The following is a 57,671-nucleotide window of genomic DNA, read 5'->3' as shown; positions in this document are numbered from 1 at the left end:
ATGAACCAGGATGACGGGCCGGGACGCGGCGGCCGCGTCGAGCGCGGCGGGGTAATGATCGACGGCGATGCCCCGCGCATCGTAGCGGCGCGGTTGGGCGAGCGTGAGGTTCATGTGCATTTTCCAGATTCGTGGCGGGCGGCTGCGCGAGCAGCGGATCGTTCGCCTCGCGGTTCAGCGCGGCGCGCTTTCCTTCCAGCGTGCCATCAAGGTATTCGACGGCAGGGTTTCGTCGAGCAGCTTGCGCGCCGCTTCCACGCCCGCGACGGGCAGCCCGGTGGGGTCGAGCAGGCCGATCTGCGCGAGCACGCTGGCCTGGTCCCAGTAGATGTGCTCGTTGTAGAGCTTCGGGCCGCGGAATGCGACCACCACCAGCATCGGGATCTCGACGCGCTTGCCGGTCGGCGCCACGCCCGGCAGCAGCCAGTCGATCTCGCGATCGTGCGTGAAGCCGAGGATGAATTCGTCGACCATCCGATCCACGCCGATCACGCGCGAGATCGGCGTCATGCGCATGTCGGCCGGATTGTCGTGGATGAAGTGATGCGTGTAGAAGCGCTTCAGTTCTTGATAACCGGTGCCGCCGGTCATGGTCGGGACGTGGTTCACGTAAGGCTCGGGCACCATCGTGCGCATCGTCGCTTCCGGGTCGCGCGCGGCGAATTCCAGCTCGAAGTGACGGTCCGCTAGCGCGCCGAGATCGTAGTCGGGGCCCATCGTCTTGCGGAAGGTCTCGAGGCTGCGCGTGTGGGCCGGCATCGCGGCGGTCTTCACGAAGGTCGGGCCGCCGCGGCTGAAGGCGTGGCCCGCGCCGGGATAGACGTGCAGCCTCACGTTCGGCATGCCGCCGAGCGTTGCGCGGATCGCCGCCAGCGCCTCGGGCGGATTGAGCGGGTCGGTTTCGCCGAAATGCAGGGTGATCGGGCAGGTGATGCGCGATGCCAGCGCCAGCGACTGCTCGATGCCGACGCCGTAATAGGCGACCGCGCAATCGACGCCGCATTCGGCCGCCGCCAGGTAGGCCAGCTTGCCGCCCAGGCAGAAGCCGAGCGCGCCGACCTGGCCGGTCGATTCCGGCATGGTCCGCGCGTGCTCGACGGTCGCGCGGATGTCGCGCACGGCGCGCTCGACATCGAAGCGCGCGTAGTAGTCGAAGGCCTGGGCGTGGCCGGCGTCGTCATAGCCGAGTTCGATGTTCGGCGCGAACTGGTGGAACAGGTCCGGCGCGACCACCACGTAACCTTCGGCCGCGTACAGCTCGGCCACCTCGCGCATCTCGGCGTTCACGCCGAAGATTTCCTGCAGCAGCACGACGACGGGGCCGCGGCCCGCTTCCGGCAGGGCGACGGTGGCGTCGAACGACGCGCCGTCGGCGGTGATCCTGATCTGCTTCGACATGCTGATGAACTCCTTGGGGACGATGGGGATGAAAGGCGCGCGTGCCTGGCGCGTCATGTTTGTGGTTCGAACCAGTCGCGCGGCGAGCGGCCCTGGTCGGGGCCGAGCATCGAGAAGCCGCCGTCGACCGGGATATCGACGCCGGTGATCCAGGATGCTTCGCGCGAGCACAGGAAGGCGACCGCGCGCGCGACCTCCTCGCCGCGCCCGACGCGGCCGAGCGGATGCAGGGCGGCGCCGACGCGATCGGCCGACTCCAGCGAGCCGGCCGCCAGGCGTTCGAGCGAGGGCGACCAGGTCCAGGCCGGCGATACGCTGACGACGCGGATGCCGCTCGGCGCGAGATCGACCGCCAGGTTGCGCGTGAGTTGCAGCAGCGCCGCCTTCGAGGCCGGATAGAGCGCGCGGCCGGCCGCGCCGAACTTGCCGCCGGTGCTGCCGAGGTTGACGATCGCGCCGTCGCGGCGCAGCAGCGGGGCGGCCTTCTGCGCGAGGATCGCGGCCGACACGAGGTTGACGTCGAGCAGGCGGGCCCATTGCGCGCGCGTCGAGGCGAGCCCGGCGTCGTCATAGCTGCAGGCGTTGTTGACGACGATGTCGAGGCCGCCGAAGGTGTCGAGGGCCAGCGCCAGCGCGCGGTCGAGCTGGGCGTCGTCGGTCACGTCGGTTTCGAGGAAGCGCGCGGCCGGGCCGATCGAGGCGGCGACCGCTTCGCCGGCCGCCGCGCCGAGCCCCGCGAGCAGCACCGAGGCGCCGTCGGCGGCGAGGCCGCGCGCGATGTCGGCGCCGATGCCCTGGCCGGCGCCGGTGACGATCGCGACCTTGCCGGCGAGGCGGGCGGGAGCGGCGGCGGGCAGGGTCATGCGCCGGGCTCCGGCGAGGCGTCGCCCTCGCCGAACAGCTCGGCGACGGTCGAGATGGCCGCCAGCAGGCGCATCGATTCGAGCGAGGCCGCGTGCTGTTGCCGATCCGCGCAGGAGCAGGCATCGGCGGCCACCGTCGCCGTATAGCCGAGGTCGACCGCGTGCCGCACCGTCATCTCGACGGTCGAATGCGTGGCGACGCCGGCGACGATCAGGTGCCGCACGTCGTGCGCGGCGAGGACCTGTTCGAGCGGCGTGCCGATGAAGCCGCTGGTGCGACGATGATGGAGCACGTAATCGAGCGGACGATCGGGATCGGGGCCCAGCGCGGGATGGAATTCCGCGCCCCAGCTACCCTCGCGCAGCGCGCCGGATTCGGCGGTGCGAACGAAGATCGGCGCATTGCGCAGCAGATCCGCGTAATCCTCGCGGAACGCGATGCGGATATGGATCAGCGGCAAGCCTCGCGAGCGCGCGCCGGCCAGCAAGGCACGCGCCGCCTCGATCACGGCGGCGCGCTCCGGCTGGGCGCGCTCGAAGCCGACGCGGATCCGACCTTCGGGATCGAGCACGTCGTTCTGGTAGTGCAGCGCGATCACGGCGCTGCGTGCGAAGCGAGCGATGCCGGCCATCAGACGAACACCTCGAGATTCGCGAACGCGTCGGTCGAATTCACCAGGTCGACGCGCTTCAGGTAGATCTTCCAGTCCTCGCGCGTGTCGAGCTTGTGCGTGACGAGCCCGGCGAGCGTGCGTTGACCGAGCCGCCATTCATGGACCACCAGCGTCGAATGCACGACCAGCCGGCCTTGCGCGTCGCGCCCGTCGAGCATCACGTTGCCGACCAGCCGCGCGGTGCGCGTGGGCGGCTGTTGCGACCAGTTGCGCGCGTTGCTGACGCGGCGCGCGCGCACCTCGCGCAGCGTCGCATCTTCCCAGAACAGCGAGATATGGTCGTGCGGGCTGGCCTGCCCCGGCTCGTGCGGCAGCCAGTACATGCCGTCGGGCGTCCAGAGCTCGAGCCAGGCGTCGAAGGCGCGCGTGTCGAGCAGGCGCGCCTCACGATACAGGAATTGCTCCACCTGCGCGCGCAGTGCCATGTCCTCGGCGGCGAGCGCGTAAACCGCTTCGGTGGACAGGTCGAAAGTCGGATCGCGCAGCATCAGGCTTGTCCTCCGTTCGGCTGCTTCGTAGTGGGGCCGGCGGCCGGGCCGCTGTCGTCGAGCATGAAGCGGTGCCAGGCGGCGAACTGGTTGCGCATCGGCAGTTCGCTGGTGCCGTTGATCGAGACGTAGCCGTCCTCGACGGCGCGATCGGTGCCCGCATAACGATGCATGCTGACCCATTCGCCGCCGCGCGTGTTGTTGCCCTGCTGGCAGCGCGCATAGACCTCCACGTCGTCGGGCATCACGTTCGACGAGGGCGAGTTGATCACGTTGGCGTAACTGAGCGCGCGGTCGAACACGGCATCGGGCGCGCCCTTGAGCCGGAACAGCTGGATCTCGACCAGCGTCTGGTCCACCGCGATCGGGCGGATCACGCGGAACTGCTGGAAAACCGTGTGCGGCGAACCGCTGCCGTAGATCACCGTGTTGTGCCGGTTCATGCCGAGGATCTGCCGGGCGCGCGTTTCGCCATGCACCTCGGCCAGGGTCGTGAAGTGCGCGTGCGAGACGGGATCGCGCTCGGCAGCGGCCGGATCGAAGATGCCTTCCATGTAGCCATGGCCGTATTCGTAGGCGCGCAGCTCCAGCTTTTCCCAGAACTCGTAGGGTTCGCCGTTGCCGTCCACGATCAGCAGCTCGAACGGCATCGCGCCGAGTTCGTCGGCCTGGGCGCGGGCGGAAACCACCGAGGATTCGTGCGTGACCGGCGCATGCATGGTGTCGTGGAGGTTCTCGTAGAACACCTTCCAGTTCGAGCGCTGCAGCACGCGAAACACGCCGCCCGTGACCTCGACCTCGCCCACCGGCGAGCGATCGCACAGATTGTCGATCGACGAGGCGACGCCGTTCAGGAAGGTCTTCAGGTCGGGGCCGTCCGCGGCCTGGCTGGCGAACACGAAGCCGCGATAGCTGTCGACGCGGGCGACGCGGCGCATCGAGAAATCCGGGTGCTTCGGGTCGAAGCAGGTGTTCTGCAGGCCGTTGCGCAGCGGCGCCGACAGATGCGTGCCGTCGAGCTTGAAGGTCCAGGCGTGATAGGGGCAGCGGAAGAACTTGCCGGTCGAGCCGTCGCCGTCGGCCACCAGCTTGGCGCCCTTGTGCGGGCAGCGGTTGTAGACCACATGCACCTGGCCGTCCTGGGCGCGGACCATCACCACGTCCTGGTCGCCGATCCGGGTGGTGTGATAGTCGCCGGGCGTCTTCACCTGGCTTTCGTGGCCGACGTAGATCCAGGCGCGGCCATAGATGCGCTCCATCTCGAGCGCGAAGATCGCCGGATCGGTATAGACGCGCTTGTGGACGCTGTCCGGGCGCACGAGACCGGCGAGGCTCGCATTGGTCAGGCTCATGCTGCTTCCTTTCTGGTGGGGAGGGTTACAGGTCGAGGACCAGGCGGGCGCTTTTCGCGCGCGACACGCAAGGGCAGAAGCGGCCCTCGGCGTGCTCGTCGCCGGTCAGGCAGATGTCGCGATGCTCGGGTTCGCCGTCGAGCAACTGGGCGGTGCAGACGCCGCAGTCGCCGCGCCGGCAGTCGTAGAGCGGGTCGAGCCCGGCGGCGATCATCGCGTCGAGCACGCTGGTGCCGGCCGGGACGGCCAGCACGCGGCCCGAGGCGGCCAGGTGCACCTCGAACGCCGCATCGGCATCGGCGGGCGCGGCCGGTGCCGCGAACAGCTCGCTGTGCAGTGCGTCGTCGGGCCAGCCGAGGCGGCGTGCGGTATCGAGCGCGGCCGCGACCAGGCCGGCCGGGCCGCAGACGTAGAGATGCGCGCCGGCTTCGAACGTGCCGATCGTGTCGGCCAGCGGCAGCCCGCGGCGCGGGTCGCCGCCGTCGAACCAGCAGCGGGCGTGGGCCAACGCGGCAACCTCGTCGCGATAGGCCATCGCCGCGGCGTCGCGCGCCGCGTAATGCAGCGCATGGGGCGCCCCGGCGGCAGCGAGCGTGCGTGCCATCGCGAGGATCGGCGTGATGCCGATGCCGCCCGCGATCAGCAGATGGCGGCGCGCATCGGCGGCCAGGCGGAAATCGTTACGCGGCGGGTCGGCGTCGAGAAGCTGGCCTGCCTCGAGCGCGTGCATCCAGCGCGAGCCGCCGCTGCCGGCGGATTCGAGCAGCACCGCGATTTCGTAATGCGCGTCCTCGCCGCCCGGGTTGACGAGCGAATAGGCGCGCCGCTGGCTGCGCTCGCCGAGCGGGACATGCACGCCGAGATGCGCGCCCGCCTCGAACGGCGGCAAGGGCCTGCCGTCGGCGGCAACCAGGTGCAGGCGGCGGATCGTGAGCGTCAGGGAATCGATGCGCGCGACGCGCATCCTGAGCAGGGTCATACAGCGGCTCCGTGGAGATCGGACGCTTCGACTGTATGGCGCGGAAATGGGCGGGGATATCCACCGAACGCAGCGCCTGTCCGGCGCGCGCAGGTTTCGGCGGACTCAGCTGCTGCGCTGCCGCACGCGACGCAGCGTGTCCGAGGGCGGTTCTCCGAATTTCTCGCGATAGGCGCTGGCGAAGCGGCCGAGATTCGCGAAGCCGCAGCCGAGCGCGATGTCGGCCACGCGCTCGGTGTCGCGGGCGCGCAGCAGCATCTCGCGGGCGCGTTCGAGCCGCGCCTCCCGCACCAGCTGCATCGGGCTCGCGTGCGAGTAGCGCCGGAAGCCGTCGAGCAGGGTACGCACCGGCACCTCGGCCGCGTCGGCGATGTCGGCCAGCGTGATCGGCTCGCAGGCATGTTCCGCGATGAAGCTTTCCGCGCGCTTGACGGTGCGCGGCACCAGCGCCGCCGTTGCCGGCCGCGCCTGCGAATGATGCGGCTGGCTCGCCAGCAGCAGGGTGACGAGCAGCCGCTCGAATTCGAGCGCGACGCGCCGGTCGCGCTGCGCGAGCGCGATCGTCTCGGGAGAGGAGGTTAGCACCCGCAGCTGGGCCAGCCAGGGCGCGAGCTCGGGGCGGGAGAGGTCGAGTGCCGGCTCGATGTGCAGATGATCGTAGCCGGTATGCGCCAGCATCGCGCGCTTGTCGATCCGCACGAAGAACTGCTCGCAGTCGGCCGAGAAAGTGCCGCTGAAGCGAGTCGAGGGCCCGACCACCATGCCCTGCGTCTGCCCGATGATCATGCGCCGGCCGCCGACGGTGACGTCGGCGTAACCGTTGAGGCTCAGGATCGCGAGGTAATAGTCCTCGATCTCGCCGGCATCGACGCCCATCGTCCCCGCATAGCCGATCGTGCCGAACGCCAGGCTGTCGATCCGCACGTGGTTCATGTAGGCGGATTGGCCGCCGCGCGCCGCGCCGGGCGTGAGCCGGTGCGGCTGCAGCACGGCGGCGATGCGCTGGCGCGTGTCGTCGACGTCGTTCGACTCGAAATACCGGTATTGCCTCAGCGACGTCGATTCGATCAGCAAGGAAGTGGGCGGCATGGCGGGTCTTCGATGCGTTATGGGGACTGCAGGGGACGGCAGGGGACGGCGCACGGTCGAACGCCGGCATTCGTGTCCCGAAGCCGTGCGTACCCACTGTACACGTTCGCGAGCGGTGTCAAAAAGGCCCGGAATGGGGGCCGCGATGCGCTTGCGAGAACTGGACAGGCTTCGGCCGGCGCTTGCGCGGAGTGGATAGATCGCGATTTTCGGCCCTCGAATACTCCGCCTGCCGGTTGGGTCGGTCGTTCGGCGAACTGACCCGAATCGGGTTTCATTTTGCTTTCGATGGCGGGGCGCCGGCATGCCGGATGGCGCATTGGGTCGGTGCCGTGCCACGCGCCGATGGATGTGAACCAGGCCCGTATCGAATCGTTTTCGATTTCGTTTTCAATTTATTTCGCACTGCGAATGTAAAGGCGCCGGCCGTCGTGACGATGCGACGTGCTTGCGATTTGCCCGACCTCGACACGCGACGCTCATCGAGGCGCCGCGCCCCACTGCCTGGAGACCCGGATGAAAGCCTTGCTTGCCGGCGCGCTATGCGCCGCTGTCGTGACGACCGCCCATGCACAGAGCGCGGTCACGCTCTACGGCATGCTCGATGTGGGCATTACCGCGCTGTCGAACGACGGCGGTCATCGCACGGCGGTGATGGACAGCGGCGTGCTGGTGCCGAACCTGTTCGGCCTGAAGGGCAGCGAGGATCTCGGCGGCGGCACGCGTGCCGTGTTCCAGCTCGAAGGCCAGTTCGAGGTCGGCACCGGCGCGCTCGATGGGGACCTGTTCGGCCGCCAGGCCTGGGTCGGCCTCGACGATGCGCGCTGGGGCACGCTCACGCTCGGCAACCAGTACGAATTCATGTTCATGTCGCTGTCGATGCGGCGGCTCGGGCCGGAGCTGCCGTATGTGTCGCTGACGAATCTCCGGCAGGGGCCGTTCGATGCGCTGGGCAAGCCCGGGCCGTTCAGCGGCGACTTCGACTTCGATCGCACGGCCGGCGCCTCGCGGATCTCGAATTCGGTGAAATACCAGTCGCCGTCGATCGGCGGGCTGACGTTCGGCGCGATGTACGGCTTCAGCAACCTGGCCGGCGGTTTCTCGAACCAGAATGCCTACAGCTTCGGGATCGACTACGAGCAGCCGTCGTATTCGATCGACGCGGCCTACACGATGACCAAATACGCGCAGATCAACGGCGGCGCGGACGGGATCCGCAATTTCGGCGTGGGCGGCCGCGTCGCGATCATGCGGGGCTGGGCCGACCTGCTCTATACCAATACGCGCAACACCTTCAGCGGCGCGACGATCAACGTGTTCGAGGTGGGCGGGACGGTTCCGCTCTCCTACGCCGTCCATCTCTATGCTGCTTACCAGTACATGACCGGCAACGCGGTGCTGCAGGACAACCGCGCGCACCAGCTGAACCTCACGCTCGACTATGCCTTGTCGAAGCGCAGCGATGTGTATGTGAGCGCGGCGTACCAGCATGCCGGCGGCGACAGCAATACCGCGCGTGCCTGGATCCTGTTCACGGCGGGGCCGTCGTCGAGCGGCAACCAAGTGATCGCGCGAGTCGGCATGCGGCACTTCTTCTGATTTTCCGATAGGCAAGCGGGAACCGGGATCGCATGACGACAATGCCGTGTCACCGCCCGAAAGTCCGGGCGATGACGCGGCATCCTGCTCAAGCCGCGCCCAACGCGCCATCGAAGCGGCTCCGGCCCAGCTTCCTCACCACGATCGGCTTGCTGATCGACCCATACTTCAGCGTCGTGCCGGTACCGCCCACGCTGGTGATCGCGGCCGACGTCAGCTTGCCGTCCTTCCAGGCCAGGTCGACCGAGAAGCCGCCCTTCACGCGAACGCCCTTCACGCTGCCGGTATTCCACTGCGGGGGCAGCGCCGGCAGCAGCACGATCGAATCCATGCTGCTCTGCACCAGCATCTCGAGGATCGCAGCCGGGCCGCCGAAGTTCGCATCGATCTGGAAGATGTTGCCGCCATAGGCGTCGAACATGTTGGTGAAGGTGCCGTTGGTACTGTCGCTGCCGCTCGCGAAGCGCAGCAGCTTCTGCACCATCGAATAGCAGGTGGCGGCATCGCGGAACTTGGCCCAGCAGGCGATGCGCCACGCCAGCCCCCAGCCGAACGAATCGGTGCCGCGCGCGGTGAGCAGCGCCTTGGCGGCGGCCACCAGCGCGGGGTCGCCGTCATAGGCGATGCGCTCGCCCTCGAACCAGCCGATCAGCGGCGACAGGTGACGATGCTGCGGATCGCCCGTATCCACCTTGTCCTCCATCCATTCCTGGAGCTGGCCGGTGGTCGGGCTGATCTTCGGCAGGTAGAGCCGCGAACGCAGGCCGGCGATGGTCGCCGCGAAATCGGTATCGAGATTGAGCGTGCCGCTGGCCGTGCCGTAGTTGGTGAACAGGTCCCAGACGAGTTCCTGCGCGTAGGTGATGCCGAGCTCCTGGTGATCGCCGTGCTCGGGCGACCAGTCGCGATCGTCGACCAGCAGGCCGCTGGCCGGATCCACGATCAGGCGAGCCTGCCAGAATTCGCAAGCCGATTTCAGCACCGGGTAGATGGCACGCAGGTAGTCGCGATCGAGCGTGTACTGGTAGTGGTTCCACAGCGTCCGGCAATACCAGGCGCTGGCGGGCGGGCTCCAGTCCCAGCCGATGCCGCCGTAGATGCCGGTGGAGATCGCGATCGTCCAGCCCGCCACCTTGCCGCTCGAATTGCTGTAGTTGCTATTGGCGGCGTCGTTGAAATGGGCCTGCGTCGAGCGCTCCCAGGAGGGCAACTGGCTCAGCACGTAATCGGCGAACGGCTTCTGGCATTCCGGCAGCCCGGCTCGATCGGCCAGCCAGTAGTTCATCTGCACGTTGATATCGGTGTGATAGTCGGCCATCCACGGCGGGTTGTTGTTCACGCTCCACAGGCCCTGCAGGTTCGCCGGCAAGGGCCCGCGCGATGAGGCGATGGTCAGGTAGCGGCCGAACTGGACATAGAGCGCCTCCAGCTCGGGATCGGCTATGTCCGGCGAGGCCGTGCGCGCCTTGAGCCGATCGGGGATCGTCATGGCGCGCTGCGCGTCGCTCGACTTGCCGAGGTCGAGCGAGAAGCGGCCGAACAGCGCCGTGTAGTCCCTCAGATGGCGCTCCAGCAAGTTCCGATAGGGCAGGTGGGCCGCGCCGGAAACGTCCGCCCGGGCCAGCGCCGCGGGATCCGTCGCGCCGAGATAGCCCTCGGCCTCGATGCCGGAGTAGTTGGTCCGTGCCGCGATGATCAGGGTGAGGGCGGGGCAGCGCGACATCGTCAGCACGCCCTTGCTCGCGTCGTACTTGACCGTGCCCGAATCCGGCATCGCCAGGACATGCGTCGCGTAGCGTTCGCCGACGCCGTCGAGCTTGCCCTGCGCGAGCAGGATGCCGTTCGAGCCCGTGACGCTCGCGCCTTGTCCGTCGACGAGCGAGATCGTGCCGTCATGGCTGCCGCCATCCGACGACAGGCGCATCACCAGCACCTTGTCGGGGTGGCTGCAGAACACCTCGCGCCGATAGGTATGGCCGCCCGCCACATACTGGGTGCGCGCCACGGCGTTGCTGATGTCCAGCGAGCGCGAGTAGCCGCTCGCCTGGGCATGGCCTGGCAGGTCGACATAGAGCTTGCCGAGCATCTGGTAGCTGCCCATGCCGGCGGCCGTGTAGGCGAGATCCACCGCATCCTTCTGCCCCGACCACAGCGTGATTTCGTTCAGGTACAGCGCCTCGCGCGCGGGCGAGCCGCCGGTCAATGCACCGAGCCGGCCGTTGCCGAGCGGCAGGCCTTCGAACAGGATGTTCGATTCGCCGGCTGCCTGGCTGTAGCTCAGGCGCAGCGCGGCGCCGTCAGGCACGCGTGCCGATGCGGTATCGGCCGTGGCCGTGGAAGCCAGGGTGCTGGCGGCGTTGGCTACCGCGCCGGGGCCGCCGTCGCTACCGTCGCCGCCGCATCCCGCGATCGGGATCATGGTGGCTGCCGCCCCCCACTTCAGAATCATGCGTCGTTTTTCATTCTCGATGCCGCTCATTGCCCCCTCCTGAAAGATGCATCCATGTCATCAATACGCAGGACGCCGCATCGGCGCGATTTGGTAGGAATGCGAATTATTGAATGCGATTCAGCACGATTCGTCGATGCGACCACGGTGCCTTCGGTCCGTCACGGCGGAATTCCGCCCTCGTTGGTGACCGGATCAAAGGTCCAGCCAATGGTACGTGGCGACGTCTGCGCTGTCACGGCTCCTGAACTCCGTGTTTTCCCGGTCCTGGCGCGGGATTCGTTTCGTATTTGTGTTCAATGAATCGAGTGATCTTCCGTTTGGTGAATGGATGGCTCGAAACGTCCCACACTGTGGCGAGGCGCTCGTGGCGGCGGTCAAAAGAAAAAGCCCGGCAGTGCCGGGCTCCTGTGTTCAACCGCTCAGGCGGTCATCTGGTCAATACCGCCCGAGATACGTTTCGGTGCAGATATGCGTGAAGTACGAATACGAGGAGCTGGCGCTGAGCGCGCCGCTATCCGTATAAGCCACCGCGAACGAGTTCGGGTTGTAGGTGATGCGCCAGTGATCGGCCGGCGTCGAGAGCGTCTGGAAATCCCCGGTGAAGGTACCGGAGCCCTGGCAGGTGCCGACATTGAGCGGCAGGGACAGGCTGCCGTCCGCGCCCGTGTAGCCCGAGGTGGTGGTCAGCAGGGTCAGCTGGTTGGTGGTGCTGCGGTCGTAGGCCTGGATCGTCACATGCTCGCCGGCCGGCAACCGCACATTGCCGGTGTGGTCCCATGCGATCACGCCCGGCGTGACGGTGCGCGCGACGTTCTCGTGCGACGGCGCGAGGTGAGTGATGTTCTCGCTGTCGAGGAAGCGATAGAAGCCGGCCGTGCCCGCGCCATCCGACACGCGCAGCGTATACGGCTGCGAGGCCGGTGCCGAGGTGCCCGTGTTGTAGACGCGCAGCATCAAGGTGGCGCCCGCCGACGAGCTGACGTTGTAGGTCGTGCCGCTCGCCAGGGTTGCCCAGGTGTTCGGCGCGGTCAGCAGTTGCGCGGTTTGCGTGCCGGTGCCCGTGAAGGTGATCAGGTTGGCGCTCTGCGTGCTCGGCACTTGTACCGTGTAGTAGTCGACGTCGCTGACGGTGTCGAGGTTCGCGCTGATCAACTGGTTGCCGGTCAGCTGGCTCGGGCGGTTGATCGAATCGTTCGGCTCGTAGCTGTCGTAGCCGGTGGTGCCCGTCACCTGGAACTGGAAGGTGGCGCCGCCGGTACCCTGCTGCGAATCGACCAGCAGCAGCAGGCGCACCGGGCCCGGCGGAATGCCCTCGACGACCTTGCTCTGCGCGGTGCCGGTTTCGTTGTCGAGATAGGTCAGGGTGCCGTCGTTGTTGACCTGCACGAGATGCACGTCGTGCTGCTCGTTGGCGGGAAGATTCACCACGTAGGCGACCGTCTTGGTCAGGTCGGCGGCGACGAACTCGAAGCAGTCGGTCTGGCCCGACGGTGCCGTGTTCGCGTTGTAGGCGGCGCCCACCTGGATATCGGCGCAGCCGGCCACCGGCGGCGCGACCGTGGCCGCGGTGGCGGCCTGGGTGGTGACGGCCGCGGCGCGCAGCGTGCGCAGCGACTGCAGGCGGCTGGTTGCCAGGCCCTGCGGCTTGATCGGCGTGGTCTTGCCTGCCACCTTGCCCAGCCGGCCCGCTACCGGCGCGCCGTCGTTGTGGGTGATACCGGGAACATAGGATTCCGCGTTGAGGCTTTCCGCAGCATAGGACTGCATCGGCAGGATTACCGCGCCGACCAGCAGGCTCATCAATTGATGTCTCTTTTTCATGAGGGTTTGGCCTTGATTGAAATGTGAACGGCAGCATGCGAATCGCACTCCACGGCACAGGAGGCGCGACGCGCAGCCCTGAATCCCGCTGCCGCCATATTGATTACGGAAGAATTCATCTGTTTTTTAGGGTGAATGCCGTTCATTGACGAGGCGATGTCGCTCCGGGATCGATCAGGGGCGGCGAGAATCCTTACCCGGCAAGGGAAATGGAAGATCGGAGTTGAATCGAGATTGAACGGATATTGCGGAATGTCATGAGAATCGTATGCGCGCGTTTTTGAAACAATGAAGCATTGAGTTGCAATTTTCATTGCAATAGATGCGGCGACACGAAGGGCCAATAAATCACTGCACTGGCGGAGAACGCGATAAACGGGCCGAACGGAATGGGCTCGGCTGCCTTTTTGCATCCGCTGGCGATCAGCGCGATGGCGACGATTGCGCCGGCGACCGAGGATATGGCGATGATCCAGGGCACGGCTTCCCAGCCGAGCCATGCGCCGAGCGCCGCGAGCAGCTTGAAATCGCCGTATCCCATGCCTTCTAGGCCGCGCAGCATGCGGAACAGTTGGCCGAGCGTCCAGGGCAGCAGGTAGCCGACCATCGCGCCGACCACCGCATCGGGCAGCGGTGCGAATACCTCGGCGAGGTTGAGCGCAAGACCCGCCCAGAGCAGCGGCAGCGTGATCGCGTCGGGCAGCAGGTGGTGCTCGAGGTCGATCGTGGCCGCCGTGGCGAGGCAGGCGCCCAGCAGGCTCGCCGCGCACCCGGCCAGGGTCGGGCCGAATGCCGCGCATGCGCACAGGGCCGCGATCATGCAGGTGGCAACGAGACGCGGCAGCAGGAATGCGATGTGTCCCGCGTCAGCCAGGCAGGCGATCGCCCGGCCGCGATACGCGCAGCTCCGGCGTGCCCTGCGTGGGTCGAACCGCGCGTGCTCGGCGGCGGCGTCGCGCTCGATCGCCGCCGGCAGATGAAGGGCCACGAGCGTCGACAGGATGCCCGATACGCTGCCCAGCAGGAGGAACCACAGCCATGTCATGAATGCACGTCGTTCGAAGGATGGCAGGCTCGACGATCAAGATCTGGAAAATAGCCTCAATTTCTTATTTTCCGATCTGACGAATCGCCTATTGATTAAGAATTAATCTTGAGATGAGTTTGCGATATCGGGATGCCAACTTTTTCGATATTTTATCGAGAGAAATATCCTATTGAACATGGAAAATTCTAATCTGACGAGTCAAGTCGCGGCACGGAAAACCGGCTGATAAATTTCCCTCGGTCGGCAGCAAGGGGCTGTATGCGCCCCTATCAAGGCTGACTCACAACCTGGTTGAAAACCATCAAGTCAATGTTGTCGGCATATCGCATGTCGGTGCGGGATGTCGTGTGCGTTGGCTTTTTCGTTTCCGGCTGCGGTTTGTCTTTTACAACTCGGGAGTCGAAATAAAATGAAAAATCGCAAGAATCTTCGAAAGCAGTTAGGTCAGGGCATGACCGAATACATCATCATCGTCGCGCTGATCGCGGTATCGTCGATTGGGGTCTATGCCTTCTTCGGCAAGACCGTTCGCACCCAGACCGCGGGTCTGGCCGAGGAAATGTCGGGCAAGAGCGCGCAGGCGAATATCACTGCGGCACAGGCGGAAGCCGGCAATGCGACGACCGATGCAGCGAGAAAGAAGGGCTTGGGTAGCTACTCGAACGAGAGCGTCGGCGGCAAGTAATCCAGGCGGCGCATCGTAGATCATGACGGCCCCAGCCAACACAAGGCACGCCGATGAGCGTGGGCAGGCCCTGCTGCCCGCGCTGCTGTTCCTGGCGGTCGGCTGCGCCGCGCTCCTGCTCGCGTTCGGCTCGCTGCAGTTGACCAGCGCGAAAATCCAGTTGCAGAACACCGCGGATGCGAGCGCCTATGCGGCCGCCTTGCTGCAGGCCCGCGACTACAACTTTTCCGCCTACACCAACCGCGCGATGATCGCCAACCAGGCCGCCGTCGCGCAGATGGTGGGCCTGAAATCCTTCGTCGACATGCTTGACGAGCACGTCGCGGAAAACTCGCCCGCGGATCAGGTCGCGAGCCAGATCAGCCGGAACGGCGTGGACGAGTGGATCAGGAAGAAGCGCGAGGCGAGGGCATTGATTCATCCGGTGCGCGAGCGGCTCGACGTCGATTTGCCGCGCATGACGCGCAGTCTCGACACCATCATCTCCGCGCTCAGCAACGCGCAACGCAGCTATCACGAAGCCACGCTGATGGGCGTGCCGAGCCTGGCCGGCCAGGTCGCGCGCGCGAACCAGCCCGATACGCGGCTTGCCGACGGCGCATTCGACGACCCCCAATCGCAGCAGGAATTGTCGGCCTGGCGTGACCATTCCGTGGAATTCAAGCCGCTTGAGCGGCCGACGGACCGCTTTGCCGAAGCCGTGACCGCGGCCTCCACGCTCGGCGGTTTCACGACGAGGCGCTGGATCAAGGAAGAGGAAACGGTGATCGGGGACGGGTGCTGGGGGGCGGTCAGCCGGAAAGCGGACCTGATCGGCGGCACGCAGTTGCGGCCACGCCGCGAGGGCTGGCAGGCCATCGACGGCACATCGACCCGGGTGCAGACGAGGCATGACTGCGCCACGACCAAGGTGATCCAGGTGTGGGTCGAGGATGGGGACGACGACGGCGGCGAGGCTGGAGCAGCGGGCGACGGGGGCGCGAAGGGACATTGGGAGCTCCGGGAAGTGCGGGAGATCGAGCCCAGCGTCGACGATACGAGCGAGGAAGGCCGCGGCGGCGCGGGCAACGGCCGGAAAAGCCGCTACCAGAGCTGGTACGGCTACGGCGGCTACGTGAATTATGGCTATCCGAGCCCCTCGCCGGGGACGGTCATGCCGTCGATGCGGGCGCAGTATCGGGCCGGGTCGGGCGTCTCGATGAACGTCGACGGCGGGCTGCAACCGTATCGCGACCTGGCCGGGCAGGGTCCCGACCAGATCGCGCCACGCATCACCATCCGCCTGGTGCGGGATCAGGGCTCGACGATCAGCGATCAACGCCTGCTCGGCGAAGGCCGGGTCGGGGTATCGATGTCCGGGCCGCCCTTGACGGCGCTCGCGTCGGGACAGGCCTATTTCGCGCGGCCCGACGAGAAGGGGCTGCGCTACGTATACGGCCTGCTGCGCTACTCCGGAGGATGGTCGCGCGCCGATGGACGCACCGAGTATCCCAGCTTGTTCAATCCTTATTGGGAGGCGCGATTGGCACCGGTGCCGGATGCCATGCGCGCTTCCGCGAGCGATGCGTCGAGCCGCGGGGAAGCTAGATGAAAACATGTGGAATGCGAAGCATCGTGCGCCGGCAGGGCGGCCAGGCGATGGTCGAGATGGTGGCCGGGCTCGCGTTGGTGTTCGTCATCGGTTTCCTGGCGATGGCGATGTTCGGCCGGCTCAACGACGTCCGCAACAAGGTGCTGATCGGTTCGCGCTACGTCGCCTGGGAGCGCACGGTGTGGATCAACCCCGAGGACACCGGCACCGGCACCGATGGCTGGTGGTACGAAAAATTCGGCGCGGGCGCGCAAACCGTGACGAAAACAGACGAGGTGCTCGGGCGTGAATTCCTGGCCCGTGTCGTGGCGCCGCGTCGAACCTCGATTTCCGGCACGGATGCCGACATGCCGCTTTCGGCCGCCTTGCCGCCTTCATGGCGTGATCCTGGCGGCACGGCCTTTGTCCAGGATCGCCGCGACGTGATGGTGTCGACCCGCGCGACCGAGCGGATGCTCGGCAGTCTCGCCAAGATCGCCAATCGGCCGATCGGCGTCTATCGCTCGCCGCACGTCGAGCAGGAAGTCTCGCTCCTGATGGCGTCGCGCACGATGCAGGACGGCAGCGTGGCGGTGGATGTCGACCTGGGCGGCGCGTTCGCGCAGCGCTTGTGGCCCTCGCTGTCGCGCCTGCGGTTCCAGAGTACCGCGACGCTCGCGACCAACACCTGGACACCGGATGGCCGGCTGGGCGTGGTAGCGGCGATCGGCCAGAAACTGGCGACGCCCACCGCCATTCCGGAGGCGATGTTGACGGCGCGCGACCGGCAGACGCTGGCGCGGTCCATCGACGGTGTCGGCGATGTGCTCGGCCCGGGCTACTTCAAGCCGGGCTACGTCGACACGGAATCCGTACCGCTGGGTGCACTCAAGTGAGCGCGTCCTGGCGGCGGTATCCGGCGGCGTTTGTGTTGACGGCCTGCTGGGCCTGGAGCGCGACGGCAGGCACCTGCGAACGGGAACCGGTAGCCGCGGCAAGCACGGTGTGGATCGGTGACGACATGCAGTTGGACGGGAGGGCCATGGTGGTCCGGGCCCTGCGTTTCGACCGGTCGGCGCGGCAAGTCGAGCGCGAGTTCCAGGCCTACTGGGACCGCGAGGGGCTGCCGTCGATGGGCACGCAGGGAACGCGCGGCCGCGTCCTGAGCGGGCTCGACGAGACATGCCAGTACGTGCTCGAACTGCAGGCCGGCGCATCGGGCGATACCGCCCACGGCCTGATGAGCGCGATGCAACTGATGCCCGCCGCCGCGCGTCGCTCGATTCCGGAGTCGGCCGCGGTCCTCCCCGCCGGCCGGATCCTCTCCGATATCGAAAGCCGCGACTCGGGCCGTGCCGGGCGCACCTGGGTGATTGCGCTGGGCGGCCGCGCGGAGGATGGCGCCAGCCGCTATCGCGGCGAATTGCGGCGTGAAGGCTGGAAAACGATGGTGAGCATGGCGCCGCCGCCCGCGCGAGGCGCGCGCTCCTCGGATGCCGCGCTGGCGATGCAACGAGGCGCCTACCGGCTGGATGCCGTGTTCACCGAACAGATGGGGCAGACGACTGCCGTGATCAATGTAATGGAGAGCCGTTGACATGCAAGGTTTGAAGCGCCGGACACGGCATCAGGGAGGACAGGCCTACGTCGAGTACGTGGTGGCCTTGGGCCTGCTCGTCGGGGCGTTGGTGGCGGGCGGCGACACCTCGGTGATCAACACGCTGCTGGTGTCCTTGAAATCGTTCTTCGACGCATATGGCTATGCGCTGTCGCTGTCTTGACCGGATCGGGACGGCATCGTGATCTTCAATCGAATCAACTATCGTTCCCTGCTCGCCAATACCTGGCTGCTGATCGGCATGGCCGTGGCGGCGGCCGGCGGCATCACCTGGGCCACGTATCGCTACATGCTCGCGAGCGAGGCCCGCATCAAGGCGGAGGCAGCGGAGCGTCGCGAGGGGCCCGGCGTGTCGGTGGTGGTGCCGCGCGCCGACGTGCCGGCAGGCACGCCGCTCGACAGCGCGGTGTTCGTCGCGCGCGAGATCTCCGCCGATCTCGTCTACGACGACATGCTGCAGGTGGACGATTTCACCCTTCACCGCAATGCCGTGCTGGTCAAGCCGGTACGCCGCGGTCGTCCATTGCGCCTGCAGGATGTCGACGTCATGCGCGCCCGCGATTTCTCCGACACGCTTGCGGCCGGCATGCGCGCGCTGACCCTGCCGATCGACGCGATCAACTCCACCGATTCGATGCTGCGCCCCGGCAACCGCGTCGACCTCTACTGGGTGGGAACCCTCTCCTTCGTCACGCGGGGCGGCGATCCCGCGGGCGATACGAAATCGATCCGGCTATTGATGCCCGGCGTGCTGGTGCTGGCGACCGGTCACGACGTTCGTCCGCGCGATGCGGGCGAGGCGGCGCGCGACATGGCCGATGGAGTGCGGCGCGATGCTTATGGCACGGTGACCTTGCAGGTGCCGGTCGCCGAAGCGGCGCGCATCGCGCTCGCGCAGAAGCTCGGCGGCTTGCGGCTGGTCCTGCGCAACAGCAAGGATCCCGGCGATCCGGTGCAGCGAGGGCTCGACGAAACCGAGCTGTTCGCGGCCAGGGCGGATGCGCCCGCCGACGATCGCGAACGGGTCGAGATCATCACCGGCGGCGGCAAGAGCACGACCGTGCAGGTGGCGATCGATCCGGTCGACGTCAACGTCCGGTCCGCCGCCTCGCCTGCCGGCGAGCCGCCGAGTCCGGTTGCCCCGGCGTCCGCCGCGGGCAGTGCCTATCGGCAGGCGAATGCGATTGCCCGCAGATTGCAGGCGGAAACCGGTGCAGCCGATGCGTCGCGCTGAGCTTCGAAACGGATACGAGTCGTTCATGGAAAACCAACATCGCGCGGCCCGCCGCGGTTGCCGCTTCGCGGCCGGCCTGCTGCTCGGCGCGCTGCTCATTCCTGGTGCGCCGCCGGCCCTGGCCGCGCGGCAGGCCGAACACGAGGAAAACGCGACGCCGGCGCAACACGCGCTGCTCGATCTCTATCGAGGCGAGATCCGCCTGATCGACGTGCCGGGCCGGATCAAGCGTATCGCGATCGGCGACGGCAGCCTGGTGACGGCCAACGTGGTGGACGGCCGGCTGATGCTGCTGGCCGAAAAGGCGGGCGTCACCTCGCTGGTGGCCTGGACCGCCAACGGCATTGCGCTGAATACCACCGTGCGCGTGGCGAAGGGCAATGTCCGGGAAACCGCCGCGCAGTTGCGCGAGGTGCTGGCCATCGTGCCGGACGTGAAGGTGATCGAGTCCGGGCCGAACATCCTGCTGACCGGCACCGTGCATCGCGACATGCTGGGGCGCATCAAGGCCGCGACCGCGGGCGTGCCGAACCTGGTGAACGCGATCGCGGTCGACGAGGGCGATGCCCTGAAGAAGACGATCCACTTCAAGGTGCGGATCATGGAGCTCACGCGCAATGCGCAGGAGAATCTCGGCATCGAGTGGGACAAGAAGATCGCCGGGCCACAGGCGGGTGCGCAGGGTTACATCGGCAGCCAGGCCGTGGCGGGGCCCGGCATGGTGATCGCGGGGATCTCGACCCATATCGCCTCGACGCTGAACCTGATGATCACCAGGGGCGACGCGTATGTCCTCGCGGCGCCCGAGCTGAATACCAAGAGCGGCGGCACGGCGAGTTTCCTGGCCGGCGGGCAGGTACCGATTCCGCGTGCCGGCGCGCTCGGCACCACCGATGTCGAATACAAGGACTACGGGATCAAGCTCGACATCAAGCCGGTGGTGGACGCGAACAACGTGATTTCCGCCCAGATCGACACCGAGATCAGTCAGATCGATCCTTCCGTGTCCTATGGCGGCTACCCCGGTTTCCTGACGCGCAGCGCCCGCTCGGACATCTCCCTGCGCGCCGGCGAGACGATGGCGATTTCCGGCCTGGTCAATGCCGATGCGATCGGCAACATGAGCCGCCTGCCGTTTTTAGGGCGCTTGCCGATCATCGGCCGCCTGTTCCGCTCCGACGAATTCCGCTCGAAACGCAGCGATCTCGTGATCTTCGTGACGCCGATGATTTCCGATCCGACGCTCGCGCCGAATACGGACCTGCTCGCGCGCGCGGACCGGATCGATCGCGGCTTCCACGAGCGGCACGGCGATCCGAGTCCGCTCGCGGAACGCGATCGGGCTCGCGGCAAGGACGAGGCGCGGCAGGCGATAGGACCGACCCGCGCGCAGCCGGTCGGCCCGCTGCGCGCGCAGGCCATGCAGGACGACCGTGACGACGCTTCGGGCAGTCCGGTGTCCAGCCGGGTACCGCCTCGCCCGGCGCCGGCGCCGGCGCCGACACGGCCGGCGCGGGGCGAGGCGGCATCCTTCGGTCCTGCCTCGCCCTCGGCGCAGCGTCGCCTGCTCGATGGCATCGACGCGCCGGCTCAGGGCTCCTTGCCGCGCAACGGCGCACCGCCGCCCCCGGTCGCCGAACCCGTCACGATTCCCGCCACGCCGATCGAATGGCGCCCCGCCAAGGTCGCGACGCCGGACAGCGCCGCCGGCACCGAGTCACGATGAGCCAGCCACAGGAGACAGCACCGTGCTGAGTCTGCAAGTGCAATTGCGCCACGGCGCCCCGCAGGTCGTTCGCATCGAGGATGGTTGCACGATCGGCAAGTCGCCGGAGTGCGATGTCGTGATCAAGGGCATGCTGGTTGGCAGGATCCAGGCGCGCATCGTTGCGCGAGGCAATGCCTGGTATTTGGAGGATCAGGGCGGGATCGCGAACACGCTGGTCAATGGCGCGCCCATCGAGACCTTCGGGCCCTTGACCGGGAACGACGAAATCGAGATCGGCACGGCGAAGCTGCGTGTCGTGGCCGAGCCGTCGTCGCCCGTGCAGGCTGCGGCGGACCCGCTGGCGATGCCCGCCGCGCCCCCTGGCGTGTCTGCGCAGGACGGCGCCAAGGTCGCGGCCGTGCCTGCCACGGCCCTTGTCGGGACCGCCGCGGAGCCCGCTTTGTCCGTGCCGGCGGCACGCAGCGATCCCCCGCCTGCTCGCCGCGCGAATCCCGTTCCCGAGTTGCCGACGCCGGCCATCAACAACCGAATCGGCATCGAACTGCGCAAGACGGTGCATATGCGTCTGATCGCCGAGCTGGATCTGCGCCGCCTGAACGTGGCGCGGATGGACGATGACGAATTGCGGCGCACGGTGGGCGGCGCGCTGGACGAGATCCTCGACAACGACGCGGCGTTCCGCTCGGCCGATGTTTCGCTCGAGGCGCTGCGCAAGAGCGTGTTCGACGAAGTGATCGGGCTCGGGCCGCTGGAGGAGCTGATCGCCGATCCGGAGGTCAGCGAAATCATGGTGAACTGCCACGACGAGATCTTCGTCGAACGACGCGGCAAGCTGACCCGCTCGCGGGTGATCTTCACCGACGACCGCGCGGTGCTCGGCGCGATCGAGCGCATCGTCGCGCCGATCGGCCGGCGCATCGACGAGAGTTCGCCGATGGTCGATGCGCGCCTGTCCGACGGCTCGCGCGTCAACGCGGTGATCCCGCCGCTGGCCCTGAAGGGGCCCAGCATCACGATCCGCAAGTTCTCCCAGCGCAAGCTGACGGGCGAGGACCTGATCGATTTCGGATCGATGTCGGCCGACATGCTGGCCTTCCTGCGCACGGCGGTGGAGCAGCGCGCGAACATCATCATCTCGGGCGGCACGGGTTCGGGCAAGACCACCTTGCTCAACGTGCTGTCCAACTACATCCCCGACGACGAGCGGATCGTGACCGTCGAGGATGCCGCCGAGCTGCAACTGTCCCAGCCGAACCTGGTCGCGCTCGAAGCGCGTCCGCCGAACATGGAGGGCAAGGGGGCGGTGCCGATCCGCGATCTGGTGAAGAACTGCCTGCGCATGCGGCCCGACCGGATCGTGGTGGGCGAATGCCGCGGCGGCGAGGCGCTCGACATGCTGCAGGCCATGAATACCGGGCACGACGGTTCGCTGACGACCGCTCATGCGAACTCGCCGCGCGACTGCATCGCCCGCCTCGAGGTGATGACGCTGATGGCCGGGCTCGACCTGCCGGTGCAGGCGATTCGCGAGCAGATCTGCTCGGCGGTCGACATCATCGTCCAGCAGACGCGTTTCTCGTGCGGCTCGCGGCGCGTCACCCACGTGACCGAGGTGAGCGGGATGGAATCGGGCGTGATCCAGCTGCAGGACGTATTCGTGTTCCGGCAGGACGGCTTCGGCGAGGATGGCCGGGTGCAGGGCGTCTTCCATCCCACGTCCTATGTGCCGGACTTCTATCAGGAACTGATACGCCGGCGCATTCCGGTCGACACCTCGATCTTCACCGGCGGCGCCGAGACGGGGCATGCATGAACCTCCTCGTGCTGCTCGCGCTGATGTTCGCCGGGACGATCGTCCTCCTGGTCGTGGTGTTCAAGCTGGGGCGCGTTGCCATGACGGCTCGGTCGCGCCGCGTCGCGGGCGAGATCGAGGCCTCGCTCGCCGAGATGTACGTATTCGTGAATCGCCAGCAGAGCGCGCTGTTGTCCCTGCTGGCCATCGTCCTGCTCCCCTTGTTCGCCTATTTCCTGTTCGACAGCGTGCTGCTCGCCGTTGTCGCGTTGGTCGGGGCCTTGATGGCGCCGCGCCGCGTGCTCGCGATGATGCGCAAGCGCCGCATCGCGTTGCTCGAACGCCAGTTGCCGGACGTGCTGCTGATGACGGCCGGCGCGTTGCGTGCCGGCGCGAGTTTCGCGGTGGCCATGGAAAGTGTCGTATCGGAAGCACCCGCGCCGATCTCGGGGGAGCTCGAGCTGCTCATGCGCGAACTGCGTCTCGGCATCGACCTCGATATCGCGATGCAGAACATCGAGCGGCGCATTCCCGTTCCCGACTTCCTGATGGTGACGGCTGCCGTCACCATCTCGCGGGAAGTCGGCGGCAATCTCGCGGAAGCGCTCGAATCGGTGGCGCGCACGCTCGGCGCCAAGCTGCAGATGGAGGGCAAGATCCGGGCCCTGACGTCGCAGGGACGCATGCAGGGCATCGTGATGACCTTGCTGCCGCTGGGCCTGATGGTCGTGCTCAATTTCATGGAGCCCGAAGCGATGGCGCCGCTGTTCCATGAGCGGATCGGCTGGCTGACGCTGGCCGTGATCGCGGTGATGGAATTCCTGGGCTACAAGGCGATTTCGAAGATCACCAATATCGACGTCTGAGTCGCGGGAAAGGGAATTCGGGAGGGTATCGATGATTTTCATGGTCTCCACGCTGGTCGGCTTCGGCGCCGTGTTGGTGCTGGGCCTGCTGCTGCGCTCGGTCGTGCAGTTGCGACGAGCGGTACCGAAGGAGGATCGCGCCTATTCCGATCCCCTGCCGCGCTGGCTGCGGTTGGTGTGGCCGCTGGTCAACCTCGTCGAGCACGGGATCGGCGAACACCTCTCCGCCGCCTATGTCGCACGGGTCGAGCTTCAATTGCGGCTCACGCACCTGATCTTCCTGATGACGGCGCGACAGTTCATTGCCCTGAGCGTCCTGTCCGCCGCGATCGCTAGCTTGATCGCAGTGTTCGCGATGCTCGCGCTCGACAGCTTTTCGCTGCTGGTGCTGCCGCTTGCCGCCCTGCTCGGCTACAGCTACCCCCGTATCTGGGTACGCGATGTACGACGCGCCCGGGTGGTGGCGATCCGCAAGCAGTTGCCGATCTATCTCGACTTCCTGACGCTGGCCGTCGAGGCCGGGCTCAACATCAACGGCGCGATCCAGAAAGCGGTCGAGAAAGGGCCGGACGGCGCGCTGCGCAGCGAGTTCGAACATGTGCTGCGCGACCTGAAATCCGGCCTGAACCGCGCCGATGCGCTGCGCCGTTTCGACGAACGGCAGGACATCAAGGAAATCACCAACTTCGTCGGTGCCGTGATCCAGGCCGAGCGCATGGGTTCCGGGCTTGCCGGCACGCTGCGTTTCCAGTCCGAACAACGGCGCGCCGAGCGTTTCCAGCGTGCCGAGAAGCTCGCGATGGAAGCGCCGGTGAAGCTGGTGTTTCCCTTGATGATGTTCATCTTTCCCGTGACCTTCGTGGTGCTCGGTTTTCCGATCGCGATGCGTTTCGTGCAGGGAGGCTTCCTGTGAGGCATGGCCGGCTGTTCGTGAGCGGGCGGGCGACCGGCGTGCGCGTGGCCCTGGCGGAATCGGCGCGCGAGCGGCTGCGAGGCCTGCTCGGGCGCGACGCGCTAGCCGAGGACGAGGCGCTGTTGCTCGAGCGCTGCGCCAGCGTGCACACCTTCGGGATGCGTTTCCCGATCGACGTGTTGTTCGTGAATCGCGCGGGCCGCGTCCTGGCCGTGCACCGCGAGGTGCGGGCATGGCGCGTCCTGATGCACTGGCGTGGCGCCAGGACGCTGGAGATGGCGGCCGGCGCCGCCGCGCGTCATCGAATCGGCCCGGGGGCGACGATCGTGCTGGGGGACCTGACATGAAGCCCCGTCGGGCAGGCACGCGCATTCGCCAGGGCGGCCAGTCGCTCGTCGAGTTCGTGATCGTGGCGCCCGTGCTGCTGTTCTTCTGCTTCGGGCTGCTGCAATACGCCTTGCTGTTCCAGGCCCGGGCGACGCTCGATTCGGCCACGCTGGAGGCGGCTCGCGAAGGGGCCGTCAATCACGCCGAACTCGACGCGATGCAGCGTGGCCTGGCTCGCGGCCTGTCTCCCCTCTATGCGTACGAGGCGAACGCGGCCGGCGCGAGCGCCGCGTTGGCGCGGGCCGACCAGGCGGTACGCGACCGTGCCCGCATCGCCATCATCAACCCGACGCGCGAGCAGTTCGACGATTTCGGGCAGACGCGCTACGACGCGCAGTCGCGCAGCACCGTGAGGGAGATTCCGAACGAGTTGCTGCGCTATCGCAAAACCAATATCGGTCGCGAGTCGGGCACCAACATCCAGGATGCCAACCTGCTGAAGATCCGCGTGCACTACTGCCATGAGATGGTCGTGCCGTTCGTGAATCGTGTCGTGTACTACGCGATCAACGGCATCGGCGCGGTCGGGCTCGACGGCCTGACCGCCACCGAGCCGGCCGACGCGAACCACGATCCCTATGGCGCGCCCGTCAAACCCGACTTCCTGTGCCGACGCAAGCTCGAGGACGGGCGCGTGACGGGGCGCTGGCCAATCGCGCTGGAATCCGAGGTCGTCGTGCGGATGCAGTCCGCCTATCGCGGCGCGAGCGGGCAGGACATGGAGCGATGAGTCGGCGGTGGGCCGGCATTCGGTCGGCGGCGGTCGGGAAGGGTTGCCGGCGGCGGCTTGTCCGGCTCGTGATGATCGCCTCGCTTGCATGCGGAGCCGGGGAAGCGGGTGCCGGCGGCGTGATGATGATCGTCGGCGGCATGCGCGACGCCGCGCGCTCGGCAAGTGCGCCGACGCGCGGCGTGATGCTGACGTTCGATACCGGAAACCCGCTGCCGGATGCCGCCCGGGATCTTCACACCTCTTTGCGCGTGATGGCGCTCGCGCCGCTGGTCGGCGATATCGCGCACGCCTGCGGGCTCGACGCTGCGCTGCTGCTGGCCGTCATTCATGCCGAATCGGCGGGCGACCCTCGGGTGATTTCGCCGAAGGGGGCGGTCGGCCTGATGCAGTTGATGCCCGCCACGGGGGCGCAATACGGCCTGAGCGACCCGTTCGATGCCAGGCAGAACATCCTGGCCGGCGCCCGTTTCCTCGGCGGCCTGCTGCAACGCTATCGCGCGCGCGAACTCGCGCTGGCCGCGTACAACGCCGGCGAGGGCGCCATCGCCCGCCATGGCGGACGGATTCCACCTTACGACGAGACACGGGCTTATGTCGCGAAGGTGCTCCGCCTTCACGCGCGTTATGCGCGAGGCGGCGAGGCCGCGTGGCGGGCGGGTTCCGCGTCCACCGGCCGTTGCGGCTCCTGACAGTCCCTTGATGTCCGATCGCCGTCGCGGCGGTGGCTGCCGCGGCGTTCGCCTTTCCTGTCTGCCAGGCGCCGTATCGGCGCACCGGCGCTTCTTCGGAGCCTTGAGATGAATTCACGATTTCCCGTTTACGGCAACCCGCGTCGCGCTTCGCTGCCGCGCGCCGGCGGCGCGGCCGGCAAGCGCCTGCGCGAGCTGGCCGGCGAATTTCGCGCCGCGATGGCCGCCGGCCGCTATCGCGCCGCGCGACAGTTGGCCGAGCGCGCGTTGGCGCTGGCACCCGGCAACCCGACCGTGCTGGGCGACTATGCGCTGTGCCTGATGCGCGAAGGCCGTCATGAAGACGCCTATCGTGTCTATCGCGGCATCGAGGCGCTGGAACCGGCGCGCCAGCAGCAACTCGCGCCGACCTGGATCGACGGCCTCGCCGAAGCATGCGGGTGGCTCGGCAAGCACGACGAACTGCGCCGCTACGGATATCGCTCGCTGGCGGCCGCCGACGCGCGCTTCTCCGTCCGTCGTCAGTGGGCGGTACCGCCGGGTCGGCCGACGCCTTTCGATTCCCGGCAGCCCGAGCGGAACGTGATCGCCTACAGCCTGTACGGCGCGAAGCCGCGCTATTGCGAAACGCTGGTCATGAATGCCCGGATCGTCGGTGAGCTGTTTCCGGCATGGACCTGCCGCGTTTATCACGACGACACGGTGCCGGATCATGTCCGCAGCCGACTGAAGGCGGCGGGCGCGACGCTAATCCGGGTGGACGACGCGCTACGCCTGGCCATGCCGGGCACGATGTGGCGCTTTCTCGTGCTCGACGATCCGGCGGTGGCGCGCTTCATGATCCGCGACGCGGACGCGCTCCTGTCCGAACGCGAGCCCGCCGCGATCGAGGCCTGGCTCGACAGCGGACGCTGGTTCCACCACATGAGGGATTACTTCACGCATACCGAGCTGTTGCTGGCCGGCATGTGGGCCGGCTGCCGCGGCGTGTTCCCGCCGATCGCGCCGCTGATGGCCGACTTCGTGCGCAGTTGCCCGGACGAGCGCAGGTTCACCGACCAGTACTTCCTGCGCGCCGTGTTGTGGCCGACGATCCGCGACAGCGTGCTCAATCATGACGAGCTGTTCGGATTCCACGATGCGCGCCCCTTTCCTGCGCATCCGCCGGTGCGCTGGCGCGACGTCGAATTCCACGTGGGCAGCAATGCGAGCTATCGCGCCGTCGGCGGCCCCAGTGCGCTTGCCGACGGCGCCATGCAGACGGTGACTCTCGATGACGGCACGAATGGATCGCTTCGTTACGACGCGATCGTGCGCGATGGCCAATGGTCTCTCGAGTTGCCGTTCTTCCTGATCGAGGCTTTCGAGAGAGGCGACTTGTCAGTCTCCGTGCCAATCATTGCCTGATATCGGCAAGGGTAATTTTTCATAAATCTCATAATAAAAACATGCCAATAACCATTCATAAGAAATGGATTGAATCTTGAGAATAGCGGATTAAGCCGTTTCCTTACGATTTTGTTGGCTGTCAATCATCGATTCGGCATTGCTGCGGAAGGCATGAAGAGGGCTTGTCGATATTTTTCCTGCTCTGACGAGTCAGCTTGTTGAGACACGGCGTTTCTATCGAGAATTTGTTGTCGTTTTTACGGGAAGGCCGCTGAATTCATAAATAAAAATCCAATATCCAGTGGAATCGTGTTTGTGAGTTATTCAGTCGATGTTCGACAATCAATCAAGGAATTGACCGTGAGTAATCATGTCATCAAGCTCGCCGCAGTCAGCGGCAAGACCATTACCCAAACGATCGAATTGCAGCCGGGCGTGGCGGGTGCGCCGGCAAGCCTGGATGCGGTGGCGAACGGCAAGTTCGTGCTGATCGACGAATCGACCGGCCTGGCTCCGCGCCAGGTGGCCGTGAAGCGCGTCGGCCAGGATCTGCATATCGGCCTGGAGGGCGCAAGCGCGGATCAGCCCCAGGTCGTCATCGAGAATTACTACGGCTCGGGCTCCCAGCTTGTCGGCGAGGCGGAAGGGGGGCAGTACTACGAATATGCGGTGTCGTCGAACGCGAATTCGGGCGCGGCCTTGTCGTCGCTTGCCGAGGATGCGGGCGCGTCGGTCGAGCTGAGTCAATCGAGCCTGCCGCCCGGCTTCGCCGACACCATGGCGGCCGCGCCGGGGGCGGGTGCCCTCGGTCTCGGCACGCTCGGCGCCATCGGCGCGGCCTTCGCGGTGCCGGCGGCGGTGCTCGCCGGCGGCCTGGTCGACAGCGCGCGCGGCAAGGACAGTGCCGTCGACGATCGGCCGACCGAACATCCGCAGACGAAGGCCGGCCCGGCCGCGCCGCTGCTCACCGGCGTCTACGACGACGAAGGCCCGCAACTCAAGGCGATTCCGGACGGCGGCTATACCGAGGACATCACGCCGGTCTTCAAGGGACAAGGGCACACGCCCGGCGACTCGATCGAAATCTGGAACGGCAGCGAGCGGCTCGGCCGTACCACCGTCGACGCCGAGGGCAACTGGTCCTTGTCCCTCGACGACGCGCTGGTCGGCGGCACCTATACGTTCTCGATCGTCGAGGTCGACTCGCTCGGCCACGCGAGCGATCCCACCCAGTTCACGATGACGGTCGACACCTCGCCGCCGAGCCGGCCGCTGATCGATCGCGTGGTCGACGACGTCGATCCGCACGTCGGCATCGTCAACCGCAACGAGGCAACCAACGATACGCGTCCGACCATCGAGGGGCGCGGCAAGATCGGCTCGATCGTCTACGTTTACGACAACGGGGGTTCCGAGGCGATCGGTAGCGTGAAGATCGGCGAGAGCGGTACCTGGTCGTTCCGCGTGCCGGACGAACTGAGTGAGGGCAGCCACGGTTTCACCGCGCAGGCGCAGGACCATCTGGGCCGCAAGAGCAGCATGTCGAAGCCCTACACGGTCGATATCGACACCACGCCGCCGGCCCAGCCGACGATACTTCAGGTGGTCGACCATGTCGGCTCCATCCAGGGCGCGCTCGAGAATCACGCGGTGAGCGACGATCCGAAGCCGGTGTTGTCGGGGCAGGCCGAGGCCGGCTCGATCGTGGCGATATACGACGGGGACACCCGAATCGGATCGGTCGTCGCCGGTTCCAGCGGCGCCTGGACCTTCACGCCGCGCGCGCCGCTGCCCGAGGGCGAGCATGTGCTGACGGTGAGCGCGGAGGACGAGGCGGGCAACGTCAGCGTGCCCAGCGAGCCATTCGTCCTCGAGGTCGATGTGACGCCGCCGGCGCCGCCGGTGATCGTCGAGGTGGTCGACAAGGTCGGGACCGAGACGGGCCCCCTGAATCCGCACGACATCACGGATGACGCGCAGCCGGACTTGAAGGGCACGGCCGAGGCCGGCAGCCTCGTGCTGATCTACGACACGGTATTCGGCAAGCAGGTACTGCTCGGCAGCGTGGTGGCCGATGCCGACGGCAACTGGGCGTTCCAGCCTTCGTCGCCCTTGCCGGAGGGCGACCACCGGCTGACCATGATCGCGCGCGATGCGGCCGGCAATGAAAGCGAGGCCAGCGACGGGTTCGACTTCACCTTGCAGGTTGGCGGCGTGCCGGTCATGGCGTCGATCACCGGCGTGTTCGATGCGGTCGAGCCTCACGTTGGCAACGTCGAGAAATTCGGCGTGACGAACGATTCGCAGCCGACCGTGATCGGTACCGCGGCGGCGGGCAGTATCGTCCAGATCTTCATGGACGGCAGGAACGTGGCCAGCACGACCGCGGACGAACTGGGCCGCTGGACGTACCGTCCCGAGGCTCCGCTCGCGGATGGCTCGCACATGTTCGCTGTATCCGCGCCGGCGCCCAACGGCGGCGGGACCTCGCAGACCGGTGAATACCCGATCGTGGTCGATACCACGCCGCCCGCCGCCTCGATGAACGAGGTCCTGGTGGATGGCGTGGGTGACGTGACGGGGCCGATCGCCAACGGCGCGACGACGGACGACGCCTCGCCGATCTACACCGGCCGTGCCGAAGCGGGAGCGATCGTGACGATCCACGACGGCGGCCAGGTGATCGGCTCGACCGTGGTGGGCGAGGACGGCAACTGGACCTTCCGTTTCCCGCAGGCGCTGGCGGATGGCCCGCATCGCCTGTCGACGACGGTGACGGACCGGGCCGGCAACAGCAGCGCACACGGCGAAGCGCATGAGTTCACGGTGGACACCAGCCAGCTGGCGATCACGATCACCCAGGTGGTCGACCATGTGGGTGTGTCGCAAGGCGCCTTGCAGTCCGGCCAGCCGACCGACGACCAGCAGCCGGAGGTGATGGGCAAGGCGCGCGCGAATTCGCTGGTGAAGGTGTATGTGGATGGAGAGGCGGCCGGCTCGACGCAGGCGGACGCCAATGGCAACTGGTCGCTGAAGCTGCCGGATGCGCTGTCCGAAGGCAAGCATGCGATCACGGCGAGCTCGACCACGGACGGCACGGAAAGCGAACAGACCAAGCCGTTCACGCTGAATGTGGACATCACGCCGCCGGCGCAGCCGGTGATCGAATCGGTGCAGGACGACGTCGGGGCCGTGCAGACCCCGGTCGAGAACCACGGCGTGACGGACGACACGACGCCGACGCTGAAAGGCAGGGCCGAGGCGAACGCGCTGGTGACGATCCATGATGGCGGCACGGCGATCGGCTCGACCTTTGCCGACAACAACGGCCACTGGTCCTTCACGCCCCCGGTGAGCCTGTCCGACGGCGAGCACGATTTCACGGCCACGGCGCGCGACGCGGCCGGCAACGAGAGCGCGGCGAGCGACATCTATGCGGTGAACATCGATACCTCGGGCCCCGGGCGCGTCGTGATCACCGACGCGCTGGACGATCAGGCGCCGCAGACGGGCTCCGTGCCCGACGGCGGGGATACCAACGACACCAGCCCGACCTTGCAGGGGACGGCCAAGCCGGGCTCGACCGTGACGATTCTCGACAACGGCGCCGTGCTGGGCTCGACCACGACCGACGCTTCAGGCAATTGGAGCTTCACGCCGGATCGGCAGCACCCGCTGTCCGAAGGGCGGCATGTCCTGACGGCTCACTCGAAGGACTTGTCCGGAGCGAAAAGCGAGCTGTCCGGGCCTTACGAACTGAACGTCGATACCACCCCGCCAGGCAAACCGTCGATCACGGAAGTGCACGACCAGGCGGGCGAGGAAACGGGCTTGCTCAAGCCGAACGACGTCACGGACGACGCGCAACCGGTACTGAAGGGCCAGGCCGAGTCGAACAGCCTGGTGATGGTCTACGACACGGTTTTCGGCAGGCAGGTGCTGCTCGGCAGCGCGCGCGCCGATGCCGACGGCAACTGGACGTTCCGGCCGGCCTCGCCGCTGCCCGAGGCGCCGTCGATCGTCGACGTGATCGACGATGTCGGCACGGTGACCGGATCGATCGCCCGGGATGAAACGACCGACGATACGCGGCCGACGCTGAAGGGCACCGCGGAGCCGGGCAGCATCGTGTTTGTCGAGGATCGGATCAACGGCGCGACCGCCTTTGTGGGCTCGGCCTTGGTCGACGCGGATGGCAATTGGACCTTGCGGCCCGACACGCCGCTCAAGAACGGCGATCACCAGTTCGAGGCGATGGCGCAGGATGCGGCCGGCAACGAAAGCGTGGCGAGCGAGGTCTATGGCATCACGGTGATGCAGGGCGTGCCGAGCGCGCCGGCGATCACGGGCGTGACCGACGCAGTCGAGCCGAAGATCGGTCATGTCGAGCCGAACGGCGCGACCAACGACGCCCAGCCCACCGTCAACGGCACCGCCATGCCCGGGCAGATTGTGCATGTGTCGATCGACGGCAAGGAAGTCGGCACGGCGATCGCCACGTCCACCGGCCAATGGTCCTATCGTCCGACCGCGCCGCTGCCGGACGGCGAGCACACGTTCAGCGCCAGGGCGGAGGGTGCCGACGGCCAGCTCAGCGAGTCGACCGGCCCGTACCCTGTCCTGATCGATACCATCGCGCCGTCCGTGTCCCTCAACGAAGTGCTGTTTGACGACGTCGGCGTGCTGCACGGGCCGATCGCCAACGGCACCACCACCGACGATGCGACGCCGGCCTACAGCGGCCGCGCGGAAATCGGCGCGATCGTGTCGATCTACGACGGCGTCAAGCTCATCGGCTCAACCATCGTGAAGGCCGACGGGAGTTGGCAGTTCCGTGTCAGCGAGCCGCTGGAGGATGGCGCCCACAGCCTCTCGACGACGGTGACCGATCGCGCGGGCAATGTCAGCGGTCATGGCAAGCCGATCAACTTCACCGTGGATACCAGCAAGGTGCCGATCGCGATCGACCAGGTGGTCGACCATGTGGGCGAGGTGCAGGGCGCCCTGCAGCCGGGGCAGACGACCGACGATCGGCAGCCGGAAATTCGCGGCAAGGCAGGCGCCAACGCGATCGTGAAGGTGCTGGTCGACCAGCAGGTCGTCGGGTCGGTACAAGCCGACGAGAAGGGTCAGTGGTCCTTGACCTTGCCGAACCCGCTCGCCGAGGGGGACCACCGGATCACCGCGACGGCAACCACGAACGGCGTCGAGAGCCCGCCGACCGCTCCGTTCGATCTGACGGTCGATATCACCGCGCCGGATCGTCCGAGCATCGATGCCGTGCGCGACGACGTGGGTGCCGTGCAGGGCTTGATCGCGAACGGCGGCGCCACCGACGACGCCACGCCGTCCCTGAGCGGGCGCACGGAAGCGGGTGCCCTGGTGGTGATCAGCGACGGCGGGCAGCCGATCGGCTCGACCCTGGCGGACACGAACGGCAACTGGTCGTTCACGCCGGGCCGGCCGCTGGCTGACGGCGAGCATCGCTTCACGGTGACCGCGCGCGATCCCGCCGGCAACCTGAGCGAGCCGAGCGAGGCCTTCGTCATGCTGCTGGACACCTCGGCACCGCGGCAGCCGAGCATCGCGGAGGTGATCGACGCCGTCGGCGATGTGACTGGCCCCTTGCAGCAGGGCGAGACGACGGACGACGCCCAGCCGCTCGTGAAAGGCCTGGCCGAGCGCGACAGCGTGGTGTTGATCTACGACACGGTGATGGGAACGAAGCTGCTGATCGGCAGCGCACGGGCCGATGCCGACGGCAACTGGTCGTTCCGTCCGCAAGCGCCGTATGCGCCGCTGGTCGATGGCGATCATCACCTGAGCGCGGTGGCGACCGACAAGGCCGGGAACCGGAGCGAGCCGAGCGACGGCTTCGATTTCACCGTGCTGGTAGGCGGCGTGCCGACTGCCCCGGCGATCTCGGGCGTCTTCGATGCCGTGGCACCGCATGTCGGCCATGTCGAGCAATCGGGCGTGACCAACGACACACGGCCGACCGTGATGGGTACGGCGCCCGCCGGGCAGTTGGTCCATGTGCGTCTGGACGGCAAGGAGATCGGAACGGTCCAGGCCGACGCGAACGGCCGCTGGTCGTTCCGTCCCGAGACGCCGTTGAGCGACGGCGAGCACCGCTACACGGCCGTTGCGGAAGTGTCGAACGGCAAGCTGAGCGACGAGACGGGGGCATACACGATCGTCGTCGATACCACACCGCCGGCCGTCGCGACCGAGCTGTCGCTGATCGACGGCGTGGGCCCGGCGACCGGGCCGATCGTAGCCGGCGGCGTTACCGACGACGCCACGCCGACCTATAGCGGCAAGGCCGAGCCGGGTGCGATCGTGACGATCTACGACGGTGACCAGGCGATCGGTTCGGGCGGCAGCCTGATCGCCGAAGGCGCGGACGGGCAGTACTACTCGTACGACGGGGCATCGATCGGGGTTTCGACGCTGGCCGACGATGCCGTCGCGACGCTTGCCCTGCCCGGCGCGACGGCGCCCGAAGCCGCCGCCGGCAATGCCGCCGGCGGGCCTGACTGGACCCCGCTCGGAATTGGCGCGCTCGGTCTTGCTGCCTTGGCTGCGGGTGTGGCGGTGGCATCGTCGGGATCCTCGAACTCGGTGCGATCTATCCCGGGTGATGCGGCGGCGCGTGACGACATGGCCGGCGCTCCCGCGATCCGTTACCTGCTTGCCGATGCGGAAGGCGGCGGGCGTATCGAGAGCACGGGCATGACAAACGATCCGCGCCCGTCCCTGGTCGGCACGGGGAACACGCCGGGGGATGCGATTCTCGTTTATGTCGACGGCAGCCTGGCCGGCGCGACGACGGTGGCGCCCGACGGTAGCTGGTCATTCCCGATCCCCGCCGAGCAGCCGTTGACGGCCGGCGAGCACAGCCTGAGCGCGATCGAGGTCGCCGAGAACGGCAAAGGCGGTCCGGCCTCCGATCCTTTCGCCGTGGTGATCGGGCCGGCGGTGCCGAGCCGTCCGCTGTTCGATTGGGTGATCGACGATGTCGAGCCGAGCATCGGCATCGTGAATCGGGGCGAGGCGACCAATGACGCGACACCGACGCTGAAAGGGCGCGGGGAAATCGGCACCGTCGTGCTGGCCTACGACAACGGGGCCGCCGAGCCGATCGGCAGTACCAGGATCGACGCGAGCGGAACCTGGTCGATCGCGATCGCCGCGCCGCTCGCTGACGGCGATCACCATTTCAGCGTGGTATCGGTCAATCGCCTCGGCAACAGCAGCGCGCCGTCGCGCGACTACCTCGTCACTGTCGACACCACCCCGCCGCCCCGGCCGGTGATCGAGGCCGTGCACGACGACGTGGGTCCGCTGACGGGCCTGGTCCCGGATCACGGCATGACCGACGATGCGTCGCCGACCTTGTCAGGCAAGGCCGAAGCCGGCGCCATCGTGGTGGTGCGCGACGGCCTCGACGTCATCGGATCGAGCGTGGCGGATGGGGAGGGAAATTGGCGTTTCACGCCCGGATCGGCACTCGCCGAGGCCGAGCACGTGTTCACGGTGATTGCCCGGGACGCGGCGGGCAACAGCAGCATGCCGAGCGAGCCTCACACGATACGCATCGACGTATCCGGGCCAGGCACGGTCATGATCGTTCGCGTGATCGACGACGTGGAGCCGCACACCGGTGATGTGCCGAACGGCGGCTTTACGAACGATCCGCTGCCGGCCATGGAGGGTGTCGCCAAGCCGCATGCGCGCGTGACGATCCGGGACGGGAATACGGTGTTGGGCTCCGCGGTCGCCGACGAACAGGGCAACTGGCGCTTCGTGCCGGATGCCGGCCATCGGCTGGCCGAAGGTGCGCATACCTTGCTGGCGCAGTCGACGGATCCGCTCGGCCAGCAAAGCGAGCCGTCGGCGCCGTATTACCTCGTGGTCGATACCGTGCCGCCTGGGGCGCCGACCATCGACCTGGTCTTCGACGACGTGGGCAAGGAGCAAGGTGCACTTGCCAGTCACGACTTCACGGACGACGCCACGCCGACCCTGCAGGGCCGGGCCGAGGTGGGCGCCAAGGTGGAGATCTACGACGGCGGCCTGCTGATCGGTACGACCATGGCGAACCGCGGCGGTCGCTGGAGCTTCACGCCGTCCCGGCCGCTGGACGACGGCGCGCACGAGTTAACGGTGAAGGCGCGAGACGATGCCGGCAATCTCAGCATCGCGAGCGATGCCTTCGTGGTGAATGTCGATACCACCGGCTGGCACAAGCCGCCGCCGCCCGCCATCCTGGAGGTGATCGACGACGTTGGCCAGGAAACCGGGCCGCTGAAGCCCTACGATCGCACCGACGATGCGCAGCCGGTCATCAAGGGTAGCGCGTCGCCGCATGGCGTCGTGTTCGTGTTCGACAATGTGCTCGGCGTGACGCTGCAACTCGGCAGCACGCGGGCCGATGCCGGCGGCAATTGGCAATTCGAGCCGGCGCCGCCCCTGGCGCCGCTGGTCGATGGCGAGCACCGGCTCCAGGTGATCGTGCGCGATTCGTCCGGGAGCATCAGCGGGGCCAGCGAGGCGTTTCCCTTCACGGTGCTGGTGGGCGGTGTGGCGAGCGCCGCGGCTATCACGGGCGTGCTCGACGCCAAGCTGCCCGGCAGCGGGAATGTCCCGCACCAGGGCGTGACTGCCGATGAGAATCCGACCTTGATGGGGACGGCGCGGCCCGGCAGCGTCGTACACGTCTATCTCGACGGCGACGAGTTTGCCCGTGTGACGGCGGACGAGACGGGGCGCTGGTGGTTCCGTTCCGACAGCGCGCTGGCGCATGGCGAGCATCGCTTCACGGCGGCCGCGGAGAATGGCGACGGCACGCTCGGCGCGAGGACCGGCGAATTCCTCGTCGACATCGACATGGTCGCGCCGTTGCCGTCCAGCGGCATGTCCTTGCGCGACAACGTGGGGCCGGCACGAGGCGTCATCGCCGACGGCGGCAGGACCGACGACGCGACGCCTGTGTACAGCGGCCATGCCGAGCCGGGCGCGCTCGTGAAGGTCCTGGACGGCGACCAGGTGCTGGGCCAGACGCGGGTCCAGCCCGACGGCACATGGACGTTCCGGCCGCTCGCGCCGCTGGCTGAGGGGGCCCACAGCCTGTCGACCGTGGTGGTGGACGAAGCCGGTAACCCGAGCCCGCGCAGCGAGGCGATCGACTTCAGGGTGGACACCTCGGCGGCGCACAGCCTGCCCGGCATGATCGCGCTCCATCAGGTGCTCGGGCATCAGGGCCTGCTGCAGTCTGGTCAGCCGACCAGCGACGTCACGCCGGAAATCCGGGGCAGGGCGACGCCGGATTCTCTGGTCACGGTATTCGCGGACGGGGTGTCGTTGGGCTCGGTGCAGGCCGCATCCGACGGCAGTTGGTCCTTCTCGCCTTCCCATCCGCTGGCCGACGGCGAGTACCGGATCACGGCAAGCTCGGGAACCAGCCCGCAAAGCTGGGCGTTCGATCTGGTGGTCGACACCGAGCCGCCGGAAGTGGCGACGAACCTGAGGGTGTTCGGCAATCAGTCGGACCCGCTCGAACCCGACATGGGCACCATCAACACGATGGAGCAGTTCATGGGCAATGCCGAGCCTGGCGCGACGGTCACGGTCTACGACTACGATCGTGTCATCGGCTCGACGACCGCGGGTGCACATGGCCTTTGGGGTTTCGTGCCGGCGCAGCCCTATTCCCAAGGACGCCACAGTTTGACGGCGGTCGTGACGGACCAGGCCGGCAACAGCAGCGCGCGCAGCGAGCCCCATGAATTCCGGGTCCTGCCGGTCAAGAAGGGGCACAACGAAGCCTGGATCGACGGCGCCGAATGGAAGGATGGCGAGTTGCATTACGGGAGTTGGGCGCACGGCCGCGTGACATTGAAGGGATGGTCGACGAGCGACACCGTCACGCTGTACACCCAGGGGCAGTATTTTCCGGGGGGCCAAGAGTGGGTGAAGCAACGCACGTATCATGTGGACCGCGACGCGGATGGCCGGTTTTCTTTCGAGGTCAACTTCGGCCCGCTGTTCGATCCGATACGTCAGCCACAGCGCTTCCGTCTGGCGGCGGGGGCGCGGGATACACCGTCCCTGCAGACCTTCAAGCTAGTCTCGGCCTCGTTTCCGCCCGGCACATGGCTGTTGAACAAAGAGACCTTGACCGACAATGTCGGTTCTTCGCAAGGATACATCCGCCCCGATGGCGTGACTGACGACGCGATGCCGATCTATCGAGGCAGGGGTGAAAACCTCATCTACATGACCAATAAGGGCACGCTGGTCACGGTCTACGATGGCGATCAGGTGATCGGTCATACGCGTGTCAAGGCCGACAATACCTGGACATTTCGTCCGAGCGAACCTCTGGCGGACGGCCCTCACAGTTTCTCGGCCACCCTGTCCGATCCGGCGGGAAATACCACCGAGCGCAGCCTGGCACTCAACTTCACGGTCGATACCCGCTCCTTCGGCAACAGTAGCGGCGGCGATCCAGGCGGCGTTCTCGCGATCCAGTCCGTGATCGATCACGAGGGCGTGCTCGTGGGTGCGCTGCAGCCGGGCCAGGCGACCGACGAGCGGAGTCCGGAGATTGCCGGCGTGGCGCTCGCCAATTCGCTGGTGAAGGTGCGCGTGGACGGCAAGCAGGTCGGCAGCGTGCTGGCGGATGCCGATGGCCACTGGTCACTGATCCTGCCGGTTGCCTTGTCGGAGGGCCGGCACAACGTGACCGCGTCTTCGGTGGGGCTCGACGGCAAGACCATCACGACGGCGCCATTTTCCCTGGTGATCGATCTCACGCCGCCGGGCCGGCCGACCATCGATTCGGCCATGGACGACGTCGGTCCGATCCAGCGGCCGACTTCATCGGGCAGCCGCATCGACGACAAGACACCCGGCTTCACCGGCCGCGCCGAGCCCGGCTCGCTCGTGATCGTGCGCGATGGCGATACCGTGCTCGGCTCGACGCGGGCCGACGCGGCCGGCAAATGGACCTTCACCTCGATCGTGCGCCTGTTCGACGGCGAACATGTGTTCACCGTCGTCGCGCAGGACGCGGCCGGCCATTTCAGCGATCCGAGCGACGGCTTCAGGCTGGTCATCGACACCGAGGCGCCGCAGCCGCCCGCCATCACCATGGTGATGGACGACGTCGGCTCGCTGGTCGGCAACATCATGGAGTCGGGCGTCACCGACGATACGAAGCCGATGTTCGGGGGCGTGTCGGAGCCTTTCTCGATCGTCACGCTCGAGGCATTGATCGATGGCGAGCGGATCGTGCTCGGTTCAGCGCAGGCGGATGCGCAGGGTGCCTGGTCCGTGGTGCCCGACGAGGACATGGACAGCGGCGTCTACGAGGTGAGGGCCACCGCCGCCGACATCGCGGGTAACCTCAGCGAGCCGTCCGAACCTTATACGCTGCGCATCGATACCAGCCTGCCGCGCGAACCCCTGATCATCGACGTGATCGACGACGTCGGTGCCGATATCGGGCCGCTCAATCACGACGGCAGCAGCGTGACCGACGACGCGCGGCCGCTGGTCAAGGGCATCGCCGATGCCGACGCGCTCGTCTACCTGTATGACAGGTTGGGCACGATGGTGGTCGGGATCGGCAGTACCAGGGCCGATGCGCTTGGTAATTGGTGGTTCGAGCCGGCCGGGGATCTGCTCGACGGCCCGCATGAGATCACGGCTCGCGTAATCGGCGTGACGGGTGTTCTCAGCAACCCCAGCGAGCCGTTCCGTTTCAAGGTCGACACGGCCGTGCCGCCGCCGCCGCCCGAGCCGGCCATTACCGCCATCCATGATGATGCCCACCATATCGTCGCGCCCAATGGTTCGACGGATGCTCTGCGACCGCATATCGTCGGCACGGCGGCGGCCGGCTATCTGGTCTATCTCTACGAGAACGCGCAGGACCTGATCGGCTCGGTGCACGCCGATGGGCACGGCCGCTGGTCCTACGTTCCGGATCACGATCTGGACGAAGGTGTCCACGCGTTCTCGGTGATCGCGGAAGGGCCGAACGGAGAAATGCTGGGGCCGAGCAATATGTATGTGATCGAGATCGAGGATGCCTGGTATCGACTGGATACGCTGTTCGCCTCGCCGCCGATCGATGACGCCGCGACCGACGCCGCGATGCATGCCACCGCTCGCGAGGTTCCACCGGAGCGACATGTCGCGGATGCGGCAAGCGCCGCGCATGAGGTGCCGGCGGTCGCGGGAGCACCGGTCACGTCGGCGCGATTGCACGGCGAGGATGCGCCCGATGTCGGTCGACCGGGCAGCCAGCCCATCGCCGAGGCGGTTCGGCCGGAAGCACAGGTGTCGCCGCATGTCCGTGACGCCGCCGACGGCGTCGAGCCGGCATGGCTCGACAGGGCGGCTCATGCTGATCGGCCGGATGCGCTGAAGCTGTCGCTGTCCGATCTGCTGCAGGACGGTTCGCCGGACCTGTTTCCCGCTAACGGCAGCCTGGAGAAGCCGGCAACGGGCGCGGCCGATTTACCGGGACTGGCGAGCGACCTATCCGACCCACGCACGTCGAACGATGCAGCAGGTGCCGTCATGCCCCATCTCTCCCACGACAACGGCGTGCCGCAGCTGGACTGGTCCGTCTTGCACGGCATCGACATCCATCCCACCTGAGGTTTCTCCGGCCGCCCGATCGACGCGCAACTGCAAGCAGTTGCGCGTTTTCTGACCGGTCAGCTTTCTGTGATCGGCCACGCTCCTCAGAATCCTCTGACGAATTTCACGTATTCAGGCTACTTCGCGTTGTGAGGGTACACGGTCGGCAGGCTTTCGCTGCTCCGCGCGCGTCGTGGGCGGCCAAGGTCGGTTTCGTTGCTTTCCGCCGCGTCGGGAGAAAGCAGCATGACCGCGAACACCTTGTCCGGCGGGGCAAACCAGCAGGATGCGATACCCAGGAGCGAAGCGACCTACCAGGACAGCCTGCTGGACTGCGTGAGCTGGCTTTGCGAGCACTATGGCTTCGGCAAGAGCCGCGATGCCATGACGGCCGGCTTGCCCAAGTTCGGCTTCCTGGCCCCGACGATGGTGATCGACGCATTCGCCAACGCCGGCATGCAGGCCGGGATGGTCGAGCGCGAGCTGCGGATGTTGCCGGGCCATCTGATGCCGATGCTGCTGATCCGCAAGGACAAGGGCGGCTGTGTCCTGCTCGGCGTGCGGCGCGATACGGAGTCCGAGCGCCGCGGTGCGCTGCTCTGCCAGGTCTGGATGCCGGAGATCGCGGGCGGGCCCGTCGAGTACAGCGACGAACAGCTCGCCGAACTCTATGGCGGTTTCGCGGTGCTCGTGAAGCCGGCCGCCAAGGTCGACATGCGCGCCGGCGAGCTCACTCCCGAGCCGCTCGGCCACTGGCTGACCCGCACCATCTGGCGCTATCGCCGCTTCTACTACAGCGCGGGCATCGGCGCCGTGCTGATCAACGTGCTGGGCCTGGCGTCGATCTTCTTCACCATGAACGTCTACGACCGCGTGGTGCCGAACCAGGCCTTCATCACGCTCTGGTCGCTGGCGATCGGCGTGGTGATCGCGATGGTGTTCGAGGGTATCTCGCGTCATACGCGAGCTCACCTGATCGACGCCGCCGGCAAGAAGGCGGACCTGGTGATGGGCAGCATGTTGTTCCGCAAGGCCTTGTCGATCCGCATGGAGCATCGGCCGCAGTCCTCCGGCTCGTTCGCGAACCAACTGCGCGAGTTCGAATCCGTGCGTGATTTCGCCACCTCGGCCACCTTGTCGGCCGTCACAGATTTGCCCTTCGTGCTGATGTTCGCCGGCGTGATCTTCGCGGTGGGCGGGCCGCTCGGCTGGATCCCGACCATGATGATCCCGATCATCGTCGGCATCAGCGTAGCCGTGCAGTGGCCGCTCGCGCGCGCGATGAAGGAGAACCTGCGCGAGGCCTCGCTCAAGCAAGGCGTGCTGATCGAATCCATCGAAGGCCTCGAGACGCTGAAGGCGGTCGGCGGCGAGGGCTACATGCAGAAGCGCTGGGAAACCTTCAGCGCGATGCAGGCGGCCACCTCGCAGCGCACCAAGGCACTCTCCTCGCGCGCCATGACGATCGTGCAGTTCCTGCAGCAGGTGCAGACGGTCGTGTTGATCGTCACCGGGGTCTACCTGATCACCGAAGGACGCCTCACCCAGGGTTCCCTGATCGCCTCGGTGATGCTGGCCGGGCGCGCCACCGCGCCGCTCAATGCGGTGATGGGGCTCGCGCTGCGCTTCCAGCAGGCCAAGGCCGCCTTCGAATCGCTGAACCGCCTGATGGACATGCCGTCCGAGCGCGATCCGAGCCGCGAATACCTGGCCGATCCTCCCCTCGCGGGACGCGTCGAGCTCAAGGCGCTGCGCTTCGCCTATCCGGCGCCGCCGATGCAACCCAATCCCGAGATCCTCAAGGGAATCCACCTTGCCATCGATCCCGGCGAGCGCGTGGCCGTGCTCGGGCGCATCGGCAGCGGCAAATCCACCCTGTTGCGCATGATGGGCCGCATGTACATGCCGACCCAGGGCGCGATGTTCCTCGGCGGCCTCGCGGTCGAGCAGATCGATCCGGCCGATTGGCGGCGCGCGGTCGGCTACGTCGGGCAGGACGTGCGCCTGTTCTATGGCTCGCTGCGCCAGAACGTGATGATCGCGCGGCCCGACGCCACCACCGGGGAATTGCTGCGCGTGCTGAAGCTGACAGGGCTCGACGAGGTGGCGGCCCGGCACCCGATGGGCGTGAACCTGCCGATCGGCGAGGGTGGCGCGGGCCTGTCCGGCGGACAGCGGCAACTGGTTGCCCTTGCGCGCACGCTGCTCGGCCGGCCGCAACTGCTGCTGTTCGACGAACCTACCAGCGCGATGGACACGCAGACCGAGGCCGCCTTCATCGCCCACCTCGCACGCGCCACGCAAGGGCAGACGCTGGTGGTGGTCACGCACCGGCCGTCGATGCTGGCGCTGGTCGAGCGCATCGTGGTGGTCGAGGATGGCCGGATCGTGGCGGACGGGCCCAAGGAGACGATTCTTGCCCGGCTCGCCGGCCAGCACGAAGGCACGCCCGATTCCGGCGCGCATGATGCGGCCCCGGTACCCGCGGCGGCGTCTGCACGGCCCGCTCGCACCATTCGGATGCGGCCCGTGCGCGAGGCGGATGCAACGCGTCCCGCGGCGCAGGCGCCGAACGAGCCGATGGAGGGCAGCGCATGATTTCGAAGCGCAAGTGGTGGCGCCGCGGCGACAAGCCGACGATGAGCAAGGCCGAGCTCGAGTACATGAGCGACATGCGCGTGGCCTTGCTCACGCAGTCGTCACCGGGCTCGAAGCTGATGCTCCATGTGCTGGCCATGCTGCTCGTCGCGTTCCTGATCTGGGCCCGGTTCGCGCGCGTGGAGGAGATCACGCAGGGCGAGGCCACCGTCATTTCGCGCAGTCGCGAGCAGGTGATCCAGAGCCTCGAAGGCGGCATCCTGGAAGAGATGAACGTGCGCGAGGGCGATATCGTCAGGAAAGGCCAGATGCTGCTGAAGATCGACCCGACCCGCGCGCAGACCAGCTACCGCGAGGCCTATTCGAAGGCGGTGGGGTTGAAGGCGACGCTGGCGCGGCTGCGCGCGGAGGCGTTTTCGCAGCCGCTGGTGTTTCCGCCGGAGGTACGCGGCGAGACCGAGGTCGTGCAGATGGAAACCAAGGCCTACAACTCGCGGCGGCACGCACTCGACGAGTCCATCGCCGCGCTGGAACGCAGCTACGCGCTGCAGCAGAAGGAAATCGAGCTGGCCGAGCCGCTGGCCGCCAAGGGCCTGATGTCCGACGTCGAGCTGCTGCGCATGAAGCGCACCGCGAACGAGTTGAAGTCGCAGATGGTCGAGCGCCGCAATCGCTACCAGGCCGATGCGAATTCCGAGCTGACGAAGCTGGAGCTGGAGCTCGCGCAGACCAACGAGTCGCTGGTCGGCCGCCGCGATGTGCTGTCGCGCACCAGCGTGGTGGCGCCGGTCTACGGCACCGTGAAGAACGTGCGCGTGAATACGATCGGCGGGGTGATCCAGCCCGGCGAGCACATACTCGAAATCGTGCCGCTGGAAGATCAACTGCTGGTCGAAGGCAAGATCAAGCCGTCGGACGTGGCTTTCCTGCGGCCGGGGCAGCCGGCGATGGTCAAGATCACCGCCTACGACTTCGGCATCTATGGCGGGTTGAAGGGCAAGGTGAGCTATATCAGCCCCGACACGCTGAAGGATGACGCCAAGGCCGCCGCCGGCAAGGATGCGACCTTCTACCGTGTGCAGGTGCTGACCGACCGCGCTTATCTGGAGGCCGGCGGCAAGCAACTGCCGATCATGCCGGGGATGATCGCGCGCGTCGAGATCCGTACCGGCGAAAAGACCATTCTTGATTTCCTGCTGAAGCCGATCTTCAAGGCACAGGAAGCCTTCCGGGAGCGATGAGCCATGGCAGCCACTAAACCGAGCCGTGAGCCGCTGGTGGGCGATGGCTTGTTGACCGACCTGCCCTTGCGTCGAACGACGCTTTCGCTGCTGCTGGCGACCGGCGTGTTCGCGGGATCGCACGTGGCCGAGGCGGCCGCCGCGACCCGGCCGGCGGATGCCACGAAAGCCCGGCTTGGCGATGTGCCGCTACGCACCGATCCCGTCGACACGGTTTTGACGATTTCCCTGTCCGACGATGACGTGAGCGGCCTCGACGATGCCGAACTGGCGGCTCGCCGGCTGCGGCGGGAGGCGCGTACCGAGCGTGCCCTCAGGATTGCCGCGCTATGGCAGCAGCGGCGTGTGGCGAAGGCGCACGAGTCGACCGCGCGCGGCGGGAGCGAGGCAGCGCCTGCTCGTCGGGCATCGCCGGCCACGTCGGCGCGTCCGGGCCGGCCGGCGGGGGCCGTCGAGCAGGCGCTGCCCGATTCGGCGCCGCCGCCGAGCCTCGCGCCGGGCGATGCGCGGCCCACACGATCCACCCACGCGTTGGCATCGCCGCCAGTTTCATCGTCAAACGCGGCTGAACCAACATCGGCCGCCGCGCCGGATTGGGCCACGGCGATCCGGTGGGCCGAAACCCGGATGCGGACCCGGGCTCGCACCTTGACGGCCGGAGCGGGAACGCCGCTGCCGCGCAACGACATATCGGCGGGCGGCGCGTCGCTGGCATCGGCCGAAACCGGTCCGATCACGCTGGCGGCGATACTCGACAGGGAACGCCTGGCGCGAAGCTTCCCGGAGCGCGACGAGCGTCTGCATCTCGCCGATCCAGGCGAGGCCTCGTCACCGCCATCGGCTCCCTCGCTCTCCGACATGGCCGACATGGGCGACTACTGGGCCGCCGATCCCGCTGCCGCGAGCGGCAGCGCCTCGATGTCACCGCGCGGCGATTTGCGGCCGATCTTCCTCGCCGCGGTGGAAGCCGCCTTCGATCGCAGTCCGCAGGTCCAGTTCGCCTATGCCTCGTACCAGGCCCAGCTCGCCGACGTCGACGAAGCCAAGGGCAAGCGCTGGCCGCAATTGCAGCTGTCATCGCGTTCCAAGTCGGTGGAGTTCGCCGGGCCAGCCAGCAACGCGCCGGGCCAGGGCACGGCGGTCACCGCGAACCTGACCACGTCCGTGTTCGATTGGGGCTATCTGTCCAAGACGATCAAGAGCCGCAAGCAGACGGCCGACGCCGGCAAGGAGTTCTACGACGCGCAGCGCGAGAACTCGGCGTACACCGTGGCCACCACCATGGTCGAACTGGCCAAGCAGCGGCAGCTGATCGGCATCAGCCAGCAGTTCGTGGACCGGATGCAGCAATTGGTGACGATGCTGAGCCAGATCGTCGAGATCGACCGCGGCCGGGCCAGCGAACTGACCCAGGCGCGCGCGCGCTTGCTGCAGGCGCTGGCTTCCCGCGACACGGTGGCGGCGAAGGCGCGCGATACCGAACTGACGCTGCGCAAGCTGATTGGCGACCTGCAACTGCACTTGCCCTCGTCGTCCGCCTGGAATATCGAACCGGCCCGCCTCGAACGCCTGCTCTCCAACATGAACCAGCATCCGCAGATCCGCCAGGCGCGGGCCGAGGCGCAGGCGGCGCGCTTGCTGGCCGACGCGGTGAAGGCCTCGTCACGGCCCGCGGTCAACTGGGTGGTGAGCAAGACCACCGGCCGCGATATCGCCGATCGCCGGCAGCCCTTCCAGACCATGCTCACGCTGAGCTGGAACGCCTTCCAGGGCGGCTCGGCCAGGGCCGCGCAGCAAGCCGCCCTGGCACGGGCCCAGGCGAGCGAGCGCAAGGTCGAACAGGCGCGGCTCGACCTGGAATACGCGATCCGCGCGGCCGACGAGGATGCGCGCACCCTGCTCGAACGCTCGACGCTCTATGGCGACCTGGTCGACGAGACCGACCGCGTGCGCAAGGCCTTCTTCGATCAGTGGTATCACCTGGGCAAGCGCACCCTGCTCGACGTGCTGCAGGCCGAGAACGACCATTACGGCAATCGCGTCAGCGAGATCACCACGCGCTTCGATGGTTACGAAGCGGTGTTCCGCGAGTTGAGCAGCGCGGGCGAGCTGATGAGCTGGCTGAAGGGGACCGTATGAATTCGATTCCGCATGACGTGCCGTGCCTGGCGATTGCCCTGCTCGACTCGCACGAACTGGTTCGCTTCGCGCTTCGCACGCGTATCGAGCAGGAGCCGGGGTGGGCGGTGGCGGGTGCATTCGGGTTGGCCGACGAGCTGCTGGGTGCGCTGGCCGCCGGCGCCAACTTCGAGATCGTGGTGATGAATCATGTGCTCGATGCCAGCGACGGCCTCGATCTGGTGTGGGCCTTGCGCGCCGGCTACCCGGCGATGCGCATCCTGATCTGCTCCGAACACGAGCGCGCGAATACCATCGCGCGCCTGTTCCAGCTGGGCGTGCATGGCTTCATCGGCCGCACGCAATCGCTCGACGATCACATCGAGGCGGTTCGCAAGGTGGCGGCCGGGAATACCTACTTCAGCGCGCGGGTGATGGGGACACGGCCCGCACCGGGCGGGTTCGCGCTGCCGGTTTCCGCTTCGTCGGGCATGCAGACGATCGACGATGCCGCCACGCTGCTCATGCATCCCGATCTCACCACGCGCGAGCGCACCGTGTTGGAGTATTGCCTGGAGGGCTTGTCGATCTCGCAGATCGCCGATCGCGTCGGGCGCGGCTACAAGACCATCAGTTCACAGAAGCAGGCGGCGTATCGCAAGCTGGGCGTGCGCAACGATGCCGAGCTGATCGCGAAGCTGTCGCATCACGATCGCGTCGGGCGGGGCCGGGAGTGAACGCGGCCGGCGATCAGCCGCGCGCCATGCTGCCGGGAAGTCAGGAAGCCGGCGCAGTCGTTACGGCCGCTTCGCATCGCGTGAAGTACCGGGCGTGCGTCCGGACGTTCGCGGTCAACATCCGAGCGTCGCGTCTTCTGCCGCCAAGGCGGCTTTCACCGCCGCGCGAGCACCGATCCGTGCCATGAAACGCGCCAGGCCGGGCCAGCGCGCGATGTCGATGGAGAACAACGGCAGCCATGCCAGGACGGTGTACAGGTAAGCATCGGCCACGCCGAAGCGTCCATGCAGGTAATCCCGCCCGGCCAGCGCGGCTTCCATCGTATCGAGTCGCTTGAACAGCTTCTCCCGGAACATCGACTTCACATCCTCCGGCAACGCCGTATTGAACAGCGGACTGCAACCCGCATGGATTTCCGCGGTGATGAAGTTGAGCGTTTCCTGCAGTCGCACGCGAGCCCAGCTTCCGGCGGGCGGCGCCAGTTGCGCCTCGGGTTTCAGATCCGCCAGATATTGCAGGATCGCCGGCCCCTCGGTGAGCACTTCGCCGTTGTCGAGCACGAGGGCCGCCACGTAACCCTTGGGATTGATGTCGAGAAAATTCCCGCCTTCCGAGGTGTGCTTGGTCTTGTTGTTGACGCGAACCAGGTCGAACGGCAAGCCGAGTTCGTGCAACACGATATGGGGAGACAGCGAGCAGGTATTGGGCGCGAAGTAGAGCTTCATGGCGATCGTTCGAATAAGAGGCGGGATCAGGAAAGCGATAAGGAAATGATGGCGTGAAAATCGATTCGACTGACAGCATCGCAGCGTCGCCATATTTCCGACAAATGACATCTCGCCGGGCAGGACATGAGAAATTCTCATGCGCTAGAATCGACGCGCCTCATCGGCCTGGTTTCGACACGGGGGCCGGAGCGGCCTCCCCGTCTTCGACGGCTCCATTTCCTTGACCACATTCCATGGCGGCAAGACTTCCCTCGCTGAACGGCCTGAAGGTATTCGAATGCGCGGCACGCCATATGAGCTTCACGCGCGCGGCGGCCGAGTTGAATGTCACGCAGACGGCCGTCAGTCACCAGGTCCGTCGGCTGGAGGATGAGTTGGGCATTCGATTGTTCCGGCGCCTCAGGGAGCGCCTGGAACTGACGCCGGCCGGGCAGGCATACCTGCAAGGCGTGAGCCTGGCCTTCGAGCAATTGCGCTTCTCGACTGAACAGCTAAGCGAAGGCGGCCGCGATACCACGCTGACCATCAGCACGCTGGCCACGTTCGCCTCGAAATGGTTGCTGCCGCGTCTCGGCTCGTTTCGCCGCGCTCATCCCGGCATCGATATCCGCATCGGTGCCTCGACCGATTTCGTCGACTTCGTGGCCGGCGGTTCGGACGTGGGAATTCGCTATGGTCACGGCGACTGGAAGGGGCTGCGCTGCGACCGGCTGATGGGCGACGAGATCCTGCCGGTTTGCAGCCCGAGCTTGCTGGCGGGAGGGCCGGCGCTGGTCGAGCCTGCCGATCTGGCACATCACACCCTGCTGCAGGTCAATGGCGTGACGGCCGACGATTGGCCACGTTGGCTCGAAGCGGCGGCGCTGCCCGCCCGTCTGGCGGGCAGCGCACGCATGAGCTTCGATCTCGCGCTGCTGGCGGTGCAGGCGGCGGTCGACGGGCAGGGCGTTTGCATCGGACGGCGCGCCTATGTCGAGGACGATCTGCGCGCCGGACGGCTGGTGGCGCCGTTCGACCTGGTGGCGACTACCGACCGTGGCTTTTATCTGGTCTCGCCGGTCGAATTCGCGGATAGCGCCAAGGTGACGGCCTTGCGCGACTGGTTGCTGGAAATGGCGAGAGATTGATGTCGGTACGGCCGTCTGCCGTCCGCGTCAGGCTGCCGGCGGCGCGAAGGCCTGTTGCGCGGCCACCGTGTCGAGCGACTCGCGCAGCAGCTTGATCTTGCCGCCCTCCGCGACCAGCCGGCCCGCGTACATCTGCCGATAGACCTTGCCCGTCGAGGGCACCAGCGCCTCGACCGAGTATTCGCCGAAAACCTGCTCGGGCGTGTCGATCAGGATGCGCACGTCCTTGAACGCGAAGTCCGGCACCTTGGCCAGCAGCGAGGCGATGAACTTCTCGATCGCGGCCGGCCCCTTGGCGCCCGTGCTCGGCGCGCCGAGGCTCGTCAGGTACGGCAGTTCGAGCACGCCGTCCTCGGCGAACAGCGCCGCGGCCGCCTTCGGGTCGCGTACCTTCTCGATGTAGTGGCGCAGCAGCGCCGATGCCTGTTCCATGATGTTTTCTCCGTTGAGCGGCCGCCGCGCGATGCATGCCTCATGCCCATCGCAGGCGGCCGGGTATCGATCGACCGGGCGTTTCAGACCTGGGCCTGGCCGCCGTCGGCGGTGATTTCCGCGCCGTTGATGAAGCTCGAATCGTCCGAGGCCAGGAAGCTGACCACCTTGGCGATCTCCGACGGATCGGCCAGGCGGCCGATCGGCACCAGCGAGGCGAGGTAGGCGAGCAGGCCGTCCTGGCCTTCCTGGGTATCGCCGCCGAGCTCGGCCAGGCCGATGGTGCGCGTCGAGCCGGGGCTCACCACGTTGACGCGGATGCCGCGTTCCTTCAGGTCCAGCACCCAGCTGCGTGCCAGTGCGCGCACGGCGGCCTTCGAGGCGCCGTAGATGCTGAAGGCCTGGGTACCCGTCGAGCCCGCGATCGAGCCGTTCAGGATGATCGAGGCGCCTTGCGGCATCAGCGGCAGGGCCTTCTGCACGGTGAACACCACCGCCTTGACGTTGCGCTCGAAGGTGTCGTCGAAATGCTGCTCGCTGATCTCGCCGAGCGCGGCCATCGAGCCGCCGCCGGCATTGGTGAACAGCACGTCGAGCCGGCCTTCGGTGGCGCGGATCGTCTCGAACAGCGCGTCGAGATCGGCCGAGCGCGTCACGTCGCTGCGCACGCCGCGCACGCCCTGGCCGAGCGCCGCCACCGCCTGGTCGAGTTCCGCCTGGCGGCGGCCCGTGATGATGACGCGCGCGCCTTGCGCCGCCAGGTCCTTCGCGGTGGCCAGGCCGATCCCGCTCGTGCCGCCCGTTACCAGTGCCACCTTGCCTTCCAGTCGCTTGCTCATGATCTTCTCCGGTTGATGAGTGTCGATGGCGTAACGATAAATATTTCCTTGTCAGAGAAAAATAGCCATTCTTCGAATTGATTTTCCATGTGTGTGGATAATAGATAGACTGGCGCCTGACCGGAAAAAGGAAAGGGCATGGACCAATTGCTGGCGTTACGCGTTTTCGTGCGCATCGCCGAGTCGGGCGGCTTCGGCAAGGCCGCCGATACGCTCGACGTGCCGCGCGCCACGGTGTCGAAGCTGATCCAGGAGCTGGAGACGCATCTGCGCGTGAAGCTGTTCCAGCGCTCGACGCGCAAGGTGGTGGTGACGGAGGAAGGGCAGAGCTATTACCGCAACGCCGTGAAGCTGCTGGCCGACCTCGACGAGATGGACGGGCGCTTCGCCGATGTGCACGGCAAGCCGCGCGGGCGTGTGCGCGTCGATATCGGCTCGTCGTTCGCGAACCTGATCCTGCTGCCGCGCCTGCCCGAATTCCGGCGCCGCTTCCCCGACATCCAGCTCGACGTGGGCGTGAGCGACCGGCATGCCGACCTGATCGGCGAGGGCGTCGATTGCGTGATCCGCGGCGGTGAGCTGAGCGATGCCTCGCTGGTCGCGCGGCGCATCGCCAGCCTCGAATGGGGCACCTACGCCAGCGCGGCCTATCTCGCCGAACGCGGAACACCGGGGCATCCCGACGATCTGCGCGAAGGGCATGAACTTTCCGGCTATTTTTCCTCGCTGACCGGCCGGCCGTTCCCGATGCTGTTCGAGCGCGGCGGTGAACGGTTCACGGTCGAGCCCAAGGGCGCGCGCGCGGTCTGCGTGAACGAAAGCACGGCGCATCTGACCTCGCTGGTCAGCGGGCTCGGCATCGGCCAGACCTTCGCCTTCATGGCGCAGCCGGCGGTGGCACGCGGCGAGCTGGTGCGGATCCTGCCGAAGTGGACGCGGCCGGTGCAGCCGGTGCATGTGGTGTTCGCGCAGGCGCGGTACAACAGCGCCCGCCTCAGGGTGTTCGTGGATTGGGTGGTGGAGCTGTTCGCGCCATACGACAGCCGCCCGGGAGCGGGCCCGGCGCGCTAGAGCTTGCGCGTGAGGTAATGGAAGCAGGCGGTCCTGAGGATGGAGCGCTTTTCGTTTGCGTCGCCGGCCGTTTTTCGCGATTCGTCCACCGTGGACAGGAACGGAACGACGAAGCCGGGGCCATACGCGGCATGCATGGATCGCGCCACCTCGAGCGAGGCCTTGCCGAGCCAGATCCGGTCGCGCCAGTCGCATTTCATCTGGTGTTCGTCGATCCAGCCGTGAAGCAGGGCCACCAACTGCGCGACGGGTAGCCACGAATCCAGCTGCCGCTTCGCGGCCAGCTGGGCGACGACGAGAAAGTACAGCAGGGTGACGTACTTCACGAGTGCTGGCTTTCCGGCCGGGCTGGGCGCCATGTCGCGATCATCGGTCTGGCTGTTGCTGCGTTGCCAGCCATTCGATCGTCGCCGACTTCCGGGACAGGATGCCTTCGCAGACGAACTTGGTTTCGAAGAATCCGGTGGATTCCGCGGTCTCGATCAGCTCGGCGTAGAGCTCGACTTCGCGCAGCATGTCCTCGCGCAGGTCGAGCAGCGCGTGAGTGTCCTGCGCATTGGCGGCGCCGGGGTTCACGTGTGCCGGGCTCGCCGAGGTATCCGGCGATCCGGGAAGCGTCGAGGCCTGGGTATCCTCGATCCGGCTCACGGCGGCGCTCAGCAGGCCTTGTTGCTCGATCGTCTGGGCAAGCAGGGTTTGCATCGCCTGGCCTCCTGCGGCGTGCGAATCCTGGGCCAGGAGATGCCGCAAGCGGCGCTCCATTCCCTCTCCCGAAGCGTGAGCCTCGCGAAGCAGGTGCAGGAGATCGTTTCGATTCGGTGAGCTGGCGTCGGTGTTCATGCGGATGAGATGCCTCGGAAGATCACGAGCGTGACGGGGGACGACCGACGGCGGGGTTGCCGTCGACGCTCAGCGCTTTCTCGATGGCGGCGATCAGCTCGAGCGCATCGTTGCGATCGAGCATGAATCCGCGATTGCCATACTCGCAGCCGAACGCGTAGTAGGTCGGCAGCAAGGTGACCCGGTCGAGCGCGGGATTGAAGTCGACTTTGCAACGCGTCAAGGCGAAGTAGGTTCGGCCTGCCACTTGCCTGGCTTCCATGTCGTGTTCCTCAATACAGCTTCGGTGGCAGTTTCGCGCGCCTGAGCCGGGCGCGTTGCCGGGATACCGCGCTGGCGAGCTTGCGCTTGCGCTGCGTGGTCGGCTTCTCGTAGGCGCCTCGGGCGCGCAGTTCCTGGATCAGGCCGGTTTTCTGGATTTCGCGGCGAAATCGACGCAGCGCGACCTCGACGGGTTCGTCAGCCTTCAGCACGACTTTGGTCATATTTGCCTGATGAAAAGTTATGAGGGCATCCAGTTCTCGCCGTCGTGCCGGTCGATCACGCCTTGTGCGAATTCGAGCGAGGCGCGACGCGCGGCACCGGCGGTCAGGAATGGGGATGCCTCGCTCAGCTTGAAGGTGTCGCTGCAGGTCAGCTCGGCGCCGCGCAGGCAGATCTTGACGGCCGCGTCGAAGCCGTCGTCATAGTTGCGGCCCGAGCCTGCGGCCGGCTTGGCGTGGGGATAGATCAGCGGATAGATCTCGAATCCGCGATAGAGGTGCATGCTCATGTTCGCCTCCTGGCGAGCCGCGTGGGCTGAAGCAATGAATCGTGACGGGCTGCCGGCGCGTGGCGTGGCTGGCAGCGGGTGATGAGAGAGACAGTCGAGTGATCGACGAGCGGGACAGGGGATGAGGAACGTCGGGGCGGAGAGGCCCGGCGAGAGGCATGGCCCCGAAGCGTGATTCATCATACTCCGCTTGTTCGGCGAGAAACGGCGCCGCGCGCAATTTATATTTGGCTTGGCCGCGGCCCTCGCCGCGTTCGCTCGCGAGCGAGCAGGCAAGCAGGTGAGCGTCCTGCCCCCGATCCTCGGCGCGCGATTCCCGGGTACGACGAAGCGATGCCGCGAGCGAAATCACTTGACCAATTCGGCCGTTACGCGTAAGGTCTGCCGCTGAAGTCTACAAGAAGCGCGATTGCTGCTCATCACTGACCGCTCCACCGCGGTATTCGTTGTCCTCTCCCTCCTTGATTCTTTTGCGTGCTCGAACAGGGCGCGTGGCTCTGTACGTCTACTCAATATCAAAGGATTTTCATGGACACCGGTATCGTCAAGTGGTTCAACGACAGCAAGGGTTTCGGCTTCATCGCGCCGGACAACAGCAAGGATGATCTCTTCGCTCACTTTTCCGAAATTCGCGGTGACGGCTTCCGCACCCTGGTCGAAGGCCAGCGCGTGAGCTTCGAAACGAAGATGGGCCCCAAGGGGCTCCAGGCGAGCAATATCAAGGCACTCTGATTCACCTGTCCCGTCATTGGAGAAGCGAATTTGGCAAAGGAAGAACTACTGGAACTGGATGGCGTCGTCGACGAAGTGCTGCCCGACAGCCGCTATCGCGTGACGCTCGAGAACGGCGCCGTGGTGGCCGCTTATGCATCGGGCCGCCTGAAGAAGAATCACATCCGCATTCTTGCCGGTGATCGTGTTCGGCTCGAGATGTCGATGTACGACCTGACCAAGGGTCGTATCAACTATCGGCACAAGGACGAACGCGCCTCGATGGGTGCGCCCAGCCCCAGGAACTTCCGGCGCTGACGCCAGGCGCATCGACGGGCGCGGCACGGCTCTCGTGCCGGCGCGTCGACGCGCTCCCGCTTCAAGTGCGATTGGCGGATACGCCCGTATCCGCGTCGCTCGCTCGTGGATCTTCACGCAGTTTCAAGTCTCGCCCGATGCGAGCCTGGCCTGATCCCGCCAGCAACCTATCCACTCGCCGTGCCCATCGCGCCGGCAGTGCTATCCCTGAACAGCAGGATTCCTGACCATCCATCGGCGCCATGCCGAGCCCGTGTCACACCCAATCCATGCTCATGAAATTTTCTACTTATCATGCAAGTCACGACTACTCGACACTACCGCGGTTATGCGGTCTCGCCCTCGGTCCACCGTCTTCCTGACGGCAGCTTTTCCTCGAACCTGACGCTCCGGCGCGTGGAGCGCCACGGCGAACCGGCACTTTACGAGTTCTACTCGCTCGATTACTTCGGCACCGAAGAGGCCGCCCTGGGTTATTCCGATCGCTGGGCCAGCCAGTGGATCGACACGCGCGGCTGAATTCGCGCCGCCAAGCCAAGCCAAGCCCGCCGCGCGCGCTCAACCGTGAGCTGCCTGCAGCCAGGCCCGCGCCCAATTCCGGGCATAGGCGATCGCGTCCTCGCGCAGCTCGAAGCCTGCCAGATCCCCACTCAGGTACACATCGTATTCGACGCCATCCAGGCGATTCGAACTGATGCGCGCGTGCGCGATATATTCGCCGTCCGCGCGACGGGGTGTCGGATCGACACGAAACTCGTTTGCCATGGTCGACATGGAATCCCTCCTTTCGCCGGATCGGTCAGGCGTCGCCGACACACAGCAGCGCCATGATCTCGCTGGCCTCGCGGTCGGTCTGCCTGTTGCCCGCGCCATTCCTGCCCAGGCTTTCGCGGATCGACGCGAACATCAGGAAGGTGTCGACGTCCACCTCGCAGCGTCGCTCGCCGATTAGGCGTTGCAGCTCGGCTTGCGCGCTGGCGGGCAGATGCCGGTCGACGAAGGCTGAGCTGTCGCTTCGAATCGATCGAAGCAGTTCGGATTTTTTCATGGCGTGACTCCTGCATCCCCGGCGCGCGGCTGGAGCAAGGCTGATCGGGCGTATCGGCACGAGGTTGTGCCGCTTGGCGGGCGTGATCCGGAGGCGGGCAGGACGGTGAGCTGGCCCCCTGGAACAAGGGGCTGGGCCGCATGGGTTGCGGCGGGCCGATCGTCAACCGGGATCGCGGTGCTGGATCGGCCATGGCCCGGCGAAATCGCGCATTGCCGCGCAAGCCGGGCGCGATGCCGTCGACAGGAGGACGGCATCGCTGCGAACCATGCTACGCGTCTCGCCATGTTTGTACAGCTTAATTTTGTAAGGGCGGAACGCGGGTTCAGCCGAACACCGGCAAGGCCAGGAACAGCTTGATGACGAGGAAAGGATGCCGCGGCGCGGCCTACTTCCTCTCCGGCAGGAACCAGTTCATCAACAACGCGCACAGCCCGCCGGTGGCCACGCCCGAAGCCAGCACGTTCTTCAGCGCATGCGACAGATTGGTGAGGATTTCCGGGACCTGGGAGACACCCAGCCCGAGCGCCAGCGATACCGCGATGATCAGCAGCGCGCGCCGGTCGAGCTTCACGCCGGCCAGGATGTTGATGCCCGAAGCGGCCACCGCGCCGAACATCACCATTGCCGCGCCGCCCAGCACCGGCTCCGGCACCGCCTGCAGCACGCCGGCCACCGCCGGGAACAGCCCCAGCACCACCAGCATGCCGGCGATCCACACGCCCACGTGGCGGCTGGCGATGCCGGTCAACTGGATCACGCCGTTGTTCTGCGCGAACACCGAACTCGGGAAGGTATTGAACACGCCGGCCAGCAGCGAGTTGGCGCCGTTCACCAGCACGCCGCCCTTGATTCGTTGCATCCACAACGGTCCTTCCACCGGCTCGCGCGATACCTTGCTGGTGGCCGTCACGTCGCCGATCGCCTCCAGCGAGGTGACTACGTAGATGATCAGCATCGGCACGAACAGCGACCACGAGAAGCCGATGCCGAAATGCAACGGCGTGGGCACCTGGAACAGCGCGGCCTCGCGCGCGCCGGTGAAGTCGAGCCGGCCCATCGCGGCGGCGGCGAGATAGCCGACGGCCAGCGCGATCACCAGCGCCGTGCTGCGCACCCAGACGATCGGCACGCGGTTCAGCACGACGATGGTGCCCAGCACCAGGCAGGACAGCGTGAGGTTCTGCGCGCTCGCGAACGTGCCCTTGGCCATCGCGCCGTAGCCGCCGCCCATGCTGACCAGGCCGACCTTGATCAGCGTGAGGCCGATCAGCAGCACCACGATGCCGGTCACCAGCGGCGTGATCAGCCGCTTGATGAAGGGCAGGATGCGCGACACCGCCATCTCCACGAAGGAGCCCGCGATCACCACGCCGAAGATGGCGGCCATCACCGTTTCCACCGGCGTGCCCTGCTTCACCATCAGGCTGCCGCCGGCGATCAGGGGGCCGACGAAGTTGAAGCTGGTGCCCTGCACGATCAGCAGGCCCGCGCCGAGCGGGCCGAAGCGGCGGCATTGCAGGAAGGTGGCGATGCCCGAGATCACCAGCGACATCGACACGATCAGCGTGGTGTCGCGGGTCGGCACGTTCAGCGCCTGGCAGATCAAGAGGCCCGGCGTGACGATCGGCACCAGGATCGCCAGCAGGTGCTGGAGCGCGGCGACGAAGGCCACCGCCGGCGAGGGGCGGTCGTTGGGGCCGTAGACGAGATCGTGGACGGGGGCGTCGTCTGCGCCGTGGTGTGCGGGAGCGGAAGGCATCGCTGGGTGGGCCGGTTGAGGTGAATGCGTGGAAAGTGCGGAATTCTAACGGGTCGGGCGGCCGTGACCGATCGCCGGCCGCGCGCGCAGGTGAGCGCGAAGGATGTCCGGCGCTCCGGAACGACGAGTCAGCGGCGCCCGGGCCTTGCGGGCAGGCGCGAACCCGCGCCGTGACGCGGCGCGCCGTCGAGCCGGTCGCGCCGGCGGCTCCGCCGCCCCGGCATCACACGGCGGCGGGGCCGCCCGGCTTCACTCGTCGTCCGAATGCGCGTGCGGCTTGAGGTGATCCGGCACCACCAGCAGCATGTTCTGCAGGTCGTTCGGATGCAGCACGCCCATGCCGTGCAGCGCGCCGCCCGGCTGCATATGGCCGGCAATGGTCGCGACCGTGTTCTTGATGAGGCCGCTCTCGGATTCCGGCAGCTTGCCGGCTTCCTTCATCAGCGAATCCATCACCGGCTGCCAGTGGCTCGCGGGCGTTTCCGACATCAGGTTCGGCATCCAGCCGATCATCACGTCGAGCGCCACGGCCGTTTCCCTCGGCGAACGCGCTTCCGGCGGGATCTGCGCGAGATGGCCGAGCACGGTGTGGATGTTCGCGGTGCCGTCGCGCATCGCCTCGGGGCCGCCGGAGAAGCTCGGGTGGAAGGCGTGCTCGCCCAGGCCCTTCAGCACCTGCATGCGTGCCTCGGGCGGCAGGGTATGAACCTGGTCGCTGATCGCCTTGAACGCGCTCTGGTGCGCTTCGCGCGTATCGACCTTTTTCAGCAGCTCGGCAAGCCTTGCCATCGTGGCCGCGCGCAATTGCACCGGCTCGATGTGCTGGGTGGCGGCGATCGCGTCGTGCATGTCCTTGCCCGAAAGCGAGGCGTCATCCATCTTCGTCATCGCGTTGTCGAGCTGGACCACGGCCTGCGCGGCCACCATCGGCCGGTCGGCCTGGTTCAGCTCGGCCACGCTCACGCGGCCCGCGTTGGCGTCGCTGATCGGGCGGCCGCCCATCAGTTGCAGCAGGTCGTCGATATGGCCGGGGCCGGACGCGCCGAACTGGCTCATCACCGTGAGTTGGCTGGCCCATTGATTGGCGTTCTGGCTCGGTTCGGGCGGGAACTGCGAATAGCCGGGCAATGGTTCCGGCGCCGAGTAGGCCGGCAAGGTCGCACCGGGCGCCATGGGGGGAATCCCGATCGGCGGCATGGGCGGACGCGCAGGTGCCGGCGGCGGCGTTTGCGGGCGCGCTTGCGCGGCCGTCGGCCGAGGCGGCACGGGCGGCGGCGGTGTCTGCGGGCGCGCCTGGGGACTC

49 protein-coding genes (1 of these 49 running past the window's edge) are annotated in these 57,671 nt (G+C 66.9%); 25 read left to right on the top strand and 24 right to left on the bottom strand.

Annotated elements, in window-relative coordinates:
- The 8 genes from F3J18_RS10335 to andR form a co-directional block, all read right to left on the bottom strand.
- On the bottom strand, positions 1–114 hold the start of the coding sequence (locus tag F3J18_RS10335; protein WP_166912757.1) for an alpha/beta hydrolase. Its footprint begins 690 nt before the window's first position; the window shows 114 of its 804 coding nt (coding positions 1–114); it begins with the start codon at positions 112–114; the stop codon falls past the left edge of the window.
- Positions 115–174: 60 nt separating this feature from the next.
- Positions 175–1,398 carry a dienelactone hydrolase family protein gene (locus F3J18_RS10330; RefSeq protein WP_166912756.1) on the bottom strand — a complete coding sequence of 408 codons (1,224 nt, stop codon included), beginning with the start codon at positions 1,396–1,398 and terminating at the stop codon, positions 175–177.
- Between the two features lie 53 nt (positions 1,399–1,451).
- On the bottom strand, positions 1,452–2,261 hold the full coding sequence (locus tag F3J18_RS10325) for a glucose 1-dehydrogenase (protein ID WP_025099756.1): 810 nt from the start codon (positions 2,259–2,261) through the stop codon (positions 1,452–1,454).
- Positions 2,258–2,893 carry a cysteine hydrolase gene (locus F3J18_RS10320; protein ID WP_166912755.1) on the bottom strand — a complete coding sequence of 212 codons (636 nt, stop codon included), beginning with the start codon at positions 2,891–2,893 and terminating at the stop codon, positions 2,258–2,260. Before F3J18_RS10320 ends, F3J18_RS10325 begins: the two co-directional genes overlap by 4 nt.
- Positions 2,893–3,423, bottom strand: a complete 531-nt coding sequence (locus tag F3J18_RS10315; RefSeq protein ID WP_166912754.1) for an aromatic-ring-hydroxylating dioxygenase subunit beta — start codon at positions 3,421–3,423, stop codon at positions 2,893–2,895. Before F3J18_RS10315 ends, F3J18_RS10320 begins: the two co-directional genes overlap by 1 nt.
- Positions 3,423–4,775, bottom strand: a complete 1,353-nt coding sequence (locus F3J18_RS10310; RefSeq protein WP_166912753.1) for an aromatic ring-hydroxylating dioxygenase subunit alpha — start codon at positions 4,773–4,775, stop codon at positions 3,423–3,425. Before F3J18_RS10310 ends, F3J18_RS10315 begins: the two co-directional genes overlap by 1 nt.
- A gap of 25 nt (positions 4,776–4,800) precedes the next feature.
- Positions 4,801–5,754 carry a PDR/VanB family oxidoreductase gene (locus F3J18_RS10305; RefSeq protein ID WP_166912752.1) on the bottom strand — a complete coding sequence of 318 codons (954 nt, stop codon included), beginning with the start codon at positions 5,752–5,754 and terminating at the stop codon, positions 4,801–4,803.
- Between the two features lie 105 nt (positions 5,755–5,859).
- The gene (gene andR / locus F3J18_RS10300; RefSeq protein WP_025099751.1) at positions 5,860–6,843 is read right to left on the bottom strand and encodes an anthranilate 1,2-dioxygenase regulatory protein AndR; all 984 of its coding nucleotides are present in this window, start codon (positions 6,841–6,843) and stop codon (positions 5,860–5,862) included.
- A gap of 516 nt (positions 6,844–7,359) precedes the next feature.
- Here andR and F3J18_RS10295 point away from each other — a divergent pair.
- A complete protein-coding gene (locus tag F3J18_RS10295; RefSeq protein WP_166912751.1) occupies positions 7,360–8,442 on the top strand; it encodes a porin in 1,083 nt (360 codons plus the stop codon).
- 88 nt (positions 8,443–8,530) lie between these two features.
- Here the strand turns inward: F3J18_RS10295 and F3J18_RS10290 are convergent, their stop codons facing one another.
- From F3J18_RS10290 to F3J18_RS10275, 4 genes are all read right to left on the bottom strand, one after another.
- Entirely contained in the window at positions 8,531–10,921 is a 2,391-nt protein-coding gene (locus F3J18_RS10290; protein ID WP_166912750.1) for a glycoside hydrolase family 95 protein, read from the bottom strand.
- A 408-nt stretch (positions 10,922–11,329) separates the two neighbouring features.
- Positions 11,330–12,715, bottom strand: coding sequence for a hypothetical protein (locus tag F3J18_RS10285; protein ID WP_025099748.1), 1,386 nt, complete (start codon positions 12,713–12,715; stop codon positions 11,330–11,332).
- Positions 12,712–13,029 (bottom strand): hypothetical protein, encoded by a 318-nt coding sequence (locus F3J18_RS10280; RefSeq protein WP_166912749.1) that lies wholly within the window; start codon positions 13,027–13,029, stop codon positions 12,712–12,714. Before F3J18_RS10280 ends, F3J18_RS10285 begins: the two co-directional genes overlap by 4 nt.
- Entirely contained in the window at positions 13,026–13,760 is a 735-nt protein-coding gene (locus tag F3J18_RS10275) for an A24 family peptidase (RefSeq protein ID WP_166912748.1), read from the bottom strand. The genes F3J18_RS10280 and F3J18_RS10275 overlap by 4 nt, the downstream gene beginning before the upstream one ends.
- Positions 13,761–14,172: 412 nt before the next feature.
- Here F3J18_RS10275 and F3J18_RS10270 point away from each other — a divergent pair, with 412 nt between their 5' ends.
- The 19 genes from F3J18_RS10270 to F3J18_RS10180 all read left to right on the top strand — a co-directional run bounded on the left by F3J18_RS10270 (position 14,173) and on the right by F3J18_RS10180 (position 46,719).
- A complete protein-coding gene (locus tag F3J18_RS10270; protein WP_166912747.1) occupies positions 14,173–14,448 on the top strand; it encodes a pilus assembly protein in 276 nt (91 codons plus the stop codon).
- A gap of 22 nt (positions 14,449–14,470) precedes the next feature.
- Positions 14,471–16,039, top strand: a complete 1,569-nt coding sequence (locus F3J18_RS10265) for a hypothetical protein (protein ID WP_166912746.1) — start codon at positions 14,471–14,473, stop codon at positions 16,037–16,039.
- Between the two features lie 11 nt (positions 16,040–16,050).
- Positions 16,051–16,914 carry a hypothetical protein gene (locus tag F3J18_RS10260; protein WP_166912745.1) on the top strand — a complete coding sequence of 288 codons (864 nt, stop codon included), beginning with the start codon at positions 16,051–16,053 and terminating at the stop codon, positions 16,912–16,914.
- Positions 16,911–17,615: a hypothetical protein gene (locus F3J18_RS10255; RefSeq protein ID WP_166912744.1), complete on the top strand. Its 705-nt coding sequence runs from the start codon at positions 16,911–16,913 to the stop codon at positions 17,613–17,615. The genes F3J18_RS10260 and F3J18_RS10255 overlap by 4 nt, the downstream gene beginning before the upstream one ends.
- A 1-nt stretch (position 17,616) precedes the next feature.
- The gene (locus tag F3J18_RS10250; RefSeq protein WP_025099742.1) at positions 17,617–17,799 is read left to right on the top strand and encodes a hypothetical protein; all 183 of its coding nucleotides are present in this window, start codon (positions 17,617–17,619) and stop codon (positions 17,797–17,799) included.
- 78 nt (positions 17,800–17,877) lie between these two features.
- Positions 17,878–18,870: a Flp pilus assembly protein CpaB gene (gene cpaB, locus F3J18_RS10245; protein WP_205195384.1), complete on the top strand. Its 993-nt coding sequence runs from the start codon at positions 17,878–17,880 to the stop codon at positions 18,868–18,870.
- 25 nt (positions 18,871–18,895) lie between these two features.
- The gene (locus F3J18_RS10240; protein ID WP_166912742.1) at positions 18,896–20,596 is read left to right on the top strand and encodes a pilus assembly protein N-terminal domain-containing protein; all 1,701 of its coding nucleotides are present in this window, start codon (positions 18,896–18,898) and stop codon (positions 20,594–20,596) included.
- 22 nt (positions 20,597–20,618) lie between these two features.
- The gene (locus F3J18_RS10235) at positions 20,619–22,412 is read left to right on the top strand and encodes an ATPase, T2SS/T4P/T4SS family (RefSeq protein WP_166912741.1); all 1,794 of its coding nucleotides are present in this window, start codon (positions 20,619–20,621) and stop codon (positions 22,410–22,412) included.
- Entirely contained in the window at positions 22,409–23,257 is an 849-nt protein-coding gene (locus F3J18_RS10230) for a type II secretion system F family protein (protein WP_166912740.1), read from the top strand. The genes F3J18_RS10235 and F3J18_RS10230 overlap by 4 nt, the downstream gene beginning before the upstream one ends.
- 31 nt (positions 23,258–23,288) lie before the next feature.
- Positions 23,289–24,170: a type II secretion system F family protein gene (locus tag F3J18_RS10225; RefSeq protein WP_166912739.1), complete on the top strand. Its 882-nt coding sequence runs from the start codon at positions 23,289–23,291 to the stop codon at positions 24,168–24,170.
- On the top strand, positions 24,167–24,517 hold the full coding sequence (locus F3J18_RS10220) for a DUF192 domain-containing protein (protein ID WP_013688862.1): 351 nt from the start codon (positions 24,167–24,169) through the stop codon (positions 24,515–24,517). Before F3J18_RS10225 ends, F3J18_RS10220 begins: the two co-directional genes overlap by 4 nt.
- Entirely contained in the window at positions 24,514–25,287 is a 774-nt protein-coding gene (locus F3J18_RS10215) for a TadE family protein (RefSeq protein WP_166912738.1), read from the top strand. Before F3J18_RS10220 ends, F3J18_RS10215 begins: the two co-directional genes overlap by 4 nt.
- Before the next feature lie 71 nt (positions 25,288–25,358).
- The gene (locus F3J18_RS10210; protein ID WP_240154528.1) at positions 25,359–25,979 is read left to right on the top strand and encodes a lytic transglycosylase domain-containing protein; all 621 of its coding nucleotides are present in this window, start codon (positions 25,359–25,361) and stop codon (positions 25,977–25,979) included.
- 219 nt (positions 25,980–26,198) lie between these two features.
- Complete coding sequence (locus F3J18_RS10205) at positions 26,199–27,386, top strand: tetratricopeptide repeat protein (RefSeq protein ID WP_167230895.1); 1,188 nt, start codon at positions 26,199–26,201, stop codon at positions 27,384–27,386.
- Positions 27,387–27,728: 342 nt separating this feature from the next.
- Positions 27,729–40,043, top strand: coding sequence for an Ig-like domain-containing protein (locus F3J18_RS10200; protein ID WP_166912736.1), 12,315 nt, complete (start codon positions 27,729–27,731; stop codon positions 40,041–40,043).
- Between the two features lie 228 nt (positions 40,044–40,271).
- The gene (locus tag F3J18_RS10195) at positions 40,272–42,623 is read left to right on the top strand and encodes a type I secretion system permease/ATPase (protein ID WP_166912735.1); all 2,352 of its coding nucleotides are present in this window, start codon (positions 40,272–40,274) and stop codon (positions 42,621–42,623) included.
- Entirely contained in the window at positions 42,620–43,864 is a 1,245-nt protein-coding gene (locus tag F3J18_RS10190; protein WP_166912734.1) for an HlyD family type I secretion periplasmic adaptor subunit, read from the top strand. Before F3J18_RS10195 ends, F3J18_RS10190 begins: the two co-directional genes overlap by 4 nt.
- A 627-nt stretch (positions 43,865–44,491) precedes the next feature.
- Positions 44,492–46,003 (top strand): TolC family protein, encoded by a 1,512-nt coding sequence (locus F3J18_RS10185; protein ID WP_240154529.1) that lies wholly within the window; start codon positions 44,492–44,494, stop codon positions 46,001–46,003.
- Positions 46,000–46,719, top strand: coding sequence for a response regulator transcription factor (locus F3J18_RS10180; RefSeq protein WP_166912733.1), 720 nt, complete (start codon positions 46,000–46,002; stop codon positions 46,717–46,719). Before F3J18_RS10185 ends, F3J18_RS10180 begins: the two co-directional genes overlap by 4 nt.
- Before the next feature lie 114 nt (positions 46,720–46,833).
- Here the strand turns inward: F3J18_RS10180 and gstA are convergent, their stop codons facing one another.
- Positions 46,834–47,445 (bottom strand): glutathione transferase GstA, encoded by a 612-nt coding sequence (gstA, locus tag F3J18_RS10175; protein ID WP_166912732.1) that lies wholly within the window; start codon positions 47,443–47,445, stop codon positions 46,834–46,836.
- Positions 47,446–47,681: 236 nt separating this feature from the next.
- On the opposite strand from gstA, the gene gcvA reads away from it, so the two are divergent.
- Positions 47,682–48,575, top strand: coding sequence for a transcriptional regulator GcvA (gene gcvA, locus F3J18_RS10170; RefSeq protein ID WP_166912731.1), 894 nt, complete (start codon positions 47,682–47,684; stop codon positions 48,573–48,575).
- Positions 48,576–48,602: 27 nt separating this feature from the next.
- On the opposite strand, the gene F3J18_RS10165 is transcribed toward gcvA, so the two are convergent.
- Positions 48,603–49,007, bottom strand: coding sequence for a nuclear transport factor 2 family protein (locus F3J18_RS10165; protein ID WP_025099561.1), 405 nt, complete (start codon positions 49,005–49,007; stop codon positions 48,603–48,605).
- Positions 49,008–49,090: 83 nt separating this feature from the next.
- Positions 49,091–49,846, bottom strand: coding sequence for an SDR family oxidoreductase (locus F3J18_RS10160; RefSeq protein WP_013688875.1), 756 nt, complete (start codon positions 49,844–49,846; stop codon positions 49,091–49,093).
- A 138-nt stretch (positions 49,847–49,984) separates the two neighbouring features.
- On the opposite strand from F3J18_RS10160, the gene F3J18_RS10155 reads away from it, so the two are divergent.
- On the top strand, positions 49,985–50,917 hold the full coding sequence (locus tag F3J18_RS10155; RefSeq protein WP_166912730.1) for a LysR family transcriptional regulator: 933 nt from the start codon (positions 49,985–49,987) through the stop codon (positions 50,915–50,917).
- Here the strand turns inward: F3J18_RS10155 and F3J18_RS10150 are convergent.
- Genes F3J18_RS10150 through F3J18_RS10130 form a run of 5 tightly spaced genes read right to left on the bottom strand, consistent with a single transcriptional unit; the run spans position 50,914 to position 52,529 of the window.
- A complete protein-coding gene (locus tag F3J18_RS10150; protein WP_345891696.1) occupies positions 50,914–51,243 on the bottom strand; it encodes a hypothetical protein in 330 nt (109 codons plus the stop codon). The genes F3J18_RS10155 and F3J18_RS10150 overlap by 4 nt on opposite strands.
- Positions 51,244–51,283: 40 nt before the next feature.
- Positions 51,284–51,757, bottom strand: a complete 474-nt coding sequence (locus tag F3J18_RS10145) for a hypothetical protein (protein WP_166912728.1) — start codon at positions 51,755–51,757, stop codon at positions 51,284–51,286.
- Between the two features lie 22 nt (positions 51,758–51,779).
- Positions 51,780–52,019 carry a hypothetical protein gene (locus tag F3J18_RS10140; RefSeq protein ID WP_166912727.1) on the bottom strand — a complete coding sequence of 80 codons (240 nt, stop codon included), beginning with the start codon at positions 52,017–52,019 and terminating at the stop codon, positions 51,780–51,782.
- 10 nt (positions 52,020–52,029) lie between these two features.
- A complete protein-coding gene (rpsU, locus tag F3J18_RS10135) occupies positions 52,030–52,242 on the bottom strand; it encodes a 30S ribosomal protein S21 (RefSeq protein ID WP_013688880.1) in 213 nt (70 codons plus the stop codon).
- A 17-nt stretch (positions 52,243–52,259) separates the two neighbouring features.
- Positions 52,260–52,529: a hypothetical protein gene (locus tag F3J18_RS10130; RefSeq protein ID WP_166912726.1), complete on the bottom strand. Its 270-nt coding sequence runs from the start codon at positions 52,527–52,529 to the stop codon at positions 52,260–52,262.
- A 528-nt stretch (positions 52,530–53,057) separates the two neighbouring features.
- On the opposite strand from F3J18_RS10130, the gene F3J18_RS10125 reads away from it, so the two are divergent.
- The 3 genes from F3J18_RS10125 (at position 53,058) to F3J18_RS10115 (ending at position 54,077) form a co-directional block, all read left to right on the top strand.
- Positions 53,058–53,261: a cold-shock protein gene (locus F3J18_RS10125; protein WP_025099552.1), complete on the top strand. Its 204-nt coding sequence runs from the start codon at positions 53,058–53,060 to the stop codon at positions 53,259–53,261.
- A 30-nt stretch (positions 53,262–53,291) separates the two neighbouring features.
- On the top strand, positions 53,292–53,558 hold the full coding sequence (gene infA, locus F3J18_RS10120) for a translation initiation factor IF-1 (protein WP_166912725.1): 267 nt from the start codon (positions 53,292–53,294) through the stop codon (positions 53,556–53,558).
- A 294-nt stretch (positions 53,559–53,852) separates the two neighbouring features.
- Complete coding sequence (locus F3J18_RS10115) at positions 53,853–54,077, top strand: hypothetical protein (protein WP_166912724.1); 225 nt, start codon at positions 53,853–53,855, stop codon at positions 54,075–54,077.
- Positions 54,078–54,116: 39 nt separating this feature from the next.
- Here the strand turns inward: F3J18_RS10115 and F3J18_RS10110 are convergent, their stop codons facing one another.
- The 4 genes from F3J18_RS10110 to F3J18_RS10095 form a co-directional block, all read right to left on the bottom strand.
- Positions 54,117–54,332 carry a hypothetical protein gene (locus F3J18_RS10110; RefSeq protein WP_166912723.1) on the bottom strand — a complete coding sequence of 72 codons (216 nt, stop codon included), beginning with the start codon at positions 54,330–54,332 and terminating at the stop codon, positions 54,117–54,119.
- Positions 54,333–54,357: 25 nt separating this feature from the next.
- Positions 54,358–54,606 carry a hypothetical protein gene (locus F3J18_RS10105; RefSeq protein ID WP_166912722.1) on the bottom strand — a complete coding sequence of 83 codons (249 nt, stop codon included), beginning with the start codon at positions 54,604–54,606 and terminating at the stop codon, positions 54,358–54,360.
- Positions 54,607–54,994: 388 nt separating this feature from the next.
- Positions 54,995–56,368 (bottom strand): uracil-xanthine permease family protein, encoded by a 1,374-nt coding sequence (locus tag F3J18_RS10100; RefSeq protein ID WP_166912721.1) that lies wholly within the window; start codon positions 56,366–56,368, stop codon positions 54,995–54,997.
- A 249-nt stretch (positions 56,369–56,617) separates the two neighbouring features.
- On the bottom strand, positions 56,618–57,541 hold the full coding sequence (locus tag F3J18_RS10095) for a hypothetical protein (RefSeq protein WP_096752199.1): 924 nt from the start codon (positions 57,539–57,541) through the stop codon (positions 56,618–56,620).
- Positions 57,542–57,671 lie beyond the last annotated feature (130 nt).

This window comes from Burkholderia sp. Ax-1720 (genome assembly GCF_011753035.1).
In the GTDB taxonomy this organism is placed as follows: Bacteria; Pseudomonadota; Gammaproteobacteria; order Burkholderiales; family Burkholderiaceae; genus Burkholderia; species Burkholderia gladioli.
Note: the sequence above shows the minus strand (reverse complement) of the source record. Positions and strands in the feature narration are given on the sequence as shown.

Bases quoted from the DNA above. Each gene is read 5' to 3' on its own strand.
- F3J18_RS10330 (WP_166912756.1), bottom strand. From the start codon at position 1,398: ATGTCGAAGCAGATCAGGATCACCGCCGACGGCGCGTCGTTCGACGCC.
- F3J18_RS10325 (WP_025099756.1), bottom strand. From the start codon at position 2,261: ATGACCCTGCCCGCCGCCGCTCCCGCCCGCCTCGCCGGCAAGGTCGCG.
- F3J18_RS10320 (WP_166912755.1), bottom strand. From the start codon at position 2,893: ATGGCCGGCATCGCTCGCTTCGCACGCAGCGCCGTGATCGCGCTGCAC.
- F3J18_RS10315 (WP_166912754.1), bottom strand. From the start codon at position 3,423: ATGCTGCGCGATCCGACTTTCGACCTGTCCACCGAAGCGGTTTACGCG.
- F3J18_RS10310 (WP_166912753.1), bottom strand. From the start codon at position 4,775: ATGAGCCTGACCAATGCGAGCCTCGCCGGTCTCGTGCGCCCGGACAGC.
- F3J18_RS10305 (WP_166912752.1), bottom strand. From the start codon at position 5,754: ATGACCCTGCTCAGGATGCGCGTCGCGCGCATCGATTCCCTGACGCTC.
- andR (WP_025099751.1), bottom strand. From the start codon at position 6,843: ATGCCGCCCACTTCCTTGCTGATCGAATCGACGTCGCTGAGGCAATAC.
- F3J18_RS10295 (WP_166912751.1), top strand. From the start codon at position 7,360: ATGAAAGCCTTGCTTGCCGGCGCGCTATGCGCCGCTGTCGTGACGACC.
- F3J18_RS10290 (WP_166912750.1), bottom strand. From the start codon at position 10,921: ATGAGCGGCATCGAGAATGAAAAACGACGCATGATTCTGAAGTGGGGG.
- F3J18_RS10285 (WP_025099748.1), bottom strand. From the start codon at position 12,715: ATGAAAAAGAGACATCAATTGATGAGCCTGCTGGTCGGCGCGGTAATC.
- F3J18_RS10280 (WP_166912749.1), bottom strand. From the start codon at position 13,029: ATGAAAATTGCAACTCAATGCTTCATTGTTTCAAAAACGCGCGCATAC.
- F3J18_RS10275 (WP_166912748.1), bottom strand. From the start codon at position 13,760: ATGACATGGCTGTGGTTCCTCCTGCTGGGCAGCGTATCGGGCATCCTG.
- F3J18_RS10270 (WP_166912747.1), top strand. From the start codon at position 14,173: ATGAAAAATCGCAAGAATCTTCGAAAGCAGTTAGGTCAGGGCATGACC.
- F3J18_RS10265 (WP_166912746.1), top strand. From the start codon at position 14,471: ATGACGGCCCCAGCCAACACAAGGCACGCCGATGAGCGTGGGCAGGCC.
- F3J18_RS10260 (WP_166912745.1), top strand. From the start codon at position 16,051: ATGCGAAGCATCGTGCGCCGGCAGGGCGGCCAGGCGATGGTCGAGATG.
- F3J18_RS10250 (WP_025099742.1), top strand. From the start codon at position 17,617: ATGCAAGGTTTGAAGCGCCGGACACGGCATCAGGGAGGACAGGCCTAC.
- cpaB (WP_205195384.1), top strand. From the start codon at position 17,878: ATGGCCGTGGCGGCGGCCGGCGGCATCACCTGGGCCACGTATCGCTAC.
- F3J18_RS10240 (WP_166912742.1), top strand. From the start codon at position 18,896: ATGGAAAACCAACATCGCGCGGCCCGCCGCGGTTGCCGCTTCGCGGCC.
- F3J18_RS10230 (WP_166912740.1), top strand. From the start codon at position 22,409: ATGAACCTCCTCGTGCTGCTCGCGCTGATGTTCGCCGGGACGATCGTC.
- F3J18_RS10225 (WP_166912739.1), top strand. From the start codon at position 23,289: ATGATTTTCATGGTCTCCACGCTGGTCGGCTTCGGCGCCGTGTTGGTG.
- F3J18_RS10215 (WP_166912738.1), top strand. From the start codon at position 24,514: ATGAAGCCCCGTCGGGCAGGCACGCGCATTCGCCAGGGCGGCCAGTCG.
- F3J18_RS10210 (WP_240154528.1), top strand. From the start codon at position 25,359: ATGATCGCCTCGCTTGCATGCGGAGCCGGGGAAGCGGGTGCCGGCGGC.
- F3J18_RS10205 (WP_167230895.1), top strand. From the start codon at position 26,199: ATGGCCGCCGGCCGCTATCGCGCCGCGCGACAGTTGGCCGAGCGCGCG.
- F3J18_RS10195 (WP_166912735.1), top strand. From the start codon at position 40,272: ATGACCGCGAACACCTTGTCCGGCGGGGCAAACCAGCAGGATGCGATA.
- F3J18_RS10190 (WP_166912734.1), top strand. From the start codon at position 42,620: ATGATTTCGAAGCGCAAGTGGTGGCGCCGCGGCGACAAGCCGACGATG.
- F3J18_RS10185 (WP_240154529.1), top strand. From the start codon at position 44,492: ATGCGGACCCGGGCTCGCACCTTGACGGCCGGAGCGGGAACGCCGCTG.
- F3J18_RS10180 (WP_166912733.1), top strand. From the start codon at position 46,000: ATGAATTCGATTCCGCATGACGTGCCGTGCCTGGCGATTGCCCTGCTC.
- gstA (WP_166912732.1), bottom strand. From the start codon at position 47,445: ATGAAGCTCTACTTCGCGCCCAATACCTGCTCGCTGTCTCCCCATATC.
- gcvA (WP_166912731.1), top strand. From the start codon at position 47,682: ATGGCGGCAAGACTTCCCTCGCTGAACGGCCTGAAGGTATTCGAATGC.
- F3J18_RS10165 (WP_025099561.1), bottom strand. From the start codon at position 49,007: ATGGAACAGGCATCGGCGCTGCTGCGCCACTACATCGAGAAGGTACGC.
- F3J18_RS10160 (WP_013688875.1), bottom strand. From the start codon at position 49,846: ATGAGCAAGCGACTGGAAGGCAAGGTGGCACTGGTAACGGGCGGCACG.
- F3J18_RS10155 (WP_166912730.1), top strand. From the start codon at position 49,985: ATGGACCAATTGCTGGCGTTACGCGTTTTCGTGCGCATCGCCGAGTCG.
- F3J18_RS10145 (WP_166912728.1), bottom strand. From the start codon at position 51,757: ATGAACACCGACGCCAGCTCACCGAATCGAAACGATCTCCTGCACCTG.
- F3J18_RS10140 (WP_166912727.1), bottom strand. From the start codon at position 52,019: ATGGAAGCCAGGCAAGTGGCAGGCCGAACCTACTTCGCCTTGACGCGT.
- rpsU (WP_013688880.1), bottom strand. From the start codon at position 52,242: ATGACCAAAGTCGTGCTGAAGGCTGACGAACCCGTCGAGGTCGCGCTG.
- F3J18_RS10130 (WP_166912726.1), bottom strand. From the start codon at position 52,529: ATGAGCATGCACCTCTATCGCGGATTCGAGATCTATCCGCTGATCTAT.
- F3J18_RS10125 (WP_025099552.1), top strand. From the start codon at position 53,058: ATGGACACCGGTATCGTCAAGTGGTTCAACGACAGCAAGGGTTTCGGC.
- F3J18_RS10115 (WP_166912724.1), top strand. From the start codon at position 53,853: ATGCAAGTCACGACTACTCGACACTACCGCGGTTATGCGGTCTCGCCC.
- F3J18_RS10110 (WP_166912723.1), bottom strand. From the start codon at position 54,332: ATGTCGACCATGGCAAACGAGTTTCGTGTCGATCCGACACCCCGTCGC.
- F3J18_RS10105 (WP_166912722.1), bottom strand. From the start codon at position 54,606: ATGAAAAAATCCGAACTGCTTCGATCGATTCGAAGCGACAGCTCAGCC.
- F3J18_RS10100 (WP_166912721.1), bottom strand. From the start codon at position 56,368: ATGCCTTCCGCTCCCGCACACCACGGCGCAGACGACGCCCCCGTCCAC.
- F3J18_RS10095 (WP_096752199.1), bottom strand. From the start codon at position 57,541: ATGGCGCCCGGTGCGACCTTGCCGGCCTACTCGGCGCCGGAACCATTG.